Origin of the sequence: Flavobacterium sp. H4147, from assembly GCF_029360735.1 — a bacterium.
GTDB lineage: Bacteria > Bacteroidota > Bacteroidia > Flavobacteriales > Flavobacteriaceae > Flavobacterium > Flavobacterium endoglycinae.
Genome location: NZ_JARKNB010000002.1, coordinates 288,357 through 346,027, shown reverse-complemented (window position 1 = coordinate 346,027; position 57,671 = coordinate 288,357). Strand labels below are relative to the sequence as shown.

Annotated in this window: 30 protein-coding genes (2 of these 30 cut by a window edge); 22 read left to right on the top strand and 8 right to left on the bottom strand. The window is 38.6% G+C overall.

All coding sequences use genetic code 11. The features are described 5' to 3' along the window. Positions 1-68, bottom strand: the start of a protein-coding gene (locus tag P2W75_RS09285; RefSeq protein ID WP_276380145.1) for a response regulator transcription factor. It extends 616 nt beyond the left edge of the window; the window shows 68 of its 684 coding nt (coding positions 1-68); the start codon lies at positions 66-68; the stop codon falls past the left edge of the window. A gap of 875 nt (positions 69-943) precedes the next feature. On the opposite strand from P2W75_RS09285, the gene P2W75_RS09280 reads away from it, so the two are divergent. The 13 genes from P2W75_RS09280 (at position 944) to P2W75_RS09220 (ending at position 27,514) form a co-directional block, all read left to right on the top strand. Further along, positions 944-4,132, top strand: a complete 3,189-nt coding sequence (locus tag P2W75_RS09280) for a TonB-dependent receptor (protein ID WP_276380144.1) — start codon at positions 944-946, stop codon at positions 4,130-4,132. A 2-nt stretch (positions 4,133-4,134) separates the two neighbouring features. Then, a complete protein-coding gene (locus P2W75_RS09275) occupies positions 4,135-5,736 on the top strand; it encodes a RagB/SusD family nutrient uptake outer membrane protein (protein ID WP_276380143.1) in 1,602 nt (533 codons plus the stop codon). A gap of 8 nt (positions 5,737-5,744) precedes the next feature. Further along, complete coding sequence (locus P2W75_RS09270; protein ID WP_276380142.1) at positions 5,745-6,995, top strand: glycan-binding surface protein; 1,251 nt, start codon at positions 5,745-5,747, stop codon at positions 6,993-6,995. An 82-nt stretch (positions 6,996-7,077) separates the two neighbouring features. Then, positions 7,078-8,532, top strand: coding sequence for a cellulase family glycosylhydrolase (locus P2W75_RS09265; RefSeq protein WP_276380141.1), 1,455 nt, complete (start codon positions 7,078-7,080; stop codon positions 8,530-8,532). A gap of 224 nt (positions 8,533-8,756) precedes the next feature. Beyond that, positions 8,757-11,597 (top strand): RICIN domain-containing protein, encoded by a 2,841-nt coding sequence (locus P2W75_RS09260; RefSeq protein WP_276380140.1) that lies wholly within the window; start codon positions 8,757-8,759, stop codon positions 11,595-11,597. Between the two features lie 179 nt (positions 11,598-11,776). Further along, positions 11,777-13,450 (top strand): alpha-L-fucosidase, encoded by a 1,674-nt coding sequence (locus P2W75_RS09255; RefSeq protein ID WP_276380139.1) that lies wholly within the window; start codon positions 11,777-11,779, stop codon positions 13,448-13,450. Between the two features lie 64 nt (positions 13,451-13,514). After that, on the top strand, positions 13,515-16,652 hold the full coding sequence (locus P2W75_RS09250) for a glycoside hydrolase family 2 TIM barrel-domain containing protein (RefSeq protein ID WP_276380138.1): 3,138 nt from the start codon (positions 13,515-13,517) through the stop codon (positions 16,650-16,652). A gap of 47 nt (positions 16,653-16,699) precedes the next feature. Beyond that, positions 16,700-19,132: a sugar-binding domain-containing protein gene (locus P2W75_RS09245; RefSeq protein ID WP_276380137.1), complete on the top strand. Its 2,433-nt coding sequence runs from the start codon at positions 16,700-16,702 to the stop codon at positions 19,130-19,132. A gap of 100 nt (positions 19,133-19,232) precedes the next feature. Beyond that, a complete protein-coding gene (locus P2W75_RS09240; protein WP_276380136.1) occupies positions 19,233-20,165 on the top strand; it encodes an alpha/beta hydrolase in 933 nt (310 codons plus the stop codon). 508 nt (positions 20,166-20,673) lie between these two features. Next, positions 20,674-22,689 (top strand): glycoside hydrolase family 97 protein, encoded by a 2,016-nt coding sequence (locus tag P2W75_RS09235; RefSeq protein WP_276380135.1) that lies wholly within the window; start codon positions 20,674-20,676, stop codon positions 22,687-22,689. 82 nt (positions 22,690-22,771) lie between these two features. Beyond that, positions 22,772-24,976 carry a glycoside hydrolase family 3 C-terminal domain-containing protein gene (locus P2W75_RS09230; RefSeq protein WP_276380134.1) on the top strand — a complete coding sequence of 735 codons (2,205 nt, stop codon included), beginning with the start codon at positions 22,772-22,774 and terminating at the stop codon, positions 24,974-24,976. Positions 24,977-24,997: 21 nt separating this feature from the next. Next, the gene (locus tag P2W75_RS09225) at positions 24,998-26,572 is read left to right on the top strand and encodes a glycoside hydrolase family 43 protein (protein WP_207296395.1); all 1,575 of its coding nucleotides are present in this window, start codon (positions 24,998-25,000) and stop codon (positions 26,570-26,572) included. Positions 26,573-26,587: 15 nt separating this feature from the next. After that, positions 26,588-27,514 carry an esterase family protein gene (locus tag P2W75_RS09220; protein ID WP_276380133.1) on the top strand — a complete coding sequence of 309 codons (927 nt, stop codon included), beginning with the start codon at positions 26,588-26,590 and terminating at the stop codon, positions 27,512-27,514. Between the two features lie 121 nt (positions 27,515-27,635). Here P2W75_RS09220 and P2W75_RS09215 read toward each other — a convergent pair whose 3' ends face one another. The 4 genes from P2W75_RS09215 to P2W75_RS09200 all read right to left on the bottom strand — a co-directional run bounded on the left by P2W75_RS09215 (position 27,636) and on the right by P2W75_RS09200 (position 39,064). Next, positions 27,636-31,643 (bottom strand): two-component regulator propeller domain-containing protein, encoded by a 4,008-nt coding sequence (locus P2W75_RS09215; RefSeq protein ID WP_276380131.1) that lies wholly within the window; start codon positions 31,641-31,643, stop codon positions 27,636-27,638. Between the two features lie 139 nt (positions 31,644-31,782). Further along, positions 31,783-33,738 carry a sialate O-acetylesterase gene (locus tag P2W75_RS09210; protein WP_276380130.1) on the bottom strand — a complete coding sequence of 652 codons (1,956 nt, stop codon included), beginning with the start codon at positions 33,736-33,738 and terminating at the stop codon, positions 31,783-31,785. A gap of 96 nt (positions 33,739-33,834) precedes the next feature. Continuing rightward, positions 33,835-35,922, bottom strand: coding sequence for a beta-galactosidase (locus P2W75_RS09205; protein ID WP_276380129.1), 2,088 nt, complete (start codon positions 35,920-35,922; stop codon positions 33,835-33,837). 280 nt (positions 35,923-36,202) lie between these two features. Continuing rightward, the gene (locus P2W75_RS09200; RefSeq protein ID WP_276380127.1) at positions 36,203-39,064 is read right to left on the bottom strand and encodes a TIM-barrel domain-containing protein; all 2,862 of its coding nucleotides are present in this window, start codon (positions 39,062-39,064) and stop codon (positions 36,203-36,205) included. 593 nt (positions 39,065-39,657) lie between these two features. Between P2W75_RS09200 and P2W75_RS09195 the strand changes: the two genes are divergently transcribed. The 5 genes from P2W75_RS09195 (at position 39,658) to P2W75_RS09175 (ending at position 47,820) form a co-directional block, all read left to right on the top strand. After that, the gene (locus P2W75_RS09195; RefSeq protein WP_276380126.1) at positions 39,658-41,598 is read left to right on the top strand and encodes a glycoside hydrolase family 97 protein; all 1,941 of its coding nucleotides are present in this window, start codon (positions 39,658-39,660) and stop codon (positions 41,596-41,598) included. Between the two features lie 100 nt (positions 41,599-41,698). After that, positions 41,699-44,095: a TIM-barrel domain-containing protein gene (locus P2W75_RS09190; RefSeq protein WP_276380125.1), complete on the top strand. Its 2,397-nt coding sequence runs from the start codon at positions 41,699-41,701 to the stop codon at positions 44,093-44,095. Between the two features lie 10 nt (positions 44,096-44,105). Next, on the top strand, positions 44,106-44,315 hold the full coding sequence (locus tag P2W75_RS09185; RefSeq protein ID WP_276380124.1) for an L-rhamnose mutarotase: 210 nt from the start codon (positions 44,106-44,108) through the stop codon (positions 44,313-44,315). A gap of 33 nt (positions 44,316-44,348) precedes the next feature. After that, positions 44,349-45,860 carry a family 43 glycosylhydrolase gene (locus P2W75_RS09180; protein WP_276380123.1) on the top strand — a complete coding sequence of 504 codons (1,512 nt, stop codon included), beginning with the start codon at positions 44,349-44,351 and terminating at the stop codon, positions 45,858-45,860. Positions 45,861-45,969: 109 nt separating this feature from the next. After that, complete coding sequence (locus P2W75_RS09175; RefSeq protein ID WP_276380122.1) at positions 45,970-47,820, top strand: beta-L-arabinofuranosidase domain-containing protein; 1,851 nt, start codon at positions 45,970-45,972, stop codon at positions 47,818-47,820. 505 nt (positions 47,821-48,325) lie between these two features. Here the strand turns inward: P2W75_RS09175 and P2W75_RS09170 are convergent. Together P2W75_RS09170 and P2W75_RS09165 are read right to left on the bottom strand one after the other, a co-directional pair. Then, entirely contained in the window at positions 48,326-48,778 is a 453-nt protein-coding gene (locus P2W75_RS09170; protein ID WP_276380121.1) for a carboxymuconolactone decarboxylase family protein, read from the bottom strand. Between the two features lie 68 nt (positions 48,779-48,846). Continuing rightward, on the bottom strand, positions 48,847-49,422 hold the full coding sequence (locus tag P2W75_RS09165; RefSeq protein WP_276380120.1) for a Crp/Fnr family transcriptional regulator: 576 nt from the start codon (positions 49,420-49,422) through the stop codon (positions 48,847-48,849). A gap of 734 nt (positions 49,423-50,156) precedes the next feature. Between P2W75_RS09165 and P2W75_RS09160 the strand changes: the two genes are divergently transcribed. After that, entirely contained in the window at positions 50,157-50,855 is a 699-nt protein-coding gene (locus P2W75_RS09160; RefSeq protein ID WP_276380119.1) for a hypothetical protein, read from the top strand. A 10-nt stretch (positions 50,856-50,865) separates the two neighbouring features. Continuing rightward, positions 50,866-52,374, top strand: coding sequence for a hypothetical protein (locus P2W75_RS09155; protein WP_276380118.1), 1,509 nt, complete (start codon positions 50,866-50,868; stop codon positions 52,372-52,374). Positions 52,375-52,776: 402 nt separating this feature from the next. Here P2W75_RS09155 and P2W75_RS09150 read toward each other — a convergent pair whose 3' ends face one another. Continuing rightward, entirely contained in the window at positions 52,777-53,670 is an 894-nt protein-coding gene (locus P2W75_RS09150; RefSeq protein WP_276380117.1) for an AraC family transcriptional regulator, read from the bottom strand. Between the two features lie 225 nt (positions 53,671-53,895). On the opposite strand from P2W75_RS09150, the gene P2W75_RS09145 reads away from it, so the two are divergent. Both P2W75_RS09145 and P2W75_RS09140 read left to right on the top strand, forming a co-directional pair. Beyond that, on the top strand, positions 53,896-56,958 hold the full coding sequence (locus P2W75_RS09145; protein ID WP_276380116.1) for a TonB-dependent receptor: 3,063 nt from the start codon (positions 53,896-53,898) through the stop codon (positions 56,956-56,958). A 12-nt stretch (positions 56,959-56,970) separates the two neighbouring features. Beyond that, positions 56,971-57,671: the start of a RagB/SusD family nutrient uptake outer membrane protein gene (locus P2W75_RS09140; RefSeq protein ID WP_276380115.1), read on the top strand. The gene runs 793 nt beyond the window's last position; only the first 701 of its 1,494 coding nucleotides appear in the window; it begins with the start codon at positions 56,971-56,973; the stop codon falls past the right edge of the window.

The following is a 57,671-nucleotide window of genomic DNA, read 5'->3' as shown; positions in this document are numbered from 1 at the left end:
TGTTCGCTTAGCCCTCTTTGGATCAGCTCAGCTACTCTAAAGTCGTCTTCTACTACTAAAATTTTCATATAAACAAAGTTATAACATTGAGATTAAAATAGATGAAAACACAATATTTTTTAATAATATAAAATCAGCAAACAATAAGCTCGACATCATTGTCGTTGTAATTTTTTTTCGTGGAGCTGGTAGTTTTGGTGTTTGCAATCTCAGAGTACTGATTTTTATAACATTTTTGATGTTAGTAATGAAAACCAGAAAGCGGCCAAGCTTTGCAAGGAAGAATCGTCCAGACTTTTCGAGGTGGCAGTGTAATTTCGACGGAATTTTACTATTCGCCGCTTTCGCTTTACCAACACCGAATTCCTTCTATCTGCTTCAGAGCAATGGGGTGAAGAAGAAGGGAAACTACCCAAGCGACCCTTTCAGCAAAGATTCTTAATCTGCTGAAAAAAATATAAGGAGCCACCATTCAAGGCGCCATAAAAACCGGCTTAAAACCGGTTTTTTTCTTTTTGAGATGTTCTTAGCCAACGTTTATAAAAAAAAAGCCGAATAGATTCTTCAGGGGAAGGCTCGGAGTAACCTGTCTGCACACACCTGTTTTTTCTGTGTTTTTTTGTGCTTCATTTCGATGCGCCTGAAAAGCTCCACTGCTGTGCATAAAGCTATGTCAGATCTTCGGAATTGAAGACTTGCTTTTTGAACAATGTTAATTAATGTAGTATTGGTAAAATCATAAAAAATTATGATATAAAATATTTTAATGAAATAAATACTCGCTTTTTTTTATCATAAGTTCTGTTATGATTACAATTTGACCCTTTTTCTGATACAAATAGATCCGTAGTTTGGCAAGTCTTTATTGTTAATTTGTTCCCTGGCTTTAAGTTTTTTCTAATAGACAAACCAGCTTATTAACTAATACCTAACCTAACCAATTATGAATGAAAAAAAAGGAATGCGATGCATTAAAAAGCACATTTACAGTCTTTTTAATACAGGCATTATTATAGCGATGCTATTTTATGCCGGGCTGATACAAGCCCAAAATTCTGCCCCCCTTAAAATTATGGGCATTGTTACTTCCCAAACGGACGGCCAGCCTCTTTTTGGTGTTAATGTCCACCTTAAGGGAACAGATCAAAAAACGACATCAGATACTGATGGAGGTTTTACTGTCACCGCCAGAATCGGTGAAACGATTGTCTTTAGCTATCTGGGTTTTGTCAAGCAGGAAGTAAAAATTACTGATCAGCAGCTTACAGTCCAATTGATAGAGGATTTAAAAGCATTAAACGAAGTTGTAGTAATCGGATATGGAAAAGCGAAACGAAAAGATCTTACAGGATCCATTTCATCTATCAGCGGAGATGAACTTCGCAGGACACAGCCTGTTACTTTTGACCAGGCACTCCAGGGTAAAGTTGCCGGTGTAGTAGTACAGCAGACCTCAGGGCAGCCTGGAGGAGGTGTAAACATACAGATACGCGGTATGTCTTCATTTGGAAGCAGCTCACCTCTTTACGTAATTGACGGGGTAATCATTGGTCAGAATTTTGATGGGGGCAATGGAACAAATCCATTAGCTACTATAAGCCCCTCAGATATTGAATCAGTCGATGTTTTAAAGGATGCTTCGGCAACAGCAATTTATGGTTCACAAGCCACAAATGGTGTAATTGTAATCACTACAAAAAGAGGCAGGGAAGGGGCTCCTAAAATAACATATGAATTTTCAACTGGATATCAGGAACTTATTAAGCAGTATCCTACCATGGATTTAAGGGAGTATGCTGCTTTTATAAATCAGAGAGCCGCTGTCTGGGGATTCGATGACAGACCTGAGTTTGCCAATCCAAATTATCTGGGACAGGGTACCAACTGGCAGAAGGAATTGTTCCGCAGGGCTCCAGTCAAAAATCATGTACTTACTTTAAGCGGAGGCAATGAAAAGACCCAATATCTGCTTTCAGGTTCGTATTTTAACCAAGAGGGAATAGCTTTAGGTTCAGAGTTTGCCAGAACATCAGTAAGACTAAACCTAGACAATAAAACAACCAGCTGGCTGAAAATAGGTACCAGCTTACAGCTTACGCACATTGATGAGAATGTGAATTCTACAGGATCAAATGTTATTCAGGAGGCATTGAGCCAGACACCAGATATCCCGGTTAGAAATGCTGACGGAAGTTTTGCTGGTGAAGAAAGCAGTGAAGGATGGATTGCAAAACGTGTAAATCCATATGCGCTGGCACTCATTAATAAAAATAACCCAAAGAGAAATCAGCTTTTTGCTAATTTTTATGCCGATATAGCCTTTACAAAAGACCTATCTTTCCGAAATGAGCTGTCAGGTAATTTTTTATATAAGACAGAAGACAGGTTTAGTCCCACTTATAAATTTGGACTTGCTGAAAAGCTTACAAATGAGGCCTCTTATTCTTACAGCCAAGATTATTTTACAACATTCAGAAGTTTTCTCACCTATTCAAAAGTTATCAAGAAGTATAATTTTAATGTTTTGGCTGGGCATGAAGCACAGCTGACACAGTTTGAAAATGTTTCAGCGGGAAGAAGAAATTTTATTTCCAATAATGTCACCAACATAGGAAGCGGTGATCTTACTACAGCTACCAATGGAGGAACTAGAGGAGACAGTGCACAGGAATCCTATTTTGGACGTTTAAATCTTATCTACAATGACAAATACCTTTTTACTGCCAATATACGTGCTGACGGCTCTTCCAAATTTGCACCAGATAACCGATGGGTAACTACATACTCTGGAGCATTTGCATGGAAATTAAACAACGAGAAGTTTCTCAAAGGTTCAAAAACCATTAACGAATTGAAGTTAAGGACAGGATATGGTCTTACTAATAATCAAAATGTGAGAAACAATGCCTATTTGTCAACCTTAGAATCTGTATCAACAGGATTATCTGGTAACGCACAAATGACAACCAATATTGCAAATCCTGCAGTTGAATGGGAAAAAACAAAATACGGCAATATTGGAATTGATGCAGCTCTGTTTGGATGGAGGCTCAATTTATCGGTTGATGTTTACAACCGCATGACCGACGGGCTGCTCATGCAGATTCCTCTTCCATTGTATTCAGGAACCATTGTGGGTTATTCGCCTGGTGCCATCAATGCACCTTATGTAAATATTGGAGCAGTTCGCAATACAGGTATAGATCTCCATCTGAACTCAAGAAATATAGTACGAACAGATTTTACCTGGTCTTCTGATTTTACGTTATCCCATAATAAAAACAAAGTCCTAAAATTAAACACAGACGGTGCTTTTCTTCCAGGTTATTTAGGAGGTGATGTTGTGTCCAGAACTGTTGTGGGCGGTTCAATAGGGTCGTTCTACGGTTATAAAGTAGATGGTGTATTCGCGACAGCAGAAGATTTTAAAAACCATGCTCTGCCAACTAATACAGATGGTACGGTACTGCCAATTACCCCTAATTCGGGAGGAGTATGGTATGGGGATCTTAAATTTAAGGACCTTAACGGTGATGGTGTGATTACTGAAAAAGATCAGACATTTTTAGGATCGCCAATTCCTGATTTTCAGTTTGGTCTGGGAAATACTTTTACCTATAAAGGATTTGATTTGAATATTTTCTTCAGTGCCAATCTTGGTAGTGAAGTGGTAAACGGTATGAGAATCAATGGCGATAATCCACTAACCAATAATGGTTATTTAAAATCATTAAAAGACCATGCTGTTTTAGCTCTGATTGATCCAAATGGTTCACCTTCAGATGTTAATAATGTGTATGTAACCAATCCACAGACTACTATAGTGGGGCTCAAAAACAATGACAGTAACAGAAATAATCGTTTTTCTGACCGATATGTAGAGAATGGCTCGTTTTTGAGGTGCAAGAATATGACTTTAGGCTATTCTTTTCCTGTTGAACTCATTAAAAAAATACGTATGAGTTCACTTCGGCTTTATGTGAATGTAAGCAATCCTTTTCTAATTACAAGTTATAGAGGTATGGATCCTGAAGTCGGGTCATGGAATCCTTTGCAGGCAGGAATTGATAATGGCTTTTATCCACAGTCCCGCACGTTTACATTTGGAATTAATCTAGGATTAACTAATTAAAAATGAAAAAAAACACTAATATGGGAGCAACTTATAGAAATATCATTTTAAGCCTGCTTGTTTCAGCGCTGCTTTTCGGATGCCAGGACGATTTTCTTGACCGTCCATCACAGTCTGAAATAAGCACAGAGAACTTTTACCAGACCAAGGAAGAACTTCGTTTAGCTACAGCGGCATTATATGGCGGCAAAATATGGGCACAATGGAATAATACCGCATATCTGCCTTTAGGAGATATTTTAAGCGGTAATCTTATTCTTCAATATCAGGGTTCTGATCTTGTGCAGCTCAATACTTTTACCCTTTCTGGATCTAATGCACGATTAACAACCGGCTGGACAGCACTTTACATTATAGTGGCACATTGCAATGCAACTATTAATGCTATTAACGATAAAACACCATCAACAGTATCGGCAGCAGATAAAAATGGGGCTGTGGCAGAAGCAAGATTTATACGTGCTATGGCCTATTATCATTTGGCAATGCTTTGGGGTGAGGTGCCAATTATAGAAGATAATACCAAACTGATAAAATCACCTCTAGTCAATAAAAATAAAATAGAGGATGTGTACAGATTTGTAATCGAAGATTTGACTTTTGCAGCAGAAAACCTGCCTAAAACCGATCAGCCAGGACGGGTTACATCATGGTCGGCTAAGGGAATGTTAAGCAAGGTATGCCTGACCAGAGCAGGTGTAGGTGAGACAGGAGGAAGCCGTAACCAGGAATATTTGAATCTGGCCAAATCCTATGCAAAAGATGTTATTGAAAACAGCGGACTAAGCCTGCTTCCTAATTATGAAGATCTTTTTAAAACCAAATTTAATGATAATCAGGAATCGCTTTTCGCGCTGCAGTGGTCTGCCACTACTGAGTGGATGCAAGGAAACCATTTGCTGACCTACTCTCCGAGCAATGATATAAATCCTCAAAAAGGGGGCGCTTGGGGTTCTCCCGGTGTTAGTTACGATTTGTATTTAGCATACGCAGAGCAAGATTCGATCCGCAGAAAAGCAAGTTTTATGCTGCCAGGCGACCATTACCCTGAACTTAATGCAGCTGGGGGTGGCTATACTGCAACATCTCCGGGAATGAAAAAACACATCATTGGTAATGAAGCTGATAATAATTCTCCTGCGATGTCTTATCTGGGATCTATTGAACATAATGCTCTGTTGAGGCTTGCCGACGTCTATTTGGTCTATGCCGAAGCAGTTCTTGGAAATAACGCTTCGACAAGTGATGCCGATGCCCTGCTCTATTTTAATAAAGTAAGAATTCGGGCTGGGATGGATCCTCTTACGGCCCTTACTGGAGATATCATCCTGAACGAAAGAAGAGTAGAATTGGCCTGTGAAGGTCAATATTGGTATGATTTAGTGAGACTCTCCTATTATAACCCGCAAAAAGCAGTAACACTCTTAAGCAATCAGCAGAGAGTATTGTTTGACTATAACAAGGATTCAAAAACAGCAACGCCAAATGATCCTATTGGAACCATATCTCCTGCTACATCTGCCACTTTTACCCTGCAGCTTCCATCGTCAGAAGTGGTGGTGAATCCTAAATTAAATGAACCGTCAGTTCCATACTATAAATAATGACAGTTATGAAAAAAATAATAGATAATAGTTTTAATCGCCTGCTTTTTGCAAGCATGATGTTGGTTACGGTACTATTAGTATCCTGCAATAATGAGGACGATTCTGGTTCTGGACCGGTTATTACGGAGGTACGTAATTATGCAGCGGCTCCAAATGACACATTAGTGAATAAACTGGTTCCTGGGCAGTGGGTTGTATTAAAAGGATCTCATTTAAAAGATGCCGTAAAGATTGCCTTCAACGGTATAGCAGTCGATTTCAATGGAGGTTTGTTTGCCGATAACTACGCAGTAGTACAAGTGCCAGCCGTTATTCCATTTCCATCTGTTGCTGAAAATGATTTAAACACCATCGAGCTTGTCACCCCAAAAGGGAAAGTGGTTTTTGATATTGATATAGTGGCTGGAACTCCTGCTCTGAATCGTATTTCTAATGAAAATGCGCTCGCGGGAGAAGAGGTAGTTGTGTATGGAGCAAATCTGTTTCAGATCAGCGAACTCATTTTTGCAGGTGTGTCGGTGGAGGAATTTACAGGTTCAGATGACGGAACTTCAATTAGTTTTATAATGCCTGATACAACAGTCAGCGGTCCTTTAAAAATTACTACCGCATCAGGAGAAATCGCCACCTTATTTAACGTTAATGATCTTACCACAGGTATGATTTGCAATTTCGATACCATTGGCAGCATGGCTTGGGGAACTTCAACAAGTAACAATGATCCAGATTTTCTAGGAAACAAAGGCGTATATCCTATTTTAAATCCAGGAGCGTTAAGTGCAGGAAATGGTTCTTGGTGGGAGAATGGACGCTGCATTAATATTGAGCAGCCTCAGCACTGGATTCAGCCTAACGATTTAACATTAGACCTTAGCCAGTTTGCCTTAAAATTTGAAATTAACATTGCGGGAACTTGGAAAGGCAGTTCTATTTTTATTGTAAAGGATTATAACTGGACCTATTTGGCAAGATATGAACCTTGGAAAACTGCTGGAGGTAAAGGTGTAACTACAGAAGGTAAATGGACTACGGTAACGATTCCTTTAACAGAGTTCCGAACTAAAAAGGACAATAAAGATGGAACGGGCGATTCAGCAGCAAGCTTAACCGAATTGGTTGGCGGTTCTGGTACAGGCGGCATCAACTTTTTTATTATTAATGATGCCTCAACTCCAGCGCCTGGAGAATTCCGAGCAGCAGTTGATAATATCAGGGTAGTAAAGATCCTTGATAAACCTAAAGCTAGCACTAATTAGTAAAATAAAGATTCTGAACTGCGGAAATTTTGCCAAGAGGTAATTTCCGCAGTTTAAATCATAATCCTTAAAAACAATTAAAATGAAAAAAAATATTTTATATCTGCTGTTGTTACTTTTTATGATCAGCGGATCCTCATTTAGCTGTTCTAAAAGTACAGATGAAGAGCCGTATTTGACAGTTTCGACAAAAACGGTTTCTTTTATGCCTGAGGGAGGCACATCTGAACCAATTGCAATTGAGGCAAACAGTAAATGGACTATAACAAATTTGGCCTCAACTTGGTTGCAGTTAAGTAAATTAAGCGGGGCTCAAGGTACAGAAAAGACCGTATTTACTGCCTCTGCCAACAACAGCGGTGTCAGCCGTTCCGTCGTGCTGACTGTTACAGCAGACAACGGACAGGCGAGAAGAATTACAGTGACACAGACTGCCAATATGTATCCAGGTTATAATTTATCTCCAAAGCCAGCTGATGCTGTAGGGATGAGCACAGCGGTTGAATTGGCAGCCAAATTTAAACTGGGATGGAACATTGGAAATACATTTGAAGCACCGGGTGGTGAAACTGGTTGGGGTAGTCCAGTAATCACAGAGGAATATGTAAAAGCTGTAAAGCAATTAGGTTTCTCTGCCATTCGCATACCTTGCGCCTGGAATTTTCATCTTGACAACGAAGCTACCGCACATCTTGATCAGAATTGGACCAAAAGGGTAAAAGAGGTCGTAGGTTATTGTGTGAATAACGATATATATGTTATGCTTAATATTCACTGGGACGGTGGATGGCTGGAAAAAAACATCACTAAAGCAAAGCAGGAGGCTGTCAATGCTAAACAAAAAGCATTATGGGAGCAAATCGCTACCGCAATGCGTGATTTTGACGAGCACCTGATGTTTGCCAGCGCTAACGAACCAGATGCCAGGAATGCTGAGGAGATGGCAGTATTAGCATCGTACCACCAAACGTTTGTTACAGCTGTTCGCTCTACGGGTGGAAAAAACAGTCACCGCGTTCTTATCGTTCAAGGTCCTCAAACAAATCCTGGATTGACATTTGACCTGATGAACACGCTTCCTACAGATCAGGTGCCAAATCGCCTCATGGTTGAGGTGCATAACTACACACCATCACAATTTTGTATCGGGAATAAAGATGAGAGCTGGGGTAAATTGATTTACTACTGGGGTAAAGGCCATCATTCGACCATTGAACCTGACCGTAATGCTACATATGGAGAAGAGGACGAGATAATTGCTGATTACAACAAGATGAAAACTAAATTTATTGATAAAGGAATACCGGTTATAATGGGAGAGTATGGCGCTTACAGACGTAGTGATCCTGCTTATCTTCCCAAAGATTTGGCTATGCATAACGCCTCGGTAGACTATTGGATAAATTTTACAACCAAAGAAGCATTAGCGCGCGGTATTAAACCTTTTTGGTGGGATATAGGAGTAGCCATAGACAGGAGTAATTTTACTGTAAAAGATCAACGTACGATAGATGCTATTAAAGCAGGGGCTAACTAAAATTTTAAGATAACCGCCTTTCAAAGTTTTTTCAGGATTAGGCATTTATTGGCTATTCCTGAAAAAAAAGCAATTTTTTGCTTTTACATTATGAAGTATACTGCCGCATTTCTGGTGCGGCAGCTCTTATCAGTACTAAAATGCTAAAAATTTTGAAGCATGGGTTCGGGTGAGAATAGATTGTAAGGATTATAATAATTTAAACTTTTAAAAAACAAATCAAGATGAAAAAAGCTTACTTATTATGTGTATTGATTTTAACAGTTTTTGTTTCCCAAGCCCAGAGCGTTTGGAAAAATGTTCAGATTGGAGGCGCTGGTTTTGTTACTGGTATTATTCCAAGTAAAACAGATGCCAATTTAAAATATGCCCGCACAGATGTGGGAGGAGCTTATCGATGGGACGCATCTAGCAACAGATGGATACCTTTATTAGATTGGACCAGTGTAGACCAGCTGGGGTATCAGGGCGTGGAATCACTAGCAATTGACCCTCAGAATAATAATGTGGTATATATGCTGGTTGGAACCGATTATTTTAATGGTCAGAAAACAGCGATTCTAAAATCAACTGACAGAGGTGCTAATTTTACTGAAACTATAGTAACCTCACAATTTAAGGCGCATGGAAATGGTATGGGAAGATCTAATGGCGAGCGATTGGCGGTAGATCCCAACAATTCTAATGTGCTTTTTTGCGGAAGCAGACGTGACGGATTGTTTAAAAGTACTAATGGCGGTTCGACTTGGTCGAAAGTATCGTCATTTCCAGTTACAACTACAGCAAATGACAATGGAATCTGTTTTGTGATTTTTGACTCTGCATCGGTTTCTGGAGGCAACACTCAGACTATTTATGTTGGTGTTTCCAGAACTGGGGCGTCTAATCTCTACAAAAGTACAGATGCTGGAAATACTTGGAACGCCGTTTCGGGAGCAACAGTAAATTATATGCCTCAGCGAGCAGTATTAGATTCCAATAGAGCTTTATTAATCACGTATGCTGATAAAGAAGGGCCTTGGAATCCTTCTTCAGGACAGATTTGGAAACTTTCTGCTACAGGTACTTTAACTAATATTACTCCATCAGGTTTTTCGGTGCCTTTCGGCGGAATCGATGTTGACCCTTCCAATTCGCAGCGTTTGATTGCCTCATCGATGAATACTTATATGGCGCAGTATACCAATGCACAGGGCAATATAATTTATGCAGATCGCTTCTTTTTAAGTACAGATGGCGGTGCATCATGGAGAGATCTGGTTGGAAATTCAGGAATCAATGTCTTAGATAATGGCTGTACTTGGATTTCAGGATCTTCAGCATCCATTCACTGGACTGGCGATATCAAATTTAATCCTTTTAATACCAATAAGGCCAGCGTAATATCTGGAAATGGTATTTTTACCTGTGATGATCTTAATGCATCAAAAACCTCGTGGAAGTTTGATGCTATTGGCCTTGAAGAGAGCGTTCCACTAGGTCTAATCAGTATTCCTGGCGGACCTTTAATGAGTGTTATTGGAGATTATGACGGATTTAAACATACTGATGTTTCGGTATATGCGCCACAATATAAGCCTGCAATGGGAACCACATCTGGTTTGGCTTATGCATCAGGAAATACCAATAAAATTGTAAGACTTGGAGAGTATATGTACTATTCCAACAATCAAGGAACTGATTGGATAAAGACAACTGCAAACTTAGCAGGACCACGCGGAACGGTGGCACTTTCGTATGACGGTGCAACCCTTCTGCATGTTCCAGAATCTTCTAGCGCTATGTACCGTTCTACCAATAATGGAGCTAGCTGGACAACCGTAACAGGAATTAATTTCAATACGGTTGCCGTATCTGATGCTGTTACGAACAATAAATTTTATGCCTACAACGGAAGTAACGGAGATTTGAAAGTAAGTACAGACGGAGGAGCTTCTTTTAATACGGTTTCTAATGTTGGAGCAGGAGGATCTAGCCTAATTCGAACGGTTCCTGGGTACGCTGGACATTTGTGGATTGCTAAGAATTATGGCGGACTAATAAGATCAGTTGATGGCGGAGCTAGTTTTACCACACCTTCAACAGCGGTAAGCAATGCTTCTGCAGTCGGAATTGGTAAAGCGAAGGCTGGCTCTTCTTATCCAACTATTTATATCTGGGGTACTGTAAGCGGAGTTACGGGAGTTTTCCGTTCGGTAGATCAAGGCAGCAATTGGACTCGTGTTAACGATGATGCACATGAATATGGAGGTACAGGAAATGGAAACTTCGTAATGGGAGACATGAATATCTACGGACGCGTTTATATGAGTACCGTTGGAAGAGGACTTGTTTATGGTGAAGATCTTGCTGAAACTGCAGCTTATTATACCATTTCAAATAGAAGTACAGGACTGCTAATAGACGGAATGAGCAGAACGACAAATGGAAGTAACGCAGGACAATGGAACTACAGCGGAAGCAGTGCTCAGCAATGGACTCTAGAGTATAACGGCAGCGAAGTAATGATTAAAAATAGAGCTACAGGATTGTATATAGACGGGATGAGCAGAACGGGAAATCCATCAATTGCAGGACAATGGAGCTATAGTGGAAGTGAAGCGCAAAAATGGATACAAGAAGACGCTGGTTCGGGTTATTTCAAGTTTAAAAACAAAGCAACTGGAATGTACTTGGATGGTCTAGGAAATACAACTAACGGAGCAGATCTAAGCCAGTGGAGTCTCAGCTCAAGCAATAATCAGCAATGGTCTCTAAGTGCCGTGTCGAGTGCAACTTTAAGGTTGGGTGCTAATACAGAAAACCTACAAGAGCAAAAATTTACTGTAATCTGTTCTCCAAATCCATTTACAAGCAGTTTTAAAATCGAGATAAATGATTATACGGAACCGATAAGCGTGCGAATTTTTGATATTAATGGAAAAAATGTGGAGTCCGCGCAAGTCAAAGACCAAAGCCAGTTATCAATGGGAAACACACTTCAGTCGGGATTGTATATCGTGAAAGTGGAAGGAACTGGGGGCAATCTTCTCCAATCATTTAAAATGATAAAAAAAACAAGATAAATTTAATTGACAGAAGTCCTAACAGTAGAATAATCTCTGTTAGGACTTTGATATAAAGATTAGGTACCTGTATCAGCACATTCTGCTGTAAATTAGAAAGCCAATAATTTTTACCATAAAAGCCAAAAAGAAAATTTAAAAACACGTTAGCACAAGGCTAATAAAAAATAAAAATCAAAATGTATAAAAAGAATAAGAGAAAACAATTATTTACAGCTTTATGTATCCTATGCGCCAGTTTTTTACAGGCACAGCAAAAATACCAGTCGCCGGTTACAGAGAACACTGAAAAAGTTGCTGTGGGGAAATTTAAACCAACTTGGGAATCTCTTCAGCAGTATAAAACTCCTGAATGGTTTCGTAATGCTAAGTTTGGAATCTGGGCACATTGGGGACCGCAATGTCAGCCAGAGCAGGGAGATTGGTATGGACGATTTATGTATGATGAAGGCGGAGCGCAGTACAAATGGCATGTAGAGCATTATGGACACCCATCTAAAGCAGGATTTAAAGAGGTTATTAAAGATTGGAAGGCTGAAAACTGGGATCCCGAAAAAATTGTTGCACTTTATAAACGAGTAGGAGCACAGTATTTTTTTGCCATGGCCAACCATCATGACAATTTGGATTTATGGAACAGCAAATACCAAGCTTGGAATTCTACAAAAGTTGGTCCTAAAAAAGATATTATTTCAGGCTGGGCTGCGGCGGCTAAAAAGCAAGGATTGCCATTTGGATTAAGTGTGCATGCAGCTCATGCTTGGACTTGGTTTGAAACTTCGCAGCGTTCAGACAAAAAAGGACCTTATGCTGGAATTCCTTACGACGGAAAACTTACTAAAAAAGATGGTGTAGGCACTTGGTGGGAAGGGCTAGATCCGCAGGAGTTATATGCGCAAAACCATCCGCTAAGCGCTGGAAGTGCAGAAAGCATTACTTCTTTGTGGGGGCAATGGAATTGGGATAACGGAGCCTCTATTCCTTCTGCAGAATATTGCCAGAATTTTTATAACCGCACTATGGATTTAATCAATATCTACAAACCAGACCTTCTTTATTTTGATGATACAGGACTTCCGCTTTATCCGGTAAGTGATGCGGGCTTGAAAATAGCGGCTCATTATTACAATACCAATATGGCAGCTCATGATAACAAACTCGAAGCTGTTTTATTTGGAAAAGTACTGACTCCAGAACAGAAAAAATGTATGGTTTGGGATGTCGAACGAGGAGTGCCTGACCAGATTCAAAACGAAGCTTGGCAGACTTGTACCTGTATTGGCGATTGGCATTACAGCAGGGCAATTTATGATGGGAATGGATATAAATCAGCTAAAACAGTTATTCAGATGCTTATTGATATTGTCAGCAAAAACGGAAATCTATTGCTAAACATACCCGTACGCGGAGATGGTTCTATTGATGATAAAGAAATCGCAATTCTTGAAGATATAGCGAAATGGATGGAGGTAAACAAAGAAAGTATTTTTGATACTCGTCCTTGGAAGGTTTTTGGCGAAGGACCAGTTGCAGACACAAGCAACCCGATAAAAGATGCAGGCTTTAACGAAGGCAAAACCAGCTTATCGCAGAAAGACATTCGTTTCAACCAAAAAAACAACCTGCTTTATGTTTCAGTAATGGGAGCGCCTTCAGAAGATGTTGTGGTAAAATCTCTAGGAAAATCAAAAGAAAACAGAAAGATAAAAAGCATTAAACTGCTAGGAAGCACTGAAAAGGTAACATGGAAGCAAGATCATAATTCGCTGGTGATAGCAAAACCCAAATTTATTCCAAATAATATAGCAGTAGTCTATAAGGTACAGTATGCAAATGCTGCCAAAAGTAATTAGTATTAAATTGTCAAGCATTAAGGAACAGATAAGTGCTAAAAAGCAATCGTTCAAACTCATCGATATGATAAAAAAAATCTTTCTCATTGCCGTATTTTTTGCGGTTAACTTTGCAGATGCTCAGCAGGTAAATGATTGGGAGAATCCAGCTGTTAATGGCATCAATAAGGAAAAACCACATGCGTACGGTTTTCTTGCCGAAGAGAAAAAAAATAATCCAATGCTTTTGTCTCTTAACGGGATGTGGAAATTTAACTGGTCGGCCAATCCGCAGTCTCGACCAGCTGATTTTTACCGCAAAGATTTTTCTACTGATGCCTGGACTACTGTTTTAGTGCCAGGCAGTTGGGAATTGCAAGGATTTGGAACCCCTATTTACACCAATGTGGCCTATCCTTTTAAAAGAGATATTCCAAGAGTAAGCGGTGAACCCGATGAGAGTTTTACGACTTTTAAAGAAAGAAATCCCGTTGGCAGCTACACAACTAGCTTCAAGATTCCTGATAACTGGCATGAGAAACAGATATTCATTAATTTCGGAGGAGTCCAATCGGCAATGTACCTTTGGGTAAACGGGCATAAAGTTGGCTATAGCGAAAATTCTATGTCGCCTGCCGAGTTTGACATCACGCCTTATATTGAAAAAGGAGACAATAAACTAGCCGTAGAAGTTTACAAATACTGCGATGGCAGTTATATGGAAGATCAGGATATCTGGCGTTTGGGCGGGATATTCAGAGATGTCGATTTGATTGCAAGACCTAAGACCTTTATTGGAGACTATTTTGTAAAGGTAATTCCAGACCAATCATATTCAAAAGCAGAAGTTGCCATTGATGTCCGTTTGGATAACAGACACACAGAGAATACTTCGGGATTGAAAGTTGAGGCTACTATAAGCGGATATTCAAAATCAGGAGATTATATAGAAAAGCAGTTTCAGGCAAAAGTACCTGTTTCATTATCCGATAAAGGAATCTTTACATTGAGCACCACATTAGATAATCCGAAACTTTGGTCAGCAGAAACTCCAGATTTGTACAAGCTTGTTCTACAGCTTAAAAACAAGAAAAATGAGATTGTAGACAGAGCCGAATGCTATTTTGGTGTTCGAAGCATCGAAGTGCGTGAAGATGTATTTTACATCAATGGCAAAGCAGTGAAATTGAAAGGTATTAACCGCCATGAAATGCATCCGCGTACTGGAAAATATATCAGCCGCCAATTCATGATACGCGATATGGAGCTGATGAAACAGGCTAATATCAATATGATACGCACAAGCCATTATCCTGATGATCCGTTGTTTTATGAGCTTTGCGACAAATACGGTTTTTATGTAATGGACGAGGCAAATCAGGAATCTCATGCTTACGGTCTTGGCAATAAAGAGCTGGGCGAAGATCCTCTCTGGAAAAACACTCATATAGAACGTGCCACTTCGCTTGTTGGAAGAGACAAAAATCATGCGTGTGTCATAATTTGGTCTCTTGGCAATGAAGGCGGTAAAGGAGAAAATATGAAAGCAATGGCAGATACCATTCGTAAACTCGATAAGACACGTCTCGTTTTTTCGGATACCCATAGAGAAATATCAGATCTCTATGATGATAGTTATCTGCATCCTGAAGATTTTAAGAAATTGGGCGAAAAGATAAAAGACAAACCTGTAATTATGCGCGAGTATGCTCATGTTATGGGAAATTCAGGCGGAAATCTACAGGAATATTGGGATGTAATTTATGCAGATCCAAGCCTATGCGGTGCTGCAATCTGGGAATGGGACGAGCACGGACTGCCAAAAGCGAAAGATGGTTCTCCGTTTAAACTTACCCCGCACCCCGACGATTATGCTTTAAGAGATAGCGAATTTTGGGCATATGGCGGAGACTTTGGAGACAAACCCAACGATGGCAATTTTGTCATGAGAGGATTGGTTTCTTCTGATCGAAAACCATATCCGCATTATTATGAGGTGCAGAAAGTCTATCAGCCTGTTGTTTTCCAAATGCAGGATGAAAAGAAAAAAAGTATTAAAGTCACGAATCGTTTTGATTTTCTGCCGCTTCAAAATTTTGATATTGAATACGAATATGTTTGCGAAGGAAAATCTTTGCAGAGAGGTCTTCTGAACGTAGGTTCTGTTTTGCCAGGCGCTTCTGCTGTTATTGATCTTCCATATCTTCAGAACGAACGGAAAGCTTATTCTGAAATCTGCCTCAATATTTATGTAAGGCTTAAAGAAGCTGCACTTTGGGCAGAAACAGGCTATTGCATCGCCCGTGAGCAATTTATAGTAAAACCCTACGAGTGGAAAAAAGGCATTTCTGGAGCAAAGACTGTAAAAGTAAAGGAAACACCTGCTGTTATTGAGCTTAAAACCGATGACATGAATTTTGTTTTCAATAAAACCAATGGAGACTTAACAAGCTGGAAGATTAAAGATCAAGAGCTTTTAATAGGATCTCTGGAACCTTATTTTTGGAAAACGCCAAATGACAACCAGAAGCAGAGCGGTTATAGCAAAGAATTTTCCAAGTGGAAAAACGCAACAGCCGATAGAGTGGTTAAAAAAGTTTCTGTAACCAGACAAGATACCTTAGCGACGGTAAAGTTTGATATCAATTTTCCTCGTATTGGAGCCAATTATACGCTAGAATATCAGCTTAATGGAAATGGAAAATTAGGCACAAAAGCTTTTTATACGCCATTAAACGATACTATCGGACAAATTCCTAAATTTGGAATGAGACTTCGCATTCCTAAAAATTATAATACTGTAGATTGGTATGGTCGAGGTCCGTACGAGAATTATCCAGACCGAAAAACGGCTTCTTTGTTAGGGGCATATCACAAACAGTTGGAACATTTTATTGTTCCGTATCCAGCTCCGCAAGATAATGCAAACCGCAGCGATGTGCGTTGGTTTTTGCTTGAATCGCCAAACGGAAACAGTCTTAAAGTAACGGGATTGCAGCCGCTGAATTTCCGTGCTTGGCCTTATACAGAAGAAGATTTAGAAAATGCCAGACACGATTATCAGCTAGCCAGACGCGATTTTATAAACCTTAATATTGATCTAAATATCCATGGTGTTGGAGGTGATGATTCTTGGGGAGCAAAAACAATGGAAAAATATACCAATTCTGGCAATAAGCCGTATGAGTTTGGATTTACTTTAGAATACCTCCAAAAGCAGTAACATCCTGTCTGTATTATTTTAGAACAGCATAAAATCAAATAACGAAAATGAATAATTCAATTCTGCATCACATACACTATTTAAAGAAAAGCATGCTGTTTTTATGCCTGCTGCTTCTAAATTTTTTATCTCTGCATGCACAGGAAAACGTAAAGAGAAAACAGCTTTTTGACAATGATTGGAGATTTTTCTTAGGGGAAGAAGCTCAAGCATCATCTGATAATTTCAATGATAAAGACTGGCGAAACTTGGATTTGCCTCATGATTGGAGTATCGAAGGCAAAGTTCATCCAAAGAATCCTACTGGAGCAGGAGGAGGATATTTTCCCGCAGGAGTGGCTTGGTACCGAAAGACTTTTACAGTGCCAGATAATTGGAAGACCAAAAAAACAGCGATTTATTTTGAAGGGGTTTATATGAATTCTGAAGTGTTTATTAATGGTAAATCGCTTGGAGTTTATCCGTACGGATATTCCTCTTTCAGCTATGATCTTTCTCCGTATCTAAAGTATGGAGAACAGAATGTGATTGCTGTGCGTGTAGACAATTCGCAGCAGATGAATAGCCGTTGGTATAGCGGGTCGGGAATCTACAGACATGTTTGGTTAATTCAGACCAACCCAGTTCATATAGCGCAATGGGGAACAGGAATCAGCACTTTGGAGATTTCTTCCAAAAAAGCGACAGTTCGTGTGGAAACAAAACTAATGAATGAAACCGAATCGTTACAGGAAATTACCGTTACAGCATTAATTCAAAATCCGAATTCCAAAACCGCAGGACGTCATGAAACAAAAGTAACGCTTTCTCCAAAGAGCGAAAAAATAGTGACCCAGCTTATTAAAGTAAGCAATCCGGCACTTTGGAGTCCACAACAGCCTTTTTTATATAAAGCTTTAGTACAGGTTTCAAAACAAAAGGAAAGGTTAGACGAGAACACGACCAATTTTGGCATTCGCTCCCTCGCATTTACGGCAGAAAAAGGATTTCAGCTTAACGGAAAAACAATTAAGCTCAACGGAGGATGCGTGCATCACGACAATGGTTCTCTGGGTGCTGCTGCTTTTGACCGAGCAGAACAGCGCAAAGTGGAGCTTTTAAAAGCCAGCGGATTCAATGCAGTAAGAACTTCTCATAATCCACCTTCAGAAGCCTTCTTAGATGCCTGTGACCGATTGGGTCTGCTGGTTATGGATGAATCTTTTGACTGTTGGAAAGTTGGAAAAAATAAATATGATTATTCAAATTATTTCAATGCTTGGTGGAAACGTGATTTGCAAGCCATGGTATTGCGCGACCGCAATCATCCCAGTATTTTTATGTGGAGCATTGGAAATGAAATACCTGAAAGAGAAAATCCTGATGCAATAAATACAGCCAAAATGCTTTCTGAAGAAATAAAGAAAATCGATACAAGTCGTCCGATAACATCGGCTATTGTTAATGGCGGTAAAAATTGGGATATATTTGATCCTTTGATGGCTCAGCATGATGTTGCGGGATACAACTACAACTTAGATAAAGCGCCGCAAGACCATATAAGAGTGCCTTCTCGAATTATAGTCCAAACAGAATCGTATCCTAAAGATGCTTTTAAAAACTGGGAATTAGTACAGAGAAACAATTATATCATTGGAGATTTTGTATGGACAGCCATGGATTATCTGGGAGAATCGGGAATAGGACGAAACTATTACTCGGGAGAAGTGCCTGGAGAACATTGGGAGAATGATTTTTTTCCATGGCATGGCGCTTACTGCGGAGATATAGACCTTATAGGATGGAGAAAACCTATTGCACATTATAGAGGCATGCTGTATAATGAAAAAGAAAAACTCTATATGGCAGTTAGAGAACCAGCACCAGAACCTCTGGAAATCAAGCAGACGTGGTGGTCGGTATATCCTACATGGGAAAGTTGGACATGGCCTGAATATACTGGGAAAAATGTTGAAGTCGAAGTGTATTCGAAATATCCAAAGGTTAGACTGTATCTTAATGACCAGCTTTTAGGAGAAAAGCAGACGGGCGAGCAGCAAGAATTTAAAGCGGTTTTTACCGTACCTTATGCATCAGGCACCTTGAGAGCCGTTGGTGTAGCAAATGAAAAAGAACAAGAATCCGTTACGCTGAAAACAGCAGGTGAGGCGGTGCAGATTAAATTGGCAGCCGACCGAAAAGAGATGAAAGCCGACGGACAAGATTTAACTTATATTGCAGTTGAACTAAGGGATCGAGAAGGAGTTTTGAATCCTAATGCAGACGGACGCCTTACTTTTAAAATTGAAGGACCTGGAACTATCCAAGCAGTCGATAACGCGAATCTAAAGGATTTTGAACCCTATCAATCTCTTACTAGAAAAGCTTGGCACGGAAGGGCTCTGGCAATTGTGAGAAGTGCTCATCAGAAAGGAGAAATCAAAGTAACGGTTTCTGGAGATGGATTACAACCGCAGACCATTACTATTACATCAAATTAAACCCGTTGGGTGAAACTTTTTTAAGTTTACAAAGCTATATTTCTATGTATTTAAAGTAATTTCACCCAACGAGTTTGTAAAGAGTATTGAAATAATTAAAATGAAAGATATTTTGAAAACAAGAGGAATTAGAACCGCATTGCTTATTATGCTTATGGTAGCAGGTAAAACATTTGGACAAAATAAAACCATTAACCTGTGGGATAAGAAAGTGCCAGGTGCTATCGCTAATGCCGATTATAAAGAAACCAATTCAGACGATAGCTGGATGCAGCGTGTCACGAATCCGAGATTAGATGTGTATCCTGTTCCTGTAGAAAAAGCAACAGGAACAGCCGTTATTATCTGCCCTGGCGGAGGTTATTCTGGAATGGCTATCGGTCATGAGGGAAAACAGGTTGCACAATGGCTCAATAGTCTTGGCATTACGGCATTTGTATTAAAATACCGATTACCAGATGCTGCTATAATGACTGATAAATCGGTTGGTCCTATGCAAGACGGACAGCGTGCCATTCGTTTGGTTAGAAGCAGAGCCAAAGAGTGGGGAATAGATCCTAAAAAGATTGGCATTATGGGTTTTTCTGCCGGTGGGCATTTGGCATCTACTCTTTCTACGCATTTTAATGCAAAAGTATATGAGAGTGCAGATGCAACTAGTGCGCGTCCAGATTTCTCACTGTTAATATACCCAGTAATATCCATGCGCGAAGAGATAACACATATGGGGTCGAGAATTAATCTTTTGGGCGAAAAACCATTAGCCGAGCAGGTTAATAATTTTTCAAATGAACTGCAAGTCAATAGCGAAACTCCGACAGCATTTTTAGTGCATTCCATGAATGATGATGCTGTACCAGTAGAAAACAGTATGGAATATGCTTTAGCACTAAAGAAAAATAAAATTCCTTGCGAACTTCATATCTACGAAAAAGGAGGTCACGGCTACGGACTTGGCAAATCTGGCAGCACAGAGTCGGATTGGAGTCTGGCATGCGGCAGATGGCTTAAAGCAAAAGGCTTGATCAATTAAAAGAACCTAACCCGTTTGGTGTAATTGTTTTAAACACATAGAAACATAGATTTTATGTTTTTTAAAGTGTCTAAAAGAGAATTTTATTTCTTTCACATAGCTACTATGTGCATTTAAACTAGTGAAACGCCTTTTTTAAGCTTTCTGAATCTATGTTTCTATGTGTTAAAATTAAATTTGGAGCAATTACACCCAACGGGCAAGAACCTATATTTAATTTCTCAGCCACTATCTGTTTTTGGAAGCAGATCTTTTTGAAAAACCATATCAATTCATCTTTATATTGTCTAAAATATTGATGATTACAACAATTATTGCCCCTTTTTAATACAAAGCGTACCGTAGTTAGCTATTTTTTCTTGTCAAATTTGCCCGTTGAAAAAACTTTGAAACTATAATTCAAAAGCACCAATATGAATTAGTGCAGCGAGATGTCAAAAACAGTTTTTCAAAAGAGATAACGCATATGCGAACGTTTTTAAGTTTTTTCAAAGCGTACCAAAAAAACATGTATTTACTAACTAGAATAACCACACATCAAATGAACAGGAATTTATTACAGGCAATCATTTTTATATTTTTATCAGTAAGCGGATGGTCGCAAGTGCTTCACCTCAAATCTCCCAACGGAAATATTGAGATGAATTTAGAAAACGGCGCAAAAATCAGATGGTCTGTAAAACATAAAGATACAGAAGTCATTGCTCCTTCTGCTATTTCATTAACATTGAGCAACGGAGAGATTTTAGGAAACAATGCGAAAATTGCAAGCACTAAAAATTCGGCTTCTAATACTACTTTTGAAACGCCTGTTTATAAGAAGAAAACGGTTGTGGACCAGTACAATCAGCTCATTGTAAATTTTAAAGGGAATTTTGGTTTGATACTAAGAGCCTATAATGATGGTGTAGCATATCGTTTTTTCACAAATAAGAATAAAAAAATTACCATTGTATCTGAAGAAGCCAGTTTTAACTTTAGCCAAGATCATAAAGCTTTTGTGCCCTATGTTCGCGATTTAAGAGAAAAAGACATGTACACTTCTGCTTTTGAAGCGCTTTATGATGAAATTCCACTTTCTAAATTTGTCAAAGACACCTTGGCTATTTCTCCGCTTCTTGTTGATTTAGGAAGTGGAAAAAAAGCAGCTATTGTTGAGGCTGAACTCCAAGATTATCCAGGAATGTTCTTAACACGCAATAATGAGGCACAATATGGTCTAAAGGGAATATTTGCCCATTATCCAAAGAAGGAGCGTTTAGGAGGCTATAATAAAATGAACTACATGGTCTCTGAGAGAGAAAACTATATTGCAGAAACAAACGGCAGTAGAAGTTTTCCTTGGAGGGCAATCATTATAAGTGAGAAAGACAGCGAACTTTTGAATAATGATATGGTTCAAAAACTTTCTTCGCCTTCACAAATTTCCGATATGAGCTGGATCAAACCCGGTAAAGTGGCTTGGGACTGGTGGAATGACTGGAATATATCGAAAGTAGATTTTAAGGCAGGAATCAATACGCAGACTTATAAATATTATATCGATTTTGCTTCTAAAAATAATATTGAATATGTGGTCATAGACGAGGGATGGAGCGAAGAAACCGATATCTTGAAGATTTCGCCAGCTATGGACATTAAAGAACTTATCGAATACGGGAAACAAAAAAATGTTGGAATCATTCTTTGGGCTTCATGGTATGCTATAAATCAGGTTTTAGATGATGCGTTTACCAAGTATTCGAATATGGGAGTAAAAGGCTTTAAAATAGATTTCATAGACCGCGACGATCAGAAAATGGTAAATTCTCTTTATAATATTGCCAAAAAAGCAACTTCTTATAAACTTCTTATTGACTATCATGGAATGTATAAGCCAACGGGTATTCAAAGAACGTATCCTAATATTGTGAATTTTGAAGGCGTTAAAGGATTGGAAAATGCCAAATGGACACCACATGATGACATGCCGCATTATGAAGCGAGTATACCTTTTATAAGAATGCTGGCTGGCCCTATGGACTATACGCCTGGAGCTATGCGTAATGCGACAAAAGCAGATTTTCGCCCAAGCAATTCACTTCCTATGAGCCAAGGTACAAGATGTCATCAGCTGGGAATGTATGTTCTTTATGAAGCACCGCTGCAAATGATGGCAGATAGCCCAACAGCTTACATGAAAGAGCAGGAAAGCACCACATTTATATCTCAAATTCCAACCACTTTTGATGAAACTGTGGCGCTGGATGGAAAAGTGAGCGAATACGCTGCCATTGCTAGAAAAAAAGGTAATACGTGGTTTGTAGGGGGACTAACCAATTGGTCGGCTAGAGAAATAGAATTCGATTTATCTTTCCTTGAAAAAGGAACCTTTACAGCAGAAATTTTTAAAGACGGATTGAATGCTGAAAAAGACCCAACAGATTACAAACGCGAAATAATTGAAGTGACCAATGCCAGCAAATTGAAAGTGCAAATGGCACCTGGAGGCGGTTTTGCAATTATAATTAATCCTGAAAAGTAGTTAAAATTTCTCGGAATTGTTCTTTTGCCATTGGGGCAAATATTGTTCCGTAACCTAATAATGAATTAGAAAGTATACTATAATGAAAAAAAGATATATCACTGTTTTACTATTACTATATTTTTTCCTCTCGCCATTTTTTGGATGGGCGCAATCTGCTCTTTATTTAGATGAAAGCCAGTCAATAGAAGTTCGTGTAAAGGATGCCTTATCGCGAATGACAGTAGAAGAAAAAGTGGCACTTTGCCATGCACAGTCAAAGTTCAGTTCTAAAGGAGTTCCGCGTTTAGGCATACCAGATGTATGGTCATCAGACGGATCGCACGGAGTGAGCGATGAAAAATTGTGGGATGAATGGAACTCGGCACAATGGACAAATGACTCCTGCACTGCTTTTCCTGCTTTAACGTGTCTTGCGGCAACATTCAACCCAAAGATAGCAAAGCTTTACGGCACATCTATTGGCGAAGAAGCCCGATACCGAAACAAAACCATGCTGTTAGGGCCTGGCGTTAATATTTACCGTACGCCACTTAATGGGCGAAATTTCGAATACATGGGCGAAGATCCTTTTTTGGCTTCGCGATTGGTAGTTCCGTATGTGCAAGGCGTGCAGTCTAATGGTGTCGCGGCGTGCGTAAAACATTTCGCCCTGAACAATCAGGAAATTGCCCGTGGTGAAATTAATGTCAACGTAAGCGATCGCGCCTTGCACGAGATTTATCTTCCGGCTTTCAAAGCTGCAGTTCAGGAAGGAAACGTATGGTCTATCATGGGAGCTTATAACAAAATATGGGGCGTGCACTGCTGCCATAACGATATTTTACTCAACCAAATCTTAAAAACTGACTGGAAATTTGATGGTGTGGTAGTTAGTGATTGGGGAGGTGTGCACAATACTGATGAAGCGGTCAATGGCGGACTTGATATTGAAATGGGCACTTATACAAACGGATTGACTACGCAAGGGCATTTTCCTTTTTCGAGTTATTATTTAGCCGATCCTTTTCTGAAAGTAATTAAATCGGGTAAATACGAAATGTCGAAACTTGACGATAAAGCAAGCCGAATTCTACGAATGATTTTCCGCACTACGATGAGTGCGAATCGTCCTTATGGCCGTTTTGTTTCGCCAGAACATAGCGATGCAGCTCGAAAAATAGCACAAGAAGGAATCGTATTGCTTAAAAATGAGAAACAATTTTTACCTATTCCAGAAGGCAGATATAAAAAAATTGCGGTTATAGGTGAAAATGCCGTGAAAAGTCTGATTGTTGGTGGCGGTTCTACGTCATTGAAAGCAGCTTACGAAATTTCTCCTTTACAGGGATTAAAGAATAAATACGGCGAAAATAATATTGTTTACAGTATGGGATATGCTTCGGGAAGACCGCTTTATGGCGCCGAAGAACCCTCTAAATTAAACGTTGATTCTTTGCAAAACGCAGCAATTGAAACTGCCCGCCATGCAGATATAGTGCTCTTTGTTGGAGGGTTGAATAAAAATTATTTTCAAGATTGTGAAAGCGGAGACCGTAAATCGTTGAGTCTGCCGTTTGGTCAAGACAAGCTGATTGAAGAAATACAGAAAGTAAACAATAATGTTGCGGTTGTTCTATTAAGCGGAAATGCGATTTTAATGCCTTGGCTTAACAAAGCAAAAGCCGTTGTACAAGGATGGTATTTGGGCTCGGAAGCAGGAAATGCTTTGGCTGATATTATTTCTGGCGAAGCAAACCCGTCAGGAAAACTTCCGATTTCATTTCCTAAAAAATTGGAAGATGTTGGAGCACATGCTTTTGATCAACTTTGTTATCCAGGTGATGGAAAAAATGTCTATTATAAAGAAGACATCTTAGTAGGATACCGTTGGTATGATACTAAAAAAATTCCTGTGCTTTTTCCTTTCGGATATGGATTGAGCTACACTACATTCCAGTACGGAAAGCCAGCTGTTTCTTCAAAAACGATTACAGCTGCTGACTCTTTAGAGGTAACAGTTTCCGTAAAAAACACAGGAAAAGTGGCAGGAAAAGAAGTTGTACAGCTTTATATTAATGACGAAACGTCAAGCCTGCCTCGTCCAACTAAAGAATTAAAAGGATTTGAAAAAATTTCGCTTGAGCCGGGAGAAGGAAAAATAGTGCGTTTTACTTTAACAAAAGAAGATCTTTCTTATTACGATGACACTAAAAAAGAATGGATTGCAGAACCAGGCAAATTCAGAATAATGATTGGAGCTTCGGCTGCTGATATTAGAGGAGTGGCAGATTTTAATTTAAAATAAAGCATTGCAATAATTTGCATTATGAAAAGAATAATTATCCTTTTAATCAGTATAGTTGGGTGCTGCCATTTCTTGAATGCGCAAGGATACAAAAATCCGGTTATTTCAGGATTTCATCCCGATCCGAGTGTTTGCAGGGTTGGAGATGACTATTATTTGGTGACTTCTAGCTTTGAGTACTTTCCGGGAGTTCCCGTTTTTCACAGTAAAGATTTAATCAATTGGACTAAAATTGGGCATTGTCTTACGCGTGCTTCTCAGCTCAAATTAGACAAATGTGCTCCTTCGGCTGGAATTTATGCTCCAACAATCCGTTATCATGAAGGGCGTTTTTATATGGTTACGACCAATGTATCGGGCGGAGGAAATTTTTATGTGCATACCGATAATCCTGCAGGAGAATGGTCAGAACCCGTTTTTGTCGATCAAGGCGGTATAGATCCTTCTTTATATTTTGAGGATGGCAAATCATATTTTGTATCGAATCAGAATGGCATTACGATCTGCGAAATTGATATTAAAACAGGAAAAAAACTCACCAAAGGACAAACGGTGTGGAATGGAACAGGAGGACGCTATCCTGAAGCGCCGCACATTTATAAAAAAGACGGTTTGTATTATCTGCTTATTTCAGAAGGAGGAACAGAATATGGCCATAAAATAACCATAGCGCGAAGCAGGAACATTTACGGACCTTACGAATCCAATCCTGCCAATCCGATTTTGACGCATATTAACGAAATTGCTCAGAGCAATCCGATTCAAGGCACAGGACATGGCGATTTTATTCAGGCACATGATGGTTCTTGGTGGATTGTCTTTCTAGGCTTCCGTCCGCAGAGTTTGTTGCACCATGTGTTAGGTCGAGAAACATTTTTAGCTCCTGTAAGATGGGATGCAAATGCTTGGCCCGTAATAAATGGCAATGGCACGGTTAATATAGATATGAATGTGCCTACTTTACCGGTACAAGCAGTAAAACCTCATGATTATTCTACTAATTTTGATGAAATAAAGCTCGGAACCGATTGGAATTATCTCAGAAATCCTTTCCTACAGCAATATTCACTTAGCGAAAAGAAAGGTTCATTGCGATTAAAAGCCACTTCAGTATCTTTAGACGACAACGATTCGCCAACCTTTGTAGGACGCAGACAGGAACATATTGATTTTTCAGCTTCCACCGTGATGTCATTAAATAATGCAAAAGATGGAGATGAAGCGGGTATGACTATCTACTACTCCAGTCAGGCGCATTACGACCTTTTTTTGAAAAAAACAGAAAAAGGCAAAAACAAATTAGTGTTGCGTTATAAAATGGGCATACTGAACCATACCGCATCTGAAGTGGAAATTCCTGCAGATAAGATTTATTTGAAAGTGGAAGGCAATAAGGATTTTTATAGCTTCTACTATTCTTTGGATGGAAAAGAATTTAAGTTTTTAGATAAAATCAATATTTGGTACCTAAGTTCTGAGACCAATGGAGGTTTTACAGGCGTGTATGTTGGACTATATGCTACATCGCAAAACAAAAATACCAAAGCATTTGCTGATTTTGATAGTTTTACCTATCAGCCTGGTAAAGCAGAATAAATAAATGGATGGATTATGAAAAATAAAACGAGATTAATTACGATGTTAGCTTTGGTCTGTTGGTCTATAGTACACTCCCAAACAGAGAATACTACGGATAAAAAATTAAACCTACAGCCCATAGTATTTAATACCGACGACAAACCAGCATTTCCAGATCCGCCACAAGGATTTAGGGACAAGCATGCAGAATTGGCTTCGGGAAAACTGACAGTGGTTCAGTACAATTCTAAAACATTGGGCACACGTCGCGAAATGACAGTCTACACCCCTGCAGGTTATGCATCTGATAAAAAATACCCAGTGCTTTATCTGCTCCATGGACTTAATTCAGATAAAGGACAATGGACTGACTGGATTCGTGCGCAGGATGTTATAGATAATTTAATCCGTGACGGAAAAATCAAACCAATGCTGGTGGTTTTTCCCAACTGCAACTCAAGCATCACTGTTGAAAATCCAACTCCAGACCAAGAGAAAGAGAAAGAAATTGGATATAAAAGTTATGGAGTATCTTTTGAGAAAGATCTTCTGAAGGATATCATTCCGTATATTGAAGCAAATTATGCAGTATACCGCAATCGAGAGCAGCGAGCTTTAGCAGGTTTATCTATGGGAGGAGGGCAATCTCTGAATATTGGCCTTTCTCATATTGATACTTTTGCTTTTGTTGGAGGCTTTTCTTCAGCACCTAATACAAATGAAGTGGGAGGACTTTCTACTCTTAAACTTGTGCCTGACGTAAAAGCAGCAAGAAAAGATCTTAAAGTATTGTGGGTTTCTTGTGGCAATAAAGACTGGCTTTTTAATGTGAGCCAGCGCATTCATGGCTGCTTAAAGACCAATCAAGTGCCTCATGTGTGGCATGTAGATGGCAATGCGCACGATGATGTAGAATGGGCCAACAATCTGTATCTTTTCTCGCAGCATATTTTTAAATAAGAATTCTTTTAAGCAGTTTATAGTCGTTTTTTGAAACGTTTTTAAATAAAACGAATATAGTCTGAGAAAATAAAAAAAAGCAGCTTTAATCATGATTAAAGGCTGCTTTTTTGTTGTGCTGTTATAGTTTTTTGTGAAGTTTTAAATACTCAGAAGGAGATAGGCCAAATTCTTCACGGAAATATTTTGAAAATCTTTTGGGCGAATTAAATCCGACTTCATAGGCTATCTGCGAAACCTGCAGCTGGCTTTTATCCAGAAGCTGGCGTCCTCTTTTCAAACGTATGGTTCGAATGAATTCGGCAGGTCCTTTACCCGTTATGAACATCAATTTTTTGTACAGATGACCTCGGCTCAAGCCTAGAATATCTCCTAGATTTTCTACCGAGAATTCCGTGTCGTTGATATGCTGTTCTACGGCTTTTATGGCTTTTTCGATAAAAATTTCATCTAAGGAGGTAATGGTTATCTCCTGCGGATTAATGTCTATTTTTTGTTTGAATGCTGTATGGCTTTTTTTAGTCCATTCGATAAATTTATTAATTCGAAGTTTGAGAATATGAATATTAAATGGTTTCGTAATATAATCGTCAGCTCCGTATTTTAATCCGTCTATATGGTATTCTTCTGCAGTGCGGGCTGTAAGCAGAATTACTGGGATATGCGACCAGTAAATATTGGTTTTAACCAATTTGCAAAGCTCAATGCCATCCATAACAGGCATCATTACATCACTTACAATAACCGTTATATTGTGTTTTTGCAGCAACTCGATAGCTTCTTGGCCATTATGTGCCGTAAGCACCGTAAAGTCGTCTTTTAGATTGTCTTCTATAAATTCGCACAGGTCTTTATTGTCATCTACAAAAAGAACCACTTGTTCAGTAGGACTTTCTGTTTTTTCCTCTTCAATGTTTGGAATATCAATCGTAGCAGGACTAAGCATCAAATTCTTTTCAGAGCTTTCCCTAATTGGGATCTTAAAAGTAAATACACAACCATGCGGAATATTATCTTCAATGGTTATGGTACCTCCATGAAGATGTATGTATTCATTTGCAATATGCAATCCAAGACCGCTGCCTGTTTCATTTTGGCTTTGTTCTCCTTGATAAAATCTCTCAAATACAAGCGGTTTATCGTTATCGCTGATTCCCGAACCCGTGTCGCGAACTTTGACGCAGACCTGGGTATCGTCACGGCTAATTGCTACCTGAATTTTTCCTCCATCGGGAGTATATTTAAAAGCATTCGAAAGCAGATTGGTAAGTGTTTTTTGTATCTTATCTTTATCAAATTCCATAAGCAGACTGTCTATTTCGCTTTCAAAAGACAATTGGATATGGCGTTCAGTAGCATAAACATTAAACGAACTGCAGATATCTTCTGCGAAACTTACAAATTCGGATGCCTTTAAGTTTAAGCTGACGATTCCTGCATCTAATTTTCGAAAATCTAGCAGAGAATTGATTAAAGAAAGAAGCTGCTGTGCATTTTTATGGATAACATTTATTTTCTTTCGCATGACCTCATCCATAGCATCGTTCAACAGCACTTGCAGAGGTGTTATGATAAGGGTTAGGGGAGTCCTGAGATCATGACTTATGTTGGTGAAAAAGTTCAGCTTCATTTCGTTAATCTGCCATTCTTTCTCACGATTCATTTTCTCGCGCTGTTCTTCTAATTTTAAGTGATGGCGAATTTTTGATCTGCGTACGGTATACCATATAATGCCCGCGATCGTGAGTCCATAAAAAAGATACGCCCATACGGTGAGGTAAAAAGGAGGCAGTACATTCAACGCTAATACTTTGATATTATCGTTCCATCCAGAAGCATTATCATACGCTTTTACCAAAAGCTTATAATTGCCTGCTGGCAAAGCAGAAATTACAATTTTATTGTCCTGAATAGGAATCCATTCCGAATTAAACCCTTCAATCTTGTAAAAATACTTGACCTTATCAGCATTTAATAAATCTGTACTCGTAAACTTAAGAGTAATAAGCCTGTCATCGTGCCTTAAAGTAAGCTTGGAAAGCAGTTCTGTCGAATGCTGCAACAATTTATGCCCATTATAAATAGAATCTACTTCTATAGTCTGATTTCCAAGAGTTAGCCCTGTAAAAATAATTTTTGAAACCGGTTTGTTTTCTTTTAGCAGTTTGTTAGGATTGATTATGGTATATCCGTCCAGATTGCCAAGCAAAATATCACCGTTTCTTAATTGCAGTATAGAGTGTTTGTTGAAATAATTATCCATCAGTCCATCCTTAACCGAATAGTTTTTACTGCTTATGGATAAATTATCATTTGCATCATAACTGACCGTTAAAATAGAAAGCCCATTGGGAGTTGTAACCCAGATGTTATTGCGATTATCTTCCAGTATTGCGCTGACAGAATTGTCGCAAAGGCCATTTGACTTGTTGAAGTAATAAATGGTATCTTTTTTTGGATCCCAAACATTAAGGCCATCATTGTGGGCAATCCACAAAATATTGTGTTTGTCTTTGTAGACCGTAGAAATCTGAAAGTGTTTGAATTTTTGCGTTCCTTTTTTATTGCCATACGAGATGACATTTTTATTGTTGGTGATATCAATATTGAAAAGTCCGTAACCCGTGCCCAGCAAAAGCTCATCGCCTGAATCGTAAAACATGTCGAGTGCAAAAACTTGATCTTCAAATACAGAAATCACAGAATCAAAACTAGTGGCATCGGACGGAAGCTGCTGTATTTTTCCTCCCATAGACCCTATCCAGATATTGCCATAGCGATCCTGTTTTAAGTTCCAGACATTGTTGTTGCTTAATTTGCTGTTTTTCGTGGTATATTGGCTTATAACGCCATTTTGCCAGCAAAACAGTCCGTTTTGATAAGTGCCGATCCAAATGCGGTTTTTGCGATCTTCCAATAAAGAGGTAATTGCAGCTTTGGGAAATGGAATTCGAGAAGTATTTCCTGTTTTTTTATCTTTTTTAAAAAGTCCCTTTCCATCTGTTGCAATCCAGAGATCTTCATTGTGATCCTCCATTATGGCGCTAATATCAGAGCATTCAGGATGTTTGAAATTGATAAAGTTTTTAAAGCTTTCATTAAAAAAAGAAAGCCCTTTTTTGCTGTGCCCAATCCAGATAGTCCTATCGTTGTCGCGATATAGGCAAGTGATATTGTTGGATGGCAGAGAATTGTCTTTGTTTGGGGTTTGAACACAGTTTGTGATGCTGTTTTTTGATTTGTCAAAAATAAAAAGCCCTTTATGATCTGTTCCAATCCATATTTCGCCTGGCTTATTTTCGATAATGCTGCTAACGAAATTAATATCGCTGTCTACACTAGATTTTAATGTTATAGAGCTCCATTTTTTCGTCTGATCATTGCGATAGAAAACTTCATTAGGATTATTGCTGAAATAGGCCCATAATCCGTTGTCGCTGTCCAGAAAGATGATATGCCAATCGTCAGTTCCGTTTTTTCTGTTGTGAGTTGGGAGTTTAATGGTTTTAATATGACCTTTAGTGCTATTTAGCTGCCAGCACTTTTGAGAATTTTCAACGCAATATACAGACTCGCCATTATCTGTTACGCTTACAGCAAAAGGGTCTTCAATGTTTACGCCGGTAAAGATGGAAGTATGTTTATTTTTTACATCATAGAAAAATATGTTTTTTTTATTAAAAACCCATAAATTCTTTTTCTTGTCTACATAAATTTTACAGTTGGCATCTGCGCGAATGTGCAACTTATTTAAAAGAGAAGTGATGTCCGTAATAAAGCAGTCCTTATCTCTGTTATATATCGCATTATCATGTCCGAAATTGACCCATATATTGCCCATGCCGTCTTCTTGAAGACCTAAAATATCGTTGGAAATTAAGCTATTGGGCTTTTTAGAGTTGGTCGTGTAAACCTTGAATTCGTAACCATCATATCGATTAAGTCCAGTTTCAGTGCCAATCCATAAAAAACCGTAACTGTCCCTTAGAAATGTCTTGACATTGGTGCTCGAAAACCCTTCGCTGGTTTTTAACTGATGAAAAACATAATTGGACTGCGCAAGAGTACTTTGGAAAGAAAGTATTCCAAAAAGAGCAAGAAACAATAAGAGGAATTTATGCTTTTTCATTCGGTCTAAATTAATCATTTATCTGCAGCTGCAGTATCAGAAGGGTTGTTTTTATCTAAAATCGCAGTCAGCATTCCAATCCATATCGATTCTATTTCTTTTAATCGATATGGACATCTGAAATGTGTAATAGGCTTAATTATTTTTCAAAGCTGTATTTAATGTCTTTTGTGATGCTATTCCAGTCGTCTGTTCGAAAAGGAACAGCAGGGAAATTTTCTGGATTATAAAGATTGCAGTCGCTGGCATCGTCGGCCCAGCCGTAGCGGACTGCTTCTGGATTTTGAACCTGATCGCTCCATACCAAAAGCTGACTGCCTTTTATTTGAGCTTTGGCATAATGAAAAACATGATCAGATCCTGCAATTTCAAATCCTTTTATATATTGGTATTTGTCATGAACCGTTAAACCGCTTTCGGCATTGTCAAATGTTAAGAGAATCTGATTGCCTTTTGTTTCCATAGACTTGTAAGCTGGTCCGCTGAAAACATTTCCCTTTTCATACACTTTATTTAAGGCGATGGCAGCCAGTCTGTATCCTACATCTTGTTTGTTTTTTGGATGAATATCTTTTGGATCTCCAATATCTGCCGTAACACACATACCAGTATTGGCAACAGTTTGAAGGGTGAAATTCTGGGCCTCTCTTAACTCTGCCCAATAGCTGCTAGTTTTGCTGTTTCCTCCAAACTCATTAAAAGAAGAGAGCTGCACAAAAAAGAAAGGAAAATCTCCTTGATGCCATTTGTTTCTCCAATCGCTAATCAATAACGGAAAAGCTTTTTTATATTGTTCGGCGCGTGTAGCATTAGCTTCTCCCTGATACCATAAAACTCCTTCAATAGCATAGGGAATCAAAGGATTGATCATAGAATTGTAAAGAAGGGCAGGATAGCTGTTTGGAGACAAGTCTGTTCTGATTTCTGTAACCTGAAACTTCCATTTTCCTGCAAGTGGTACAATGGTACTGCCTGCAGTTAATTTTAAGTCAGCCTCATCGCCAAAAATTCCGCCTCCTCCGCTGTAATCCGTTACTCGTACTGCAATAGTGTTAAGACCTTCTTTAAGCGTTCCGGCAGGTACTTTGTATATTCTTTTTTTGTCCCATTGGGTATTCTTGCCCACTTCAATTCCATTTACATAAGAAAGATCTTCATCGTCTATTTTGCCCAGCTCCAATAAAGCCTCTTTACCAGCATCTTCTTTTGAAATCATAAAAGATTTGCGCATCCAGACTGTGCCGTCTAAACTGCCCAATTGCTGGTTCCACAATTGTGGCACGTGCATTTCTGGCCACGAACTATCGTCAAAGTTTGTTGTTTTGTATTGGTTTTCTGAGTTTGAAGTGATTTTAGATCCTTGAAGATCTTCAATCTGTACTTTCAGTGTAGCCAGTTTATTTTTTAGCAATGAATCCATTGGGATTTTCGGTAGGTCGGCAATCATACTGCTGAATTCAGGACTTTTTTCAAAAGCTTCCCTGCTGGTCCATGTTTCCACGCAAGTGCCTCCCCAAGAGGAGTTTATTATCCCGATTGGGATTTTTAATTCATTGTATACTTTTTTGGCGAAAAAATAGCCCACTGCTGTAAAGGCTCCTGTATTTTTTTTACTGCTTTCTTTCCAGCTTCCAGCTTTGAGTTCCTCTTTAGGTGTCGAATTTAAATCTTTGTCTACTAAAAATTGTCTTATCCAAGGATTATCTGCCTGACTGATTTCATAATCAGCATTTTGTGCCTGAGCAACTGGCCATTCCATATTTGACTGTCCGCTGCATACCCAGACTTCTCCGACTAGGACGTTCTCAATAGTAATGCTGTTGTTTCCTTTAATGGTCATTTTAAAAGGACCACCTGCTTTTTCAGGTTTCAAATACAAAAGCCATTTCCCATTTTTGTCCGCTTTAGTTTTCTGAGTCTGTTTATTAAAAGTGACTTCAATTTTTTCTCCAGAATTGGCCCAGCCCCAAACAGAAATGGGTTTGTTGCGCTGTAAAACCATTCCATCGCTAAAAAGCAACGGCATTTTTACATTTGCATTTGCATTTGCACACAAACTCAAAGCAAAAAGCAAAGTGATTAAATTTTTTTTCATTTTGGGTGGTTTAAATTATAGTTAGTCAGTATGAAAACCTGCAACAGAAGTTGCAGGAATCTTTAAGAATTATAGTTGTTTAGAAAAAAGTCATTTTTATTGCTGCCAAATGGTTACGCCTCCTGGGGGTACCGTTTTACCGCCAATTAAAATATTTGCAGTATTGGATATTTTTTCGATCTGGTAATCTTCTGAAGAATAATTGACTGCGATCCAGAATCCGTCGCGCCAGCTAACGTAAACTCCTTTAGGATAATGCTCAACAGCGATTCCAGCCTGATTATACACCTGCTGCAGGATCTCTTTTTCAAGTTGGCCATCGTCTGTATCGGTCCCAATATAAGTAACGGTACCTTTTCCTATTTTGTTGGTCACCACAGCTGCCGTGCCTGCGTAAAATTGATTGGTGTACTTAGCAAGGACATTTTCAGGTTTATTGGCTCTTACTAAATCTGCCCAGTTGTTCCAGTAATACTCTTTTCCGAAACCTTGGATAGTTCCTTTTGCATAAGGCAGAAGATGGTCAAAGTCTTCAATTTTGGCATCGATTAAAGGATAAATAGGAGCGCCCCATCCTGCTTCGAATAAATGCCCGTTTTTGTCCTTAACAGCCGTACGCACGGTTAAGACTAAATGCCCGCCTTGTTTTACATATTCTGTCCATTTGGCAATAAGTTTCTCATCGGCTATTTCGTAAGCAGGAGCAACCACAACCGCATAAGAATCTAATGGTTCGTTTTCGTAAATTATTTCTGCGGGAGATCCGTATGATTTTACGATTTCAAGATATTTTTGAAAAAAAGATAGCGTATTCCATTGGCTTGTTTGCGCTTGACGGCCCATGCTCCAGGAATTGTCATAATTCCATAATAAAGCAGTTCTTCGAGCCTTAATTTCTTTAGGCATTTCAGCCTTCGGATTATAAGCTTTTCTTAATAATTTCATTTCCTGCATGGTCTGCTGGTAATCTTTTCCTCCTTGAGATAAGGTTGTTCCATCAAGTTTTGTAATGCCGCTGTGGTACTGCTCTGCGCCATAATTGATTTGGCGGTAACGATAAGAACAGGCAAAAGACATGCCTTCGGCCATACAATGATAAAGCCACATGCGCACTACGCCAGGCTGCAGCAGAGGATTAACATTTCCCCAGTTGACAAAACCAGGCTGAAGCTCCATAATTCCTGAAATATTGTCTCTGGTTTTAAAGAAGCTTAAGGCAAAAGAAAGTTCTTGAGGATCGCCAAGGCGAAAGCCTTTGTCTCCAATATTAGAAACTCCTTTGTTAGGATAGCTGGTAAAAGAGTTAAAATCGAGTTTTTTTGTTCTTCTAGGATCTGCTGATGGAGTAGTAGCGGTATAATTTGTTGTTACAAACTGATTTTTAGCAATTAAAGGTCTGATAATGTCTGCCTGAAAATCTAAAAAATCGGCCTGCGTATCGGCAGTATAGCGTTTAAAGTCCAGCAAGGCATGCGGATTGATTCCCCACCATCCAACGTGATCTGCATTTAGAATTTTAACTTGGTCAAAACTGCTGTAGGTCTGACTCCAGAAAGCAGCTCCCCATGCCGTATTTAAAGCGCTTATGGTACGGTATTTATTCTCTAACCATTTGCGGAAAGCATCTTGCGAAGAAGGGCTGTAGTCTTCTTTAGCTTCTGGCTCGTTGTCAAGCTGCCATCCAATTACATTTGGATTATGGCCGTAACGCGCTGCCAATTTGCTGATTATGTTCTTAGAAAAATTTCTCCATACGGGATTGCTCAAAGACTGCTGTGCTCTTGTTCCGTGTTCAGCCCTCTGATAATGGCTGTCCATCAGATAGATTTCAGGATATTTAATGCCCATCCAAACGGGTGAGATTGCTGTAGGTGTGCCTAAAATAACTTTCAATTTGTATTTGCCAGCCAAATCGATAACTTCATCAAGCCATTCAAATTTGTAAAGCCCTTCTTCGGGTTCCATGTCTATCCATGCAAACTCTGCTATGTGAATAAACTCAAAACCAGTCTTAGAAATATTGCTGATGTCTCTTTCCCAATCTTTTTTATTCCAGTGTTCCGGATAGTAATAAATCCCCATTGCCATCAGATTTTCTTTAGGAAAGAAAACAGGAGATTTCTGTGCCATTACGCCTGCTGAAGACAGCAGCAATAAACAAATGATATATTTTTTTAGTTTCATGGATCTGTATTTTTCTGAATCAATTAAGCCCTGCATTAAAGCTGTTTTAACAGGTGCTGGATACGATTGTTTTAAGATGAAACCGTTGGGTGAAATTATTTTAACACATAGAAACATAGCCTTTAGGTGATTCATTTAAGGTGTTTCACTTAGAATAGTACACATTAGCACTATGTGTTAAAGCTTGCTTTTTCTATACTCTTAAGCAGAAGCAATAAAAATCTATGTTTCTATGTGTTAGAATTAAATTTTGTTCTATTTCACCCAACGGATAAGATGATTAAATTTTTATGACTTGATGCGCTCCGTTATAATCGATTTCTTTTCCAGAAGCATCAGAAAGAAATGCTTTTGGATTGGATGGATCAACAACGACGATTTTAAATTTTCGGTCTTTTAGCATGCCTTTAAAATCTCCTTTGCGCTCGCCAATGGTTAAGGTCTGATTTTTCTGATTGTAATTGAAGCTTATCGCACTGTAATGGCCTTTTTCATAATTGTAGTTAATACCTTCGTCTTCATACAAAGTAAAACTGCCATCGCGGCCTTTATAAACATACAGCACCACATTGTCAGCAGGTTTCTGATCAGTATACTGGATTTCTGGGCCAACAGGAACTATAGCGCCTTCAGGAATAAAGAGCGGAATACGTCCATAAGGTGCATCTGCCTGTAAAGTCTGTCCGCCTAAGAGCTGCTTTCCTGTATAAAAATCATACCAGTTTGTGCCAGCAGGAAGGTACACTTCTCTTTTTCGCGCTTCATATTGGTAAACAGGGCACACCATAAAAGCAGATCCGAACATGAATTGGTTGCTGATGTTAACGACATTTTTATCGTTTTGAAAGTCCATTATCAACGGACGCATAATGGTGTAGTCATTAAAATGCGTCATCCCAGCCATCGTGTAGATATATGGCATTAATCTGTAGCGAAGACGGTCGTAATATACAATAGATTCGTATGCTGGATGACCTTCGGGAGCAATGTTCCAAGGTTCGCGATAAGGAAATTGTCCGTGAGATCGGTATAGCGGAGCAAAAGCTCCAAACTGATGCCAGCGTGCATTTAATTCACGCCATTCTTTACTGTCAGAGTTTTCATTTCCATTTTTGTCGTACTGCTGCTGTGCACTCACATAGCGGTCTTCAACACAAAATCCTCCAATATCCATCGTCCAGTACGGAATACCGCTTGCAGCAAAGTTAAGACCTGCCGAAATCTGTGCTTTCAAATCTTCCCATCTCGTCGCAATATCGCCACTCCATGTTGCTGTTGAATAGCGCTGCAATCCTGCAAAGCCTGATCTTGTTAAAAGAAACACACGTTTATTAGAATCTACAGCTCTTTGTCCATCGTAGATTGCTTCTGCGTTCATCAGGGCATAAGTGTTGAAATATTCGGTTGAAGGGCCTAGAGCGGTTGGTCCCTGCAATTTTTTACGATACTCCATATCTGTACAGTCCAATACATTAGGTTCGCTGGCATCCATCCACCAGGCATCAACACCTATAGGATAAAGATTTTCGTAGATCTGTTTCCAAAATAGTTTACGAGCACCGCTTGCATAAGCATCATAGAATGATCCTACATAACCAGGACCAACCCAGTCACGAACATTGTCTTTAATGGCTTGCTGATACATCCATCCTTTTTGGTCGAATTCTTTAAAGTGCTCTGTAGTTTTGTAAAATTTAGGCCATACCGAAATCATCATTTTGGCATTCATCGAATGAATCGAGTCGGTCATAGCCTTTGGATTAGGAAAACGGGCAGGGTCAAACTTGTGGCTTCCCCAGGCATCATCTTCCCAATAATTCCAGTCCAATACGATATTATCAATTGGAATCTGGCGAGTTCTAAATTCTTTTAAATTGCTTAGTATTTCATCTTGGGTTTTGTATCGTTCGCGGCTCTGCCAATAACCCATTGCCCAGCGGGGCATAATTTGAGATTTTCCAGTCAGGGTTCTGTATCCTTTAATTATGCTGTCCATAGAATTGCCATGAACAAAATAATAATCAATTTTTTTGTTCATTTCGCTCCACCAGACTTGGCTGTTTTTTTCCTCAGCCAGTTGTGGCGTTCGTACTCTTAATCCGCAGTAAGAAGTTGAACCGTCTGGTCTCCATTCTATCCTTAAAGCAGTGCGTTTATTCGCTTTTAGATTCATAGAGAATTTGTAGCTATTCGGATTCCAAGCGGTTCTCCATCGCTCGGCAACCACTAATTGATTGTCTAAATAGACTTTTACATAACCAGAATAATACAATATAAATTTATACACTCCGTCCTGTGGAGCTTCAATTTCGCCTTCATAAGTAACATTGGCATTTTTTAAAGGAAGATCCGTTGGAAGGTTTTTGATGCTTTTTACATCCTCAAAGAAAATGGATTTTTCCTCGCGAATCAGCGGCGCATTTTTCTTCTCTGGTGTGCTGTAAGTTCCCGTTAAGAAACCTGGTTCGCCATTTTTTCCAAATAATTTGAAAACTTGATTTAATTGCTCATAAGGGCGGCTGTCTCCAAATCGGCTTAAAGAATAGCTGTCCCACAAAAACCCGTAATTTTTATTTGATACGACAAATGGTACTGATACTTTGGTATTGTATTGGAAAAGTTCTTCGCTTTTATCTTTATAATTAAATTCATCCGACTGATGCTGACCTAGTCCGTAAAAAGCTTCGTCTTGAGGCGACTCAAATATTTGGCGCACGGTATAGCCTTTTGTCTGATCTGCTTGTATAGGAAGAAAAGTTCTGCCGCCGCCTGCTTTTTCAGCCAACAGTATTTTTCCGTTTTTATCTTTAAATTTGATTCCGCCGTCTTTTGACGAAACCACAACATTCAGCGTTTTGGTTGAAAGCTGTATAGAATCTTTTGATTGATTAATGTGAAAAGGAACTTTTTGCTGGTTAGGAACAATAATAAGACTCGAATCTTTTTGAAATTCTTGGGCTGCAGCAGCAACATGTATCAGATCATTGCCTAAAACCTGAAGACGCAGAGTGCGTAATTGGTTTTCTGTGCTTGGGTTTAGGCCTATTAAAACACCGTCATCTGTTTTGGTGTAATTTTTTACAGCACATGATGCCAAGAGTAATCCAGCCGAAAGGCCTAAGGCTATTGTGTTTTTTTTCATGTTTTTTGGTTACGAGTGGTTTATATGATAATTAGCAGTTTTGTGATTTATGTTTTCCCGATCTAGAAGTTACTATATCCAGTCGAACTAAATTTTAAAAGGGTTTCAAACGATTGCAAGCTGTAAAAGTAAAATAGCAATCTGCAATTTCTGGCGACTGCATGAGGCTTATTAAGGTTGTATTGTCAGCTGATTATGCTGGGGTGTAAAAATATCTTTTAATGTAAAAGAACATGGGGTGCAAATGTGTTATTTGACAGGCTCTTATGTATCATCATGTTTTTGGCTGCTGTAAAAGGGGGCAAAATGTATTTTATGGCTGGCGGAAATGTATTATTGTTTTTGAGCATTCAAAGTAAAGAGTACATTAGCATCTGTGAAGTTTCAAAGCTGGAGCACTGAACGGCCTAATTGAGGATTAGGAAGCTTTTTACCAGTTGCTTTTTTTTTACGCTAATAATAAGAGCTGTAATTTATTATCCATTAAAAACGGCATATGAAAGATTATGGAATTTTGATAGGCGGAAGAAGCAGATGTTCAGAATTATCTTGAAATCAAAAGTATACTAACTAACCAACCAACTTCTATAATTATGAATGTAAAATTTAGCATATGTTTATTGCTTGTAAGTTTCTTTAAACTAAACGCCCAATCAGCGGTAAAAAGTCCGGACGGAAAACTTGAGGTGTCAGTTTCTGTAAACAACGGAATGCCCCAGTATAGTGTAACATACAATGAAAAAACGGTTATAGAAAAATCTCCATTAGGTTTAAAGACAAATGCGGGAGATTTCAGCTCTGGATTAACTTTGGATGCAAATAGTATCCAAAATAAAATTGACGAATCCTATGAGCTGCGTAACATCAAAAAAAGCAGCGTTCATTATACGGCCAATGAAGCTATTTTTTCGTTCACAAAAGATGGAAGGCCTGCTGTTGATGTGATTTTTAGGGTGAGCAATAATAATTTGGCATTTAAGTACAAAGCATATCCGCAGAAAGAAACACTTTCCTGTGTGGTTCAGCAGGAAGTTTCGGGATTTTTGATGCCAAAAGGAACTACGACATTCCTATGTCCGCAAAGCAATCCGATGACAGGGTTTGCGAAAACAGCTCCAAGTTATGAAACCTCGTATTCGCTTGATGATGCCGTCGGAAAAAATGGCTTGGGAAATGGATACACCTTTCCATGTCTGTTTAAAGTAAACGGCGGATGGGTCTTGATTTCTGAAACTGGTGTAGACAGCGGTTATTGTGCCAGCCGATTAATAGGGCATGAGAACGGATTATATACCATTGGATTTCCGATGCCAGGAGAAAATAACGGAAACGGAACAACTTCGCCAGGAATCCCGCTTCCGGGAGAAACGCCATGGCGAACTATTACCATTGGAGAAACGCTTGCTCCGATAGTGGAGACCACGATTCCGTTTGATTTGGTTAAGCCAAAATATCAGGCATCTAAAGAATACCAGTACACAAAAGGGACTTGGAGCTGGATTATCAAAATGGATGATAACACCACTTTTCCTGTGCAGAAGGAGTACATTGATTTCAGCGCCGCGATGGGATATGAAACCATTCTAGTTGATGCGCTTTGGGATACGCAGATAGGACGCGATAAAATAGTAGATTTAGCAGCATACGGCGCTAAGAAAGGCGTTGGGCTTTATTTATGGTACAATTCAAACGGGTATTGGAATGATGCTCCGCAAGGTCCCAGAGGATTGATGGATAATGCGGTCATCAGAAGAAAAGAAATGGCTTGGATGAAAAGCATTGGAATTAAAGGCATTAAAGTTGATTTTTTTGGAGGTGACAAGCAGGTGACGATGAAACTGTATGAAGATATTCTGACGGATGCCAATGAATTTGGAATAATGGTTATTTTTCACGGCTGCACACTGCCTCGAGGCTGGGAGCGCATGTATCCGAATTACGCTTCCAGCGAAGCGGTTCTGGCAAGTGAGAATCTGCATTTCGGACAGCAGAGCTGTGATAATGAAGCTATAAATGCGGCAACGCATACGTTTATAAGAAATGCGGTGGGAAGCATGGATTTTGGCGGAAGCGCTTTAAACAAATTCTACAATAGCGATAACATTCCCAATAAAGGCTCAAAAAGAATGACTTCCGATGTATTTGCTTTAGCGACCTCTGTGCTTTTTCAGAGCGGCGTGCAGCATTTTGCTTTGGCGCCTAATAATTTAAATGATGCTCCAGACTGGGCTATAAAATTTATGAAAGAAGTGCCTACAGCTTGGGATGAAGTTCGTTTTTTAGAAGGATATCCAGGCAAATATGTTGTGCTGGCCCGAAGAAAAGGAGCAAAGTGGTATATCGGTGGGATTAACGCGCAAAAAGAACCATTAGAATTAAAATTAAAACTGCCAATGATCTCGGAGGGTACCACTCTTAGATATTATCAGGATGATGAATTATTAAATGGAAAAATAACGGACATCAGGTACAGATCAAAGAGTGGAGCACATATTAAAATTCCTTGTAATGGAGGTGTCCTGCTAACCAACTAAAAATTTATAGAACTCATTGTGGATTTATCCAGAATTGAAGCAATAAAAAGCAAATGTAGTTTTGACCATTAATCTTACTAATTAAAATAACTTAAACCAAATGAAATTTATTTATCTATTAATTTTCCCGCTGTTTTTCTGTGCGACCAGTTATGGCCAGAAGTACGAGAAAAACAATCTGGGAATTAAGATGCAAGCAGATGGAAATACAATAGAAATTCAGTTTTACAGTCCTTCGATTGTAAGAGTTATAAAATATCCCGCAGCGGGAGTTTATTCCAAAGAAAGCCTTTCGGTAAATATGAAACCGTTGGCAACTCCTTTTACAGTAAAAAGCCAAAACAGCCAATTGGTTTTAAAATCTGAAAGTCTAAATGTTACGGTACAGTTTCCAACTGGAGAAATCTCATTTGCAAGTTCAGACCAGATCTTGCTTCGTGAGAAAAAACAGGGAACCAAATTTAAAACCGTAAAAGATACCGATACCGATTCTTATAGCGTATATCAGGCATTTGATTTGGAGAAAGAAGAACCTATATATGGTTTAGGACAGCACCAAAGGGGAGATTTAAACCAAAGAAATCAAAATTATCGTTTGGAACAGGGAAATACAGAAGATGCGGTGACTTTTTTTCAGTCGGTAAAAGGATATGGACTTTTTTGGGATAATTATGCGCCGACAGAATTTAAAGACAATGCCAACGAAACTTCATTTGAATCTAATGTAGGCGACGGGGTAGATTACTATTTTATGTACGGTAAAAATGCTGATGGAGTGATCTCACAAATGAGAAAGCTCACAGGCAGTGCTCCAATGTTTCCGCTTTGGACGTATGGTTTCTGGCAGAGTAAAGAACGTTATAAAAGCCAAAATGAAATAGTTGGCGTAGTAAAAAAATACCGAGAGCTGGGAGTGCCTCTGGACGGAATAATTCAAGACTGGCAGTATTGGGGAAATAATTATTTATGGAATGCGATGGAGTTTCTTAATCCTGAATTTTCGGAGCCTCAAAAAATGGTGGATGAAATTCATGGTCTCAATGCTCATATGATTATCTCGATCTGGTCTTCGTTTGGACCAAAAACCAAGCCTTATAATGAGTTGAATAGTAACGGAATGCTGTTTGATTTTCTGACTTGGCCAGAATCTGGCAGCGAAATTTTCCCTCCGAAAAAAGATTATCCTTCTGGAGTGCGTGTTTATGACGCCTATAACCCAAAGGCAAGAGACATTTACTGGAAATATGCAAGTGAAGGCCTTTTAGCAAAAGGAATTGACGGCTGGTGGATGGATTCGACGGAGCCCGATCATCTTTGGGTAAAGCCTGAGGATTATGATACCAAAACCTATTTGGGAACTTTTAGAAAGGTGCGAAATGCTTATCCTCTGATGACTGTTGGAGGGGTTTACGATCATCAGCGAAAAGAGACTTCAGATAAGCGGGTTTTCATCTTGACAAGATCTGCTTTTGCTGGCCAGCAGCGCTATGGTGCCAATACATGGACAGGAGACGTAGAGTCTAGCTGGGAAAACTTACGTGCCCAGATTCCGGCGGGACTTAATTTTACCCTTACCGGTATGCCGCACTGGAATTCAGATATTGGAGGATTTTTCGCTGGAGTTTACAATCGAAATGCAGAAGCTATAGGAGCGGATAATCCAATGTTTCAAGAACTTTATGTTCGTTGGCTGCAATTTGGAGCTTTTAATCCAATGATGCGCTCTCATGGTACAGATATACCTCGCGAGATCTATAATTTTGGTCAGAAAGGAGAGCCGGTATATGATGCGATTGAGAAATTTATAAATCTGCGCTATTCGTTGCTGCCATACATTTACTCGACATCGTGGGAAGTAACCCATAAAGATTCTAGTTTTATGAGAGCATTATTTATGGATTTTGCTGCAGATACTAAGAGTTGGGACATTAAAGATGAATTTATGTTTGGAAAATCTATTTTGGTTGCGCCAGTAGTTGAGGCTCAATATACAAACGAAAAAATAAAAGAAGGCCAGAATCAAAAGCAGAATATAGATTTTAGAGCAGAAAAATCAAGAATCGTTTATCTTCCTGCTGGAAATGGCTGGTACGATTTCTGGACAAACGAAAAACTGCAGGGCGGTCAGGAAATTACCAGAAAAACAACGCTTGACATGATACCACTTTATGTTAAGGAAGGCACTATACTTCCAATCGGGCCTCAAGTGCAGTTTGCTGAGGAAAAAAAATGGGACAATCTCCAAATAAAAGTATATCCCGGAAAGGATGGCTTTTTTACCTTTTATGAAGATGAATTTGATAATTATAATTATGAAAAAGGTGCTTACACAGAAATTGATTTCAGCTATAACGACAAGCAGAAAAAAATAACCCTTTCTAATAGAAGAGGCGGGTACAAAGGCATGTTAACGGAAAGGATCTTTACAATTGTTATGCCTGATGGAACTAAAAAAGTGTTGACTTACAAAGGAAAAAAAATAGAATCTAAACTTTAAACAGGAAGATATGCAACTAAAAAGGATATGTTATTCCTGCGATCTGATTGATGATCCAGAACTTATAACTGAATATAAAAAGTATCATCTTGCAGAAAATGTACGCCCTGAAATCACTAAAAGTATTAAAAATGTTGGATTAAGGAGATTTGCTTTTTCAACACAGATGATCTCAACGCATTATTTACACTTGCTTTCGCAAGAAATAAAAAACTATTAAAACAGTATAACTAAGTATTAATTATCAAACAATATGAATAAAATTATAATAACAATTTTCCTTATCCACGTGAGCGTTTTTGCAAATGCTCAATATCAGACAAAACCTAATGAAAAAGGAAAAGACTACTATATAAATCCCATTTTTGCGGGGGACTACGCTGATCCGAGCATTTTGCGTGATGGCGATACGTATTACATGGTCCATTCTTCTTTCGAATATTATCCGGGACTCTTGATCTGGCAGTCGAAGGATCTGATTAACTGGGAGCCTGTTACCCATGCGCTGCACAAGAATATAGGGAATGTCTGGGCTCCCGATCTGGTGAAATATAAGGATAAATTTTATATCTATTTTCCGGCAAATGGTACCAATTATGTGGTCTCCGCAGATTCTATTAACGGTAAATGGAGCGAACCAATCGACTTAAAAACTGGGGGCATTGATCCCGGGCACATTACAGACGAAAACGGAAAAAGGTATTTGTTTTTTAGCAGTGGGAGTTTTATTCCTTTGGCAGACGATGGACTTTCTGTGGCTGGTGAATCCAAGCATACCTACGATGGCTGGAAAATACCGCGCCAATGGTCAATTGAGTGTTTTTGTATGGAAGGGCCAAAATTGGTAAAGAGGGGAGACTACTACTATCTTACCGTTGCTGAAGGCGGAACGGGAGGTCCGGCAACAGGTCATATGGTAATTTCCGCACGTTCAAAATCGCTTTTCGGGCCTTGGGAAAATTCTCCTTATAACCCGATTATCAGAACCACTAAAGAATCTGAAAGATGGAAATCGAAAGGCCATGGCACTTTATTCGAGGATAGTAAAGGAAACTGGTGGATGATATTCCATGCTTATGAAAAGGATTTTTACAATAAAGGCCGCCAGACCCTGCTTTTGCCTGTGGAATGGACAAAAGATGGCTGGTACAAAATACCAGACGGAATAACGGAAGACAAACCCATCAAAAAACCAAACTTACCAGCATCTAAAAGCAGCTTTACGCTAAACGATAGTTTTGAAGGAAAAAGTTTAAAACCGCAATGGGAATTCTTTGGAGGAGCAGACAGCAATAGATTTGAATTAGGTAATAATAGTCTTTCCATTAATGGAAAAGGGGATTATGTGGGCAGCTCTTCCCCATTGCTATGCATTCCGCTGGACCACTCCTATAACGCCGAAGTGGAGTTATTAATAGAAGGAAAAGCAACTGGAGGATTAGTCCTTTTTTACAACAGCGGCGCTTTTTCCGGCATTCTTGCCAATAACGGGAACATACTGGCGAATTTACATGGATGGCAATTTGAAACAGAGAAAAATGTTATCGAAAAACATGTATTTCTTAGGCTTAAAAACGTGAACAATACTGTAGATATGTATTACAGCACAGATGGTGATAAATGGAATAAAATTGAGAACTCACTGGAGGTTTCCGGTATGCATCATAATGTGCTGAGCGGATTTTTAAGTTTAAGAATTGGCCTTACGGCTATGGGAGAAGGTAAGGTAACGTTTAAGAATTTTAAATATCATCCGATAAATTAAAAATAAGACTATGTTAAATGAGGTTTTACCAACATTTGAAAACAATTTAAGAGCTGTAAATTTTATATTGACAGATCCAATATTTTGATTTATAATATTCAAATTTAATATGAAAGATGAAATAAAATATATTAGCTTATTTTTACTTGTTTGTCAGACCGTTTTTGGACAAGCATTTCTTGATAAGCCCCAACAACCCATTCCATTTTTGAATAGGGATGTTGTTATGTCTGAATCCTGGATAAAACAGCGAGAGACCGTTAATACAAAGTATATTTATCAGTTCGATGCCGATAGGCTGCTGCACAATTTTAGAATAAATGCCGGAATTGAATCGAAAGCGAAACCGCTTGAAGGCTGGGAGTCGCCTACTGTGGGATTACGCGGACATTTTGTAGGCCATTATCTGTCGGCTTGCGCTATTTTGATTGAGAAGACAGGTGATACTCTGCTTCAAAAACGTGTGGAATATATGGTTGATGCGCTTGAAAAGTGTCAGCAAAAACTTGGCGGCAGCTATCTGAGCGCATTCCCCGAAAAAGATTTCACGCAATTGGAAACACAATTTAGCGGAGTTTGGGCACCATACTATACTTATCATAAAATAATGCAGGGAATACTTGATGTTTATCAGCATACAGGAAATAAAAAGGCCTATGAAATAGCTGCTAATATGGCCGCTTATGTAAAAGAAAGGATGGATAAACTTTCGCCTGAAACTATTGAAAAAATGCTATACACTCCTCAGGCAAATCCTACAAATGAGGCTGGTGGGATGAATGACGTATTACAGAATTTATTCGAAATTTCCAGAGACTCCACCCATTACAGATTGGCTTGTCTCTTCGACCGCAAATGGTTCAGCCAGCCATTGTATGAAGGGACAGATATTCTATCGGGTTTGCATTCTAATACTCATTTGCCTTTGATAATCGGATTTGCCAAAAGGTATGAAAATACAGGGGACAGCTATTATCGCGATGTTGTTTCCCATTTTTGGGATATGCTGGAACATCATCATACATATGTGAATGGCTCTAGCAGCGGTCCCAGACCTATTGCTACAACTCCAACTGCCCAGACATCTGAACATTGGGGAAAACCTGATTGTTTAAGTACTACTCTTACTGATAAAACATCTGAATCATGCGTTTCACATAATACTCAAAAAATCACAAATGCTTTATTTCGCTGGACTGCCCAACCCAAGTATGCAGATGTGTATATGAATACGCTATATAATTCTGTTTTTGCGCTACAAAATCCCGAAACGGGATGTAATGTTTATTCTTTGCCGCTGGGTTCTCCTAATAAGAAGAGTTTTGCCAGCCCAAATGAGTTTTTTTGCTGCAACGGAACAACTATTGAAGCTTTTGCAAACTTAAATGAGGCTATTTATTTCCATAACAAAAATAACCTTTGGGTCAATCTTTATATTCCTTCGACTGTCAAATGGAAATCTAAAGGAATTACTTTGTCACAATCGTCCAATTTTCCAGATAATCCTGTTGTAAAATTTAACATAACGGCTAATAAAACGACCCCATTTGCATTGAAATTATTTATGCCATCCTGGGCTGACGAACAAACACAAATTTTGGTAAACGGAAAGTCCATTACAGCTAGTGTAATTCCGATGTCTTATTTTATTATTGATAGAAAGTGGAAAAATGGCGATAACATAGAAATACGTTTTAATTATCATTTTAATTTAAAAAAAATGCCCGATAATCCGAATGTAGTTGCATTGTTTTATGGGCCGGTTTTATTAGCATTTCAAGTAAATGAAGAAACAATATTAAAAGGAAATGAGTCAGATATTTTGAAAAACATCTCTAAACAAGAGAATTCTATGTCATTCATCTTAAAAAATAATAGGAAAGAATATGCGCTTATGCCTTTTTACAAGGTAACTAATGAGTCATATGGCGTGTATGCAACTATCCGAAATGAGTATTAGAGATTATTTTGCATTCCTAAATGCAAAGTAGTTTAAAAATTTACATATTAGGGCATAAAAAAAGAGACAACTATTGTCTAGTTGTCTCCTTAAGTGACGGGGACAGGACAAATTTCAACATCATTTTTGGATGATTTGAAGAGATTGGCTTTCTATATGTAATGTCTGTCTTTCATTGGCGTTAAAAAATTGGTTCGGATGTCCTGAGTAGGATTGATGCAGAATTGTAAAAACTCAATTGATCCATCGCATTAAACTGATATATAAATTTACAAAATTTATGCAGGATTTTAAAAGATTGTTTAAGTTAAGGCAGGATTGTCTTTCTTTGGCTGTATGAATTATTTGATTGTTGTTCCACTGGAGCATTTCTATCCTAATTGGTGCTTTTAAATGAGTTTTTCGTAAAAGCAATAAGCCCGAAACAAATCGGGCTTATTGTCTTCAAATTTAATTATAATTCTAAACTTTTGGATGCATCGTAATTAAACTAGTTTTTTGCAAGTTATGCAAGACTTTCTCCTATTCGGAGATTGGTACTGAGAACAACCCTGTTCCAAAGATTGATTGTTATGACGGCCGTTATTATATCTGCTATCTGGCTTTCACTGAAATACTGTAAGGCCTTTGTATAGGTTTCATCCGTTAATCCGTTCTCATGAATTAATGTTATCTCTTCAGTTACCGCGAGCACCACTTTTTCCTCTTCTGTAAAAATGTCCCCAGCTTCTCTCCAAGCACTCAAGAGAAAAATGCGCTGGTTTGACTCGCCGTTTTTAACGGCGTCCTGAGTGTGGATGTTGATGCAGTAGGCACAGCCGTTGATCTGCGAGGCACGTATCTTTATGAGTTCTTTGGCTGTCTTGGATATGGAAATTTTTGAAAGGTAGCTTTCAAGTCCTATCATCGCTTTTAGTGCATCCGGAGCGGCCTGCTTAATGTTAAGTCGTTTTTGCATTGTATTATTCTTTTAAAATTGTTCAATGCAAAATTCAATAATAGGGAAAGGAAAAAACTTAAACTGGTTTAAGAAAGAAGCCTTTTGCGTATTTCGCTCAAGTATTCGGGCGTGAATCCTAGATAGGAAGCGATGAGGTATTGGGGAACACGCTGGATGAATTCGGGGTGGTTTCTGACTGCCTGGAAATAAAACTCTTCCTTAGAGAACGAGAAAAGAAATTTGATGCGTCTCTGTGCGGCTGCATAAGCCCTCTGGTAGACAAAACGGAAATAGCGCTCCATTACCGGAAACTCTTCCAGTAGCTTCTGCTGCTTCTCCAAAGTGATGTAAAGCAATGTTGATTTCTCTACTGCCTGAATATAAAATTCTGTCGCGAGCTGGTTCTCGTAGGCAAAGTTATCGGTAAGCCACCATGTTTCTATGGCAAATTCCGTGGTTTGTTCGGTACCTTTCTCGTTAATATAAAACTTTCGAAGAAGACCCTGAAGGACAAAATAATGGCGGCGGCAGATTTCTCCCTCTTCCAATAGGTTTTGTTTCTTCGCCACTTCTCTGGTGTCGAAGAATTTTATGATCAGCCCGAATTCATCATCGGATACTTGTGCGAACTTGGCGATATGGTTTCTGAATATATCGGACATTGTGTTTGAAAGACTTACGAGTATTTAATATGACTGCCCCCGTCAGGCTTCAGCCAGAGTCTGGAAGCCTTTTCCAGTATTTTTGTTTATTGAATTTAAACTATCAAAATTAGTGATTATATTTGGTTAAAAGCTAATATTTGAATATTTTGTATAGTCGAAGCCAGGGGGCGGCAGATCGGAATTTACTGATTTTTTCTGTCGTTTAAAAAGTTGTGCCACGATTCCAGCATAAAAAGTGAATATAGCTAAACAATAGTAAAAATCCGTATGTTTTTGTAAAACTACAATTCTCTTCCATCTCTGCCAGCAGATTATTGTTAATCAGTCTATCAACTAATAAGAAATTGTTAGAAAATCGTTCCTACATCGATTTGGACCTAAAGTTGGCACGGCTTTATTTTGCTGCGAATTTACTCTTTCAGAAAGTAATGTACCACGATGTGATGCAAAGTTAAACCGGGACGCAATCTGTAATATTTGTCTTAAGGTTGGGTAAAAAAATAGAAAGCCATGGATTCGAACCCCGGCTAAGTGTACCAATCTTTGTTAAGCTCTTAGTTTGCTGGAGCAGGTAAATTAGATGATAGTTATGTAAAGTATTGTTTTTTTGCTGTTTTTGATTATTTTTGAACGTTGTAACGGCAAATGGAAATCCGATTTGAGGGTCTCATTCTAAATCAATTAAGGCATAGGACTTAATCATTAATATACTTAACAATACTTCTAATCGTATGAAAACAGTGCAGATACTGATCGCAGGGATTATGTTCCTGCTTGTCACGCCGTCCCGGGCGCAGAATCTAACGAAACAAGAAACGGTAAACTACATTAATAAAAAGATAACCGAGGCCAGAAACAAAATTCATCCTTTTGTAATCGACGATAAAGTGCAGTTTGCAGCACCGCTTTCATTTTCGGATTCTTGGGCTTATATCTATGAAAATAACCTTGCTTCGGGGTCAAATAACAAGATTGTATATACTGGAAGCTTCGCTACTGATCAATATGGCTGCTATAACAGGCAGTACTATAATTTCACTACCCCCGAATATTATAGCGGTGTTTATTCCAGTGTAGAATTCCTGCCTGCCCATATAAGTGCAGTCGAAATAATCCAAACCCAGCCACATCAGGAAGTGGGGCTCTTAAAACTCAGTTTCATTCCCAATGCACTTAAGCAGTTGGCATACCAATATAAAAAGAGGGTGTACTGTACCTATCCTGGCAACGGGGACGCTTTTTGCGACTGTTGGAATTATGACAGCAGGCTGGTTGGATCCATGTATACATCGACATATTTTGATTATGATACCGTAATTTACATTCCATTTCTTAAACTAGATGGAGATGAGAATAGACTGAAAAAAGCTTTTGAATACCTAAAAGATTTATACTTGGCGGAACAAGAGGATGATCCTTTTGGCAAATAAACATTTCAGGATGAAAAATTACATGTATTGCTTAGCGCTTATTGTTTTCTGTACGATGAAATTGCATGCTCAGACTGTAGGAGTCGGAGAGGTATCAGCCATTGAAAGCAAGGCAGGATCTATAGAAGCGGCAAGATTGCGGATTCTGCAGATAGAGTCCGAGCTGCCTCAGCTAGAGAAACTATGGCAAGACAAGCTGCAAAAGCTACGATCTGAAATCGAGCAAATTTATAAGGATAGGGATAACCTGATAGCAGATATGAAGGCGGGTGCAAGATGCAGCAAATGCAATGAATGGAAATCTGAATTCGAAAAGAAAGGACAAAACTTTGAAAAACATTTAGGGGAAGTAAAAGGATATGCCATTCCAGCGACAACATCTGAATTAGAGACGGCTCGAAAAGGATTCTCAGAGAAAATTGCCATTCTTAAGGTGCAGCTTAAGAATTTGGAAAAAGGCGATAATACTATTCTGAAAAAAAAGGAGCAGATTCAAAAACTTAAAGATGACAATGATAGGCTGTGCCAGGAAATAACGCTCCACAGTAGAAACTATGAAATGATACTGCTAAACGACTCCAAAGCAAAGCACAAAATGTGGTCAGATGAACTTATGGCTTCTGCTGTAAAAACCCTTATATCAGATGACAAGATTACCATTTGCAAAGCTAAAATACCGCGAATTGAGAAGGAATTTCAAAACCTAAGCGAAGAAATTAAGCAGAAATTGAAAAATGACAATGAAAAGTTACTGCAGTCAAAAAATAATAGCATCTCGGCCAATGAGCAGAAAATCAATACTATACAAACTCTGCATGAAAGCAGGCTATTGCAGCTACAGGTCCAGCTGCAGGAATTGGAAGCCCTGAAAAATGGTCTGCAGAAAGAGCTCTCTTCCGACAGCATAGAGGCTAGGCTTGAAATGACTGGAAAGCAGCTCGTTGTAATTAGAGACAGTATTACCGAGATAGAAAAACAGACAAGGGACAGCATAGCATTACTTGAAGCAGAAAATAAAAAATTGAATGCAGAGATATGGGCTCTTAAGACCGGTCTGCCAAACGAACAGCAAAAGGCCCTTCTGCCTTTAAAGGAAAAGCGGGATGCAAAGAAAAAAGAAACTGAACTCTTGCATGCTGCGGCCATATCTGAGCTGGCAGAGAATAAAAAATCCTTTGCAGAGAAGACAGCGCAGTGCCAGAAGAATAACGACGTCTACATTACAGAGATATCTATGGAATGCACCCGCATGTACGCAGCAGGACAGAAAGTCGGATGCCCGGTCTACAATAGTATAAAAGGAACAGTGGTGTCAAACTGGAACGAAACTGCTACCTGCGTGAAGGCAGTCGCATCCTTAGCAAAGCCATACTCAACAAATGTTTTTAATGCTTACTGCAAAGGACAAGACTCATACATGTCTAGTTATAAGAGCTTTTTAGCCTCACTTAGCTCAGAAGATAAACTGGCGGTCAAAGAGGCAAGTAATGCTGACTGGTTTGAATTAATGATGCGCTAGATAATCCTGCTTCCAAGGGTAGAGTTGGATTTTAATATACTCAAACCTAATTATTGCAAATATTGATTTTACTTAGATTTTCTCTTTTGAGAATTCATTGTGCCACGATTCTGCCACAAAACTTATTAAGAAAGAATAATAATAATCGCCTTAACTTTTTGTGGTACTTTTGGAGGAAACTCACGACAGAACTTGCCTTAGATTTTGTGGTCAAAAGTTGTCAATTTCAAAAATAATGTCACGATTTTATACTAATCGTGGCAAAATATTTCATCGAACTTGTTTTAAGAACGACTTATAATTCGTTTTGTGTAATTCATGTAATTAATCTCTGCATGCGCTAAGAAGTTTGCAATTAATACTTTTTTATTTAACGCGACATAAAAAGCTTATGCAGGTGCACTAATGTTTGGTAATAAGTTTACTCTGATCTCTAAATTCGCTTGGTGTAAATCCCATTTTACGCTTAAAAGTTCTATTGAAGTTTGAAATATTATTAAAACCACTGTCATAACAGATTTCTTTAATAGATTGTTCTGACTCGAATAATAATCTGGCAGCAAGGCCAAGTCTCAGATCGGTTACATAATCTGAGAAAGAGCTATTGGTGCACTTTTTAAAATAATGACTAAAGGCCGATTCCGACATATTGACCAAATCGGCCACTTCTTTTAATTGAATTTTATTTTGAAGATTGTCTTTAATAAAATCATTTACCTTTTCTATTCGCTGACTTTCAGAAAAACTGTAATAATCTACATAAGAATGAGAGGCAAGACTTTTGGTGTTTTTGGCAATCGCTAAATCATGCAGAATAGATAAGAAATCCAGCAGCGAATTAAAATCCTGTGAATCTGATAGCTGCAGGATTTTTGGTTTCAGTGCTTCGATTGTTTCTTTAGAAAAAGCAATTCCTCTTTTAGATCTTTCTAATAATTCCCTGATCGGGATAGCCAGTTTTCTGTTTAAGGTTTTTTCCGAAAACAAATCTTCGTGAAACTGTATCGTAACTACATGAGCATCATTGTTGTCCTTTATTCCCGTCCATAAATGCGGTGTATTAGGGCCAATTAATGCCAGATCACAATCGGTATATTCTACAACTGAGTCTCCAATAATTCTTTTTCCTGATGAATTTAAAACCAGGTTTAATTCTATCTCAGGATGAAAGTGCAGTGGGAAATCAAATTTAGCCTGCATATGATTTAATACGATAAAGAAGTCATCGTCTGAAATAGGTACTAATTCTCTTAGAATATTGCGTTTTTCGTTCATAATAGTATCATTATGTTTCATTTGCTGAATAATAAACTTGGTCAAAAATAAATAATATTTTTCTGTTATATGCAATTTTATCTATAAAATAAAATCATTTGTTCATGTAAAGAATAGGTTTGTTGTTGAAAGTATTATTTTTTATTCATTAAAGTATTACTATTTGATGGTATTTACAAAACCGTTACGAAAACGAAGTAGTTAATTTGCATTGAAACTATTAACTAATCTTTAACCAATCAAACAATGAAAAAAAAATGGACAAAAAGTTTACTTTTCTGTATGCTGCTTGTTAGCACATTTGCTGCTTACAGTCAGAATATAATTAAGGGTACTGTGGCAGACGAAACCGGTCTGACAATACCTGGAGTAAATATTACAGTAGAAGGCTCTAATAAAAATGCTTCTACAGATTTTGATGGAAAATTTGAAATCAATGGTCCTGCAAACGCAGTATTAACTTTCTCTTTTATGGGATATGATACCCAAAAGATTTCTGTAGCAGGCAAAACTAATTTGAATGTTGTTTTAAAAGCAGCTTCACAGAACTTAAAAGAAGTAGTCGTAATTGGATACGGCTCTGTAAAAAAAGCAGATCTTACCGGTTCTGTAAGTACCATTAAAACCAAAGTACTTGAAGATATTCCTTCCAATTCAGTAGAACAGGTTTTACAAGGACGTGTCGCAGGTCTTCAGGTAACGACTTCACAGGATCCGGGTTCAACATCGACAGTTAGAATCAGAGGAGGAAGTTCTCTTAGAGGCTCAAATGCACCGCTTGTGGTATTAGATGGTTTTCCGCTTGGAGATGCCGGTGATTTAAAACAGGTAAACGTTGCTGATATCGAAAAAGTCGATGTCTTAAAAGATGCTTCAGCTTCTGCCATATATGGTTCCAGAGGAGCAAACGGAGTTATCATTATTACAACTAAATCAGCTAAAAAAGGAAAAACACAGATTTTAGTACAGCAGCAGTCAAGCGTTTCTGCATTTAATTCAAAATTGAATTTATGGAGAGATCCTGTTTTAATGGCGCAGTTAAGCAATGAAGGCCGAATTAACGGCGGACAGACACCGCTTTATATTGGTGCTAATAATTCGAATGGCGTTTATTATCCTTCAATTCAGGAATTACAGTCGGGATCATGGCCTTATTTTACCAAATGGGATGATGTGACTTTCAGGGATATGCCTTTGGGAAACAATACTATTGTGAGCGTAAACAGTGGAACAGATAAAACCAGTTTCAACTTAAGTGGAAATTATTACAGCGAGCAGGGTGTTTTTGTAAAAGACGGTTACAGCAAAGGCGGTTACAATCTTCGAATCAAACATGATGTTTTTGACAATTTTACTGTAAGATTCTCTAATATCGTAAGCAAAGGAAAAAGAGATGCAAACGGAGGTCTGGCGTATTGGAGAAACCCTATTTTCCCTATTTATGATGCCAATGGTGATTATTATATGATTGGCCAGAACGATTATACACATCCTGTTGCGATTACGAATCTTCGTCAGAATGAAACTAAAACTATTGATGTAATTAGTTCCGCTTCTTTAGAATGGCAGATTATCCCTTCTTTAAAATTGACATCAAGGTTAAATTACAAATACGGATCATCGGTTAACGACCAATATTATCCAAGTAAATATACAGAAACCGGAGATTTTAATAACGGTGCGGGATATATCAACAATTGGGAAGGACAGAATTTTGTTTCGGAGACTTTTGCCAATTACAACAAAACTTTCGGAAAACATGATTTAGGTGTTACAGGAGGTTATACGTACGAAAGTTATGTGTCCAGAAGTTCAGGATTGGGTGCATTTGATTTTGTGAATGAAACGCTTGGAAACGAAAATATGGGTGCCGGAAATCCGGAAAGAAATACGGTTTCTAACGGAAAAGTACAGACCAAACTAGTATCCGGAATTTTCAGATTGAATTATGGTTACAATGATAAATACCTCGCTACAGTTACCGCTCGTGCCGATGGTTCTTCCAAATTTGGTAAAAACAATCAGTGGGCTTATTTCCCTTCGGGAGCTTTAAGCTGGAAAGCACATAATGAAGAGTTTATTAAGAATTTAAAGTTTTTTGACGAACTGAAATTTCGTGCCAGTTATGGTATTTCCGGAAATCAGGGAATCAATCCGTATCAGACTTTAAGCCGTTATGGAGTGAGCCAATATTACGATAACGGAAGCTGGGTTTCAGCAATCGGGCCTGGATATGTGGTAGGCACAACCGGACAAGACGGAATCGAAAAACTTTGGGGCGGAATTCCAAATCCGGATTTAAAATGGGAAACAACCGCTCAAAGTGATTTTGGAGTTGATATGTCTATTTTGAAAAACCGCCTTCATATTGTTTTTGACTACTATAATAAAAGAACCAAAGATCTTTTAAGAGAAAGAATCCTGACGCCTTCATCCGGTTATGACAGAATCTGGGTAAACGATGGAGAATTGACAAACAAAGGATTTGAACTTTCGCTTGACGGAGAAATTTTCAAAAATCAGGATTGGACCATTAGTGCTCAGGCGGTTTATTCTAAAAACAAAAATGAAATCGTAAGCCTTGGATCTGTAGAACAGTCCGGTTTAAATGTCGATCCAAATACCGGAATGCAATATGAATATTCCGGAAACAGTTTAGAGCAGTTCAGACAATTCCCGAATTTATTGGCGATTGGTCAGCCGGTAAATGTTTTCTACGGATATAAAACAAACGGAATAGTTCAGAATTTACAGGAAGGAATCAATGCAGGTTTAGACGGACAATTGGCGCAGGCAGGAGAGTTTAAATATGTAGATATTAATGGAGATGGTGTGGTTGATACCAAAGACCAAACTATAATTGGAAACCCAAATCCTGATTTTATGGCGAGTTTAAACTTAAGCGTAAAATACAAACAGCTTGATTTCAGTGTGTTTTTGAATGGAGTTTTCGGACAGGATGTTTTGGATACGCAGGCTTTCAATCAGCCAAGCAATCAGCCTTTGCGATGGACTTTGGATAATCCAACAAATGATTACCCAAGTTTAAGAGACGGTAGAACTGTAAAATTCTCTGACTGGTGGGTTAAAGACGGATCTTTTGTGAGAATCCAGAATGTGACTTTGGGTTATACTTTAAAACCTTCAAAAAGTGCTTTTCAAAGTGTGAGATTGTATCTGAATGCAAGCAATTTATACACGTTTACCAAATTTGACGGTTACGATCCTGAAGTAGGAACAGACGGAATTTACTGGGGCGGTCACCCTAGACTGAGCAGATGGACTTTAGGATTAGACTTAACTTTTTAAAACAGTATCAAAATGAAATCAAGATATAAAATACTAACAATGGCTCTTATTATGAGCGCCTTTGCTTGTGACTTAAACGAAGAACCTTACGGATTTTACTCGGAAGAAAACTTCTATAAAACTGCTTCTGATGCCGAATCAGCTGTAGATTATGCTTACGATGCTTTGACTTTCTTAGAATATTCAAGAGCGATATTTTATGTAGGCGATCTTCCAACAGAAGAATGCGGACCAAAAGGCGATGAAACGGCCGATAACCAAAATTTAGATAAATGGCAGGTAAGCACTTTTAATACCAACCGAATGCTGGGGAATTATTTCAAATACGCTTATATCGCTATTAACAGAGCAAATGCCGTAATAAAAAATGTTCCGGACGGGAAATTTGATCAGGAGTTAAAAGATAAATTTCTTGGTGAAGCGTATTTTTTAAGAGCATGGAATTATTTCAATCTCGTTAAAAACTTCGGACGTGTTCCTATGCATACTTCTGTGGTAGAAACCGTAAGTCAGACCGCTGCCCCAATGGCAAAAAACTTAGATGAAGTTTATGATTTTATTATTGCCGATTCCGAAAAAGCAATTGAATTATTAAAAATAAACCAAGCTTTAGGCCGTGCAGATAAAGTGGCAGCGCAGGCTTTATTGGCTAAAGTCTATCTGTATATCGCTTCTTCAAAAGAACATAATGTACCGCAATATGCAGAAATGAC

Excerpts from the sequence above, each read along its gene's own strand:
- P2W75_RS09280 (WP_276380144.1), top strand. The coding sequence starts at position 944 with ATGAATGAAAAAAAAGGAATGCGATGCATTAAAAAGCACATTTACAGT.
- P2W75_RS09275 (WP_276380143.1), top strand. The coding sequence starts at position 4,135 with ATGAAAAAAAACACTAATATGGGAGCAACTTATAGAAATATCATTTTA.
- P2W75_RS09270 (WP_276380142.1), top strand. The coding sequence starts at position 5,745 with ATGAAAAAAATAATAGATAATAGTTTTAATCGCCTGCTTTTTGCAAGC.
- P2W75_RS09265 (WP_276380141.1), top strand. The coding sequence starts at position 7,078 with ATGAAAAAAAATATTTTATATCTGCTGTTGTTACTTTTTATGATCAGC.
- P2W75_RS09260 (WP_276380140.1), top strand. The coding sequence starts at position 8,757 with ATGAAAAAAGCTTACTTATTATGTGTATTGATTTTAACAGTTTTTGTT.
- P2W75_RS09255 (WP_276380139.1), top strand. The coding sequence starts at position 11,777 with ATGTATAAAAAGAATAAGAGAAAACAATTATTTACAGCTTTATGTATC.
- P2W75_RS09250 (WP_276380138.1), top strand. The coding sequence starts at position 13,515 with ATGATAAAAAAAATCTTTCTCATTGCCGTATTTTTTGCGGTTAACTTT.
- P2W75_RS09245 (WP_276380137.1), top strand. The coding sequence starts at position 16,700 with ATGAATAATTCAATTCTGCATCACATACACTATTTAAAGAAAAGCATG.
- P2W75_RS09240 (WP_276380136.1), top strand. The coding sequence starts at position 19,233 with ATGAAAGATATTTTGAAAACAAGAGGAATTAGAACCGCATTGCTTATT.
- P2W75_RS09235 (WP_276380135.1), top strand. The coding sequence starts at position 20,674 with ATGTATTTACTAACTAGAATAACCACACATCAAATGAACAGGAATTTA.
- P2W75_RS09230 (WP_276380134.1), top strand. The coding sequence starts at position 22,772 with ATGAAAAAAAGATATATCACTGTTTTACTATTACTATATTTTTTCCTC.
- P2W75_RS09225 (WP_207296395.1), top strand. The coding sequence starts at position 24,998 with ATGAAAAGAATAATTATCCTTTTAATCAGTATAGTTGGGTGCTGCCAT.
- P2W75_RS09220 (WP_276380133.1), top strand. The coding sequence starts at position 26,588 with ATGAAAAATAAAACGAGATTAATTACGATGTTAGCTTTGGTCTGTTGG.
- P2W75_RS09215 (WP_276380131.1), bottom strand. The coding sequence starts at position 31,643 with ATGAAAAAGCATAAATTCCTCTTATTGTTTCTTGCTCTTTTTGGAATA.
- P2W75_RS09210 (WP_276380130.1), bottom strand. The coding sequence starts at position 33,738 with ATGAAAAAAAATTTAATCACTTTGCTTTTTGCTTTGAGTTTGTGTGCA.
- P2W75_RS09205 (WP_276380129.1), bottom strand. The coding sequence starts at position 35,922 with ATGAAACTAAAAAAATATATCATTTGTTTATTGCTGCTGTCTTCAGCA.
- P2W75_RS09200 (WP_276380127.1), bottom strand. The coding sequence starts at position 39,064 with ATGAAAAAAAACACAATAGCCTTAGGCCTTTCGGCTGGATTACTCTTG.
- P2W75_RS09195 (WP_276380126.1), top strand. The coding sequence starts at position 39,658 with ATGAATGTAAAATTTAGCATATGTTTATTGCTTGTAAGTTTCTTTAAA.
- P2W75_RS09190 (WP_276380125.1), top strand. The coding sequence starts at position 41,699 with ATGAAATTTATTTATCTATTAATTTTCCCGCTGTTTTTCTGTGCGACC.
- P2W75_RS09185 (WP_276380124.1), top strand. The coding sequence starts at position 44,106 with ATGCAACTAAAAAGGATATGTTATTCCTGCGATCTGATTGATGATCCA.
- P2W75_RS09180 (WP_276380123.1), top strand. The coding sequence starts at position 44,349 with ATGAATAAAATTATAATAACAATTTTCCTTATCCACGTGAGCGTTTTT.
- P2W75_RS09175 (WP_276380122.1), top strand. The coding sequence starts at position 45,970 with ATGAAAGATGAAATAAAATATATTAGCTTATTTTTACTTGTTTGTCAG.
- P2W75_RS09170 (WP_276380121.1), bottom strand. The coding sequence starts at position 48,778 with ATGCAAAAACGACTTAACATTAAGCAGGCCGCTCCGGATGCACTAAAA.
- P2W75_RS09165 (WP_276380120.1), bottom strand. The coding sequence starts at position 49,422 with ATGTCCGATATATTCAGAAACCATATCGCCAAGTTCGCACAAGTATCC.
- P2W75_RS09160 (WP_276380119.1), top strand. The coding sequence starts at position 50,157 with ATGAAAACAGTGCAGATACTGATCGCAGGGATTATGTTCCTGCTTGTC.
- P2W75_RS09155 (WP_276380118.1), top strand. The coding sequence starts at position 50,866 with ATGAAAAATTACATGTATTGCTTAGCGCTTATTGTTTTCTGTACGATG.
- P2W75_RS09150 (WP_276380117.1), bottom strand. The coding sequence starts at position 53,670 with ATGAAACATAATGATACTATTATGAACGAAAAACGCAATATTCTAAGA.
- P2W75_RS09145 (WP_276380116.1), top strand. The coding sequence starts at position 53,896 with ATGAAAAAAAAATGGACAAAAAGTTTACTTTTCTGTATGCTGCTTGTT.